At 68.7% G+C, this 57671-nt stretch carries 42 protein-coding genes (2 of these 42 cut by a window edge); 23 read left to right on the top strand and 19 right to left on the bottom strand.

The window, feature by feature from the left end:
• The 4 genes from rpoC to panB form a co-directional block, all read left to right on the top strand.
• Positions 1-1056, top strand: partial view of a DNA-directed RNA polymerase subunit beta' gene (gene rpoC / locus E8A74_RS27730; RefSeq protein ID WP_136932091.1) — the 3' end only. 3276 nt of this gene lie to the left of the window's left edge; only the last 1056 of its 4332 coding nucleotides appear in the window; the start codon falls outside the window, past its left edge; its stop codon occupies positions 1054-1056.
• Between the two features lie 198 nt (positions 1057-1254).
• Positions 1255-3432: a DUF4388 domain-containing protein gene (locus tag E8A74_RS27725; protein WP_136932090.1), complete on the top strand. Its 2178-nt coding sequence runs from the start codon at positions 1255-1257 to the stop codon at positions 3430-3432.
• Positions 3433-3593: 161 nt separating this feature from the next.
• Entirely contained in the window at positions 3594-4970 is a 1377-nt protein-coding gene (locus E8A74_RS27720) for a DUF2330 domain-containing protein (protein WP_170229419.1), read from the top strand.
• 225 nt (positions 4971-5195) lie between these two features.
• A complete protein-coding gene (gene panB, locus E8A74_RS27715; RefSeq protein ID WP_136932088.1) occupies positions 5196-6131 on the top strand; it encodes a 3-methyl-2-oxobutanoate hydroxymethyltransferase in 936 nt (311 codons plus the stop codon).
• Positions 6132-6179: 48 nt separating this feature from the next.
• Here panB and E8A74_RS54110 read toward each other — a convergent pair whose 3' ends face one another.
• The 3 genes from E8A74_RS54110 to E8A74_RS27700 are packed head-to-tail and all read right to left on the bottom strand — an operon-like array spanning position 6180 to position 10198.
• Complete coding sequence (locus E8A74_RS54110) at positions 6180-7190, bottom strand: hypothetical protein (RefSeq protein ID WP_211365460.1); 1011 nt, start codon at positions 7188-7190, stop codon at positions 6180-6182.
• Between the two features lie 42 nt (positions 7191-7232).
• Complete coding sequence (locus E8A74_RS27705) at positions 7233-9266, bottom strand: vWA domain-containing protein (protein ID WP_136932087.1); 2034 nt, start codon at positions 9264-9266, stop codon at positions 7233-7235.
• Entirely contained in the window at positions 9263-10198 is a 936-nt protein-coding gene (locus E8A74_RS27700; protein WP_136932086.1) for a DUF58 domain-containing protein, read from the bottom strand. The genes E8A74_RS27705 and E8A74_RS27700 overlap by 4 nt, the downstream gene beginning before the upstream one ends.
• 69 nt (positions 10199-10267) lie before the next feature.
• Here E8A74_RS27700 and E8A74_RS27695 point away from each other — a divergent pair, with 69 nt between their 5' ends.
• The 4 genes from E8A74_RS27695 (at position 10268) to E8A74_RS27680 (ending at position 15122) form a co-directional block, all read left to right on the top strand.
• Positions 10268-11167: a histone deacetylase family protein gene (locus tag E8A74_RS27695; protein WP_136932085.1), complete on the top strand. Its 900-nt coding sequence runs from the start codon at positions 10268-10270 to the stop codon at positions 11165-11167.
• A complete protein-coding gene (locus E8A74_RS27690) occupies positions 11164-11544 on the top strand; it encodes a hypothetical protein (protein ID WP_136932084.1) in 381 nt (126 codons plus the stop codon). The genes E8A74_RS27695 and E8A74_RS27690 overlap by 4 nt, the downstream gene beginning before the upstream one ends.
• 711 nt (positions 11545-12255) lie before the next feature.
• Entirely contained in the window at positions 12256-13395 is a 1140-nt protein-coding gene (locus E8A74_RS27685) for a serine/threonine-protein kinase (protein WP_170229418.1), read from the top strand.
• Positions 13396-13403: 8 nt separating this feature from the next.
• Positions 13404-15122 (top strand): sigma-54-dependent transcriptional regulator, encoded by a 1719-nt coding sequence (locus tag E8A74_RS27680; protein WP_136932082.1) that lies wholly within the window; start codon positions 13404-13406, stop codon positions 15120-15122.
• A gap of 34 nt (positions 15123-15156) precedes the next feature.
• Here the strand turns inward: E8A74_RS27680 and E8A74_RS27675 are convergent, their stop codons facing one another.
• Together E8A74_RS27675 and E8A74_RS27670 are read right to left on the bottom strand one after the other, a co-directional pair.
• On the bottom strand, positions 15157-15789 hold the full coding sequence (locus E8A74_RS27675) for a hypothetical protein (protein WP_136932081.1): 633 nt from the start codon (positions 15787-15789) through the stop codon (positions 15157-15159).
• A gap of 59 nt (positions 15790-15848) precedes the next feature.
• Positions 15849-18101, bottom strand: coding sequence for a M4 family metallopeptidase (locus E8A74_RS27670; protein ID WP_170229417.1), 2253 nt, complete (start codon positions 18099-18101; stop codon positions 15849-15851).
• 431 nt (positions 18102-18532) lie between these two features.
• Between E8A74_RS27670 and E8A74_RS27665 the strand changes: the two genes are divergently transcribed.
• Complete coding sequence (locus tag E8A74_RS27665; protein WP_170229416.1) at positions 18533-19438, top strand: hypothetical protein; 906 nt, start codon at positions 18533-18535, stop codon at positions 19436-19438.
• On the opposite strand, the gene E8A74_RS27660 is transcribed toward E8A74_RS27665, so the two are convergent.
• Positions 19347-22634: a serine/threonine-protein kinase gene (locus E8A74_RS27660; RefSeq protein WP_136932078.1), complete on the bottom strand. Its 3288-nt coding sequence runs from the start codon at positions 22632-22634 to the stop codon at positions 19347-19349. The genes E8A74_RS27665 and E8A74_RS27660 overlap by 92 nt on opposite strands.
• 172 nt (positions 22635-22806) lie before the next feature.
• Between E8A74_RS27660 and E8A74_RS27655 the strand changes: the two genes are divergently transcribed.
• The 5 genes from E8A74_RS27655 (at position 22807) to E8A74_RS27635 (ending at position 27865) form a co-directional block, all read left to right on the top strand.
• Positions 22807-24228: a phytoene desaturase family protein gene (locus tag E8A74_RS27655; RefSeq protein WP_136932077.1), complete on the top strand. Its 1422-nt coding sequence runs from the start codon at positions 22807-22809 to the stop codon at positions 24226-24228.
• 51 nt (positions 24229-24279) lie between these two features.
• Positions 24280-24882, top strand: a complete 603-nt coding sequence (locus E8A74_RS27650) for a hypothetical protein (RefSeq protein ID WP_136932076.1) — start codon at positions 24280-24282, stop codon at positions 24880-24882.
• 9 nt (positions 24883-24891) lie between these two features.
• A complete protein-coding gene (locus E8A74_RS27645) occupies positions 24892-25734 on the top strand; it encodes an NAD-dependent epimerase/dehydratase family protein (protein WP_232379772.1) in 843 nt (280 codons plus the stop codon).
• 58 nt (positions 25735-25792) lie between these two features.
• Positions 25793-26479, top strand: a complete 687-nt coding sequence (locus E8A74_RS27640; RefSeq protein WP_136932074.1) for a carbonic anhydrase — start codon at positions 25793-25795, stop codon at positions 26477-26479.
• Between the two features lie 87 nt (positions 26480-26566).
• On the top strand, positions 26567-27865 hold the full coding sequence (locus tag E8A74_RS27635; protein ID WP_136932073.1) for a DUF418 domain-containing protein: 1299 nt from the start codon (positions 26567-26569) through the stop codon (positions 27863-27865).
• 6 nt (positions 27866-27871) lie between these two features.
• Here the strand turns inward: E8A74_RS27635 and E8A74_RS27630 are convergent, their stop codons facing one another.
• From E8A74_RS27630 to lon, 3 genes are all read right to left on the bottom strand, one after another.
• Positions 27872-29119 carry an MFS transporter gene (locus tag E8A74_RS27630; RefSeq protein WP_136932072.1) on the bottom strand — a complete coding sequence of 416 codons (1248 nt, stop codon included), beginning with the start codon at positions 29117-29119 and terminating at the stop codon, positions 27872-27874.
• Positions 29120-29359: 240 nt separating this feature from the next.
• Complete coding sequence (locus E8A74_RS27625; RefSeq protein WP_136932071.1) at positions 29360-30253, bottom strand: hypothetical protein; 894 nt, start codon at positions 30251-30253, stop codon at positions 29360-29362.
• A gap of 130 nt (positions 30254-30383) precedes the next feature.
• A complete protein-coding gene (gene lon, locus E8A74_RS27620) occupies positions 30384-32780 on the bottom strand; it encodes an endopeptidase La (protein WP_136932070.1) in 2397 nt (798 codons plus the stop codon).
• 308 nt (positions 32781-33088) lie between these two features.
• Between lon and E8A74_RS27615 the strand changes: the two genes are divergently transcribed.
• The 5 genes from E8A74_RS27615 to E8A74_RS27595 all read left to right on the top strand — a co-directional run bounded on the left by E8A74_RS27615 (position 33089) and on the right by E8A74_RS27595 (position 44018).
• On the top strand, positions 33089-36910 hold the full coding sequence (locus E8A74_RS27615; protein WP_136932069.1) for a serine/threonine-protein kinase: 3822 nt from the start codon (positions 33089-33091) through the stop codon (positions 36908-36910).
• Positions 36911-37163: 253 nt separating this feature from the next.
• A complete protein-coding gene (locus E8A74_RS52760; RefSeq protein ID WP_170229406.1) occupies positions 37164-38006 on the top strand; it encodes a hypothetical protein in 843 nt (280 codons plus the stop codon).
• 207 nt (positions 38007-38213) lie between these two features.
• Positions 38214-39050 carry a hypothetical protein gene (locus tag E8A74_RS27605; protein WP_232379771.1) on the top strand — a complete coding sequence of 279 codons (837 nt, stop codon included), beginning with the start codon at positions 38214-38216 and terminating at the stop codon, positions 39048-39050.
• Between the two features lie 159 nt (positions 39051-39209).
• On the top strand, positions 39210-40040 hold the full coding sequence (locus tag E8A74_RS27600; protein WP_232379770.1) for a hypothetical protein: 831 nt from the start codon (positions 39210-39212) through the stop codon (positions 40038-40040).
• A 126-nt stretch (positions 40041-40166) separates the two neighbouring features.
• Complete coding sequence (locus tag E8A74_RS27595) at positions 40167-44018, top strand: serine/threonine-protein kinase (RefSeq protein WP_136932068.1); 3852 nt, start codon at positions 40167-40169, stop codon at positions 44016-44018.
• A 9-nt stretch (positions 44019-44027) separates the two neighbouring features.
• Here E8A74_RS27595 and E8A74_RS27590 read toward each other — a convergent pair whose 3' ends face one another.
• Positions 44028-44771, bottom strand: coding sequence for a hypothetical protein (locus tag E8A74_RS27590; RefSeq protein ID WP_136932067.1), 744 nt, complete (start codon positions 44769-44771; stop codon positions 44028-44030).
• Between the two features lie 505 nt (positions 44772-45276).
• Between E8A74_RS27590 and E8A74_RS27585 the strand changes: the two genes are divergently transcribed.
• A complete protein-coding gene (locus tag E8A74_RS27585) occupies positions 45277-45771 on the top strand; it encodes a hypothetical protein (protein ID WP_232379768.1) in 495 nt (164 codons plus the stop codon).
• Positions 45772-46497: 726 nt separating this feature from the next.
• Positions 46498-47325 (top strand): hypothetical protein, encoded by an 828-nt coding sequence (locus E8A74_RS27580; RefSeq protein WP_136932066.1) that lies wholly within the window; start codon positions 46498-46500, stop codon positions 47323-47325.
• A 14-nt stretch (positions 47326-47339) separates the two neighbouring features.
• Here the strand turns inward: E8A74_RS27580 and E8A74_RS27575 are convergent, their stop codons facing one another.
• Both E8A74_RS27575 and E8A74_RS27570 read right to left on the bottom strand, forming a co-directional pair.
• Positions 47340-47924 (bottom strand): TetR/AcrR family transcriptional regulator, encoded by a 585-nt coding sequence (locus E8A74_RS27575; protein WP_136932065.1) that lies wholly within the window; start codon positions 47922-47924, stop codon positions 47340-47342.
• Between the two features lie 94 nt (positions 47925-48018).
• Positions 48019-48408: a hypothetical protein gene (locus tag E8A74_RS27570; RefSeq protein WP_136932064.1), complete on the bottom strand. Its 390-nt coding sequence runs from the start codon at positions 48406-48408 to the stop codon at positions 48019-48021.
• A 74-nt stretch (positions 48409-48482) separates the two neighbouring features.
• Here E8A74_RS27570 and E8A74_RS27565 point away from each other — a divergent pair, with 74 nt between their 5' ends.
• A complete protein-coding gene (locus tag E8A74_RS27565) occupies positions 48483-49106 on the top strand; it encodes a hypothetical protein (protein WP_136932063.1) in 624 nt (207 codons plus the stop codon).
• 12 nt (positions 49107-49118) lie between these two features.
• Here E8A74_RS27565 and E8A74_RS27560 read toward each other — a convergent pair whose 3' ends face one another.
• From E8A74_RS27560 to E8A74_RS27540, 5 genes are all read right to left on the bottom strand, one after another.
• The gene (locus E8A74_RS27560) at positions 49119-49559 is read right to left on the bottom strand and encodes a SpoIIAA family protein (RefSeq protein ID WP_170229415.1); all 441 of its coding nucleotides are present in this window, start codon (positions 49557-49559) and stop codon (positions 49119-49121) included.
• A 38-nt stretch (positions 49560-49597) separates the two neighbouring features.
• Positions 49598-50032: a DUF7793 family protein gene (locus E8A74_RS27555; RefSeq protein WP_136932061.1), complete on the bottom strand. Its 435-nt coding sequence runs from the start codon at positions 50030-50032 to the stop codon at positions 49598-49600.
• A gap of 132 nt (positions 50033-50164) precedes the next feature.
• A complete protein-coding gene (locus tag E8A74_RS27550) occupies positions 50165-51163 on the bottom strand; it encodes a hypothetical protein (RefSeq protein WP_136932060.1) in 999 nt (332 codons plus the stop codon).
• Positions 51164-51197: 34 nt separating this feature from the next.
• Positions 51198-54002, bottom strand: coding sequence for a hypothetical protein (locus tag E8A74_RS27545; protein WP_136932059.1), 2805 nt, complete (start codon positions 54000-54002; stop codon positions 51198-51200).
• Positions 54003-54080: 78 nt separating this feature from the next.
• A complete protein-coding gene (locus E8A74_RS27540) occupies positions 54081-55934 on the bottom strand; it encodes a MutS-related protein (protein WP_232379767.1) in 1854 nt (617 codons plus the stop codon).
• A gap of 253 nt (positions 55935-56187) precedes the next feature.
• On the opposite strand from E8A74_RS27540, the gene E8A74_RS27535 reads away from it, so the two are divergent.
• Positions 56188-56697: a M23 family metallopeptidase gene (locus E8A74_RS27535; protein WP_170229414.1), complete on the top strand. Its 510-nt coding sequence runs from the start codon at positions 56188-56190 to the stop codon at positions 56695-56697.
• Positions 56698-56701: 4 nt separating this feature from the next.
• Here the strand turns inward: E8A74_RS27535 and E8A74_RS27530 are convergent, their stop codons facing one another.
• Both E8A74_RS27530 and E8A74_RS27525 read right to left on the bottom strand, forming a co-directional pair.
• A complete protein-coding gene (locus E8A74_RS27530) occupies positions 56702-57295 on the bottom strand; it encodes a DUF7691 family protein (RefSeq protein WP_136932057.1) in 594 nt (197 codons plus the stop codon).
• Between the two features lie 9 nt (positions 57296-57304).
• Positions 57305-57671 carry the 3' end of a DSD1 family PLP-dependent enzyme gene (locus tag E8A74_RS27525; RefSeq protein ID WP_136932056.1) on the bottom strand. It continues 731 nt past the right edge of the window, so 367 of the gene's 1098 nt are visible here — the last part of the coding sequence; its start codon lies off the right edge, out of view; it ends in the stop codon at positions 57305-57307.

Here is a 57671-nt window from a genome sequence, read left to right as displayed (position 1 = left end):
ATCGAGTCCAAGGCGGCCGATCTCCGCCCGCGGATCTCGCTGAAGGACCCGAACTCGAGCGCCACCTTGAAGCTCCCGAACAGCGAGCTCGAGGCGCGTTACCTCCTGCCGGTCGGCGCGCACATCGTCGCCCAGCAGGACGACATGATCGAGGCCGGTGACATCATCGCCAAGATCCCGCGCGACACGACGAAGGTGCAGGACATCACCGGTGGTCTGCCCCGCGTCGCCGAGCTCTTCGAGGCCCGCAAGCCGAAGGATCACGCCATCATCAGCGAGATCGACGGCGAGGTCTCCTTCGGCAAGGACACGAAGGGCAAGCGCAAGGTGATCATCACGCCGTTCGGCGCGGACGGGCACCCGCTCCCGGATCAGGCGCGCGAGTACCTGATCCCCAAGGGCAAGCACATCCAGGTGCAGCCGGGCGATCGCGTGCGCGCGGGCGACCCGCTCCAGGACGGCCCGCCGAACCCGCACGACATCTTGCGCGTGAAGGGCGAGAAGGAGCTCGCGGCCTGGCTCGTGAACGAGATCCAGCAGGTCTACCGCCTGCAGGGTGTCGGTATCAACGACAAGCACATCGAGGTCATCGTGCGGCAGATGCTCCGGCGCGTTCGCGTCAAGGACGTCGGCGACACGAATTTCCTCGTGGACGAGCAGGTCGAGAAGCACCTGTTCGAGCGCGAGAACGAGCGGGTGCTCGAGCGTGGCGGACGTCCCGCCATCGCCGAGCCGCTGCTCCTCGGCATCACCAAGGCGAGCCTCTCGACCGAGTCGTTCATCAGCGCCTCGTCGTTCCAGGAGACGACCAAGGTGCTCACCGAGGCGGCGATCAGCGGCAAGGTGGACGATCTCCGTGGTCTCAAGGAGAACGTCATCATGGGCCGCCTGATCCCGGCCGGGACGGGCCTGCCCGCCTACAAGCGGCTGCAGGTCATCGTCGAGGGCGAGCAGCCGGTGCGCGAGCGCGCGCCGGCGGCCGAGCCCCCGGCGCCGGCCATGGCGCCGCCGCGTCCTCGCCCCGAGGAGACGCTCACGGCCGTCAACGAGGAGTGAGGTGCAGGGGAGGGGGGTCGTCGTCGCCGACGGCCTCCCGACCCCTTCGACGCACGCCCGCCCTGACTTCAGGCGCGGGCGTGTGGCTTTTGTTCGGCCAGGCACGCGCCGTCCCGTGCTGATCCGCCGGATGACTGCTGTTTCGGCGGGTCTTGGGATCCCCCGTCCTTGCGGACATGTACTATCTCTGCACTCGCGATGTCCGTGCACGGCACCAACCAGCGTGTCGCTGATCGCCTGCTCTCCGAGGGCCGGATCGGGGCCGAGGAGCATCGGCGCGCCGTGGAGCACGCGAGCCGTCAGCGCGGTCGGATCGAGGACTCTCTCGTCGAGCTCGACATCATGCCCGAGGGCGATCTCCTCAAGTACGTCGCGACGCTGCACAACACGCGGTTCGTCTCGACCGAAAAGCTCGCGAAGGCCGCGATCGAGCCGCGCGTGCTCGGGCGCGTGCTGCCGAAGACCGCGAAGATGCACGGCGTCTTCCCGGTGCTGCTCGACGAGGCGAAGTCCGTGCTCTCGGTCGTCACCGCGGATCCCGACAACGACGCCGCGATCCACGAGGTGAAGCTTGCGGCGGGCGTGCGCGAAGTGCGCGCGCTCGTGGCCCGGCCGGCGGCGGTGCGCGCCGCGATCGCGCGGCACTACTTCAAGGAAGCGTCGGCCTTCGAGGCGCTCCTCCGTCCGGTCGCGACAAACGTCACGACCGGCGATTTCATCGACATCGACCTCGGCCCGTCGCCCGCGCGACCTGCGACGGGGCCCATCCCAACACCTGCTGCGTCGCCGCGCAACGCGGCCGTGCAAGCGACGCCGCCGCCACGCGGGCCGATGCCGACGTCTCCCTCGGCGACCGGACAAACCAGCCCGTCCGGCGTGCGCGAGCAGACGCAGCCTTCGCCGAACGCGGGGAGCACGCAGCCTTCGGCGAACGGCGGGCATGCGCCGACCGCGGCGAGCGCGCAGACGTCGCCGACGGGCGGACTCCCACCGCCCGCGCAGGCGCGCCCGCTGACGGCGACCACGCCTTCGCCCACGCCGCTGCCTCCGCCGGTCCCGGTCCTCACGCCGATCGAGACCCACGAGTACATCGAGACGCTCAACGTCCTCGTGAGCTTGCTCGAAGCGAACCGCCAGGATCTCCGCGGCCACTCGGCCGTCGTCGCGCGCCTCTGCCGCCGCACGTGCGAGCGCATCGGTCTCGCGCCTGCCCATGTCGCGGCGTTCGTCGTCGCGGCCTACCTGCACGATCTCGGCAAGATGGGCGCGTATCACCTCACCGCGCTGAACGTCGCGGAGTACGAGGGCCACCGCGTCGCGGGCCTCAAAGCCGTCGCGCTCCCGGCGCAGCTCATGGGTTCGGTCGGCTTGCCTGCCGAGACCGTGGCTGCGCTTCAGGCCATGTACGAGCGGTACGACGGCCGCGGCTTGCCGCATGGACTCGCGGGCAAGGAGATCCCGCTCGGCGCGCGGATCCTCGCCGTCGCGGACACCTACGCCGACCTCACGCAGAACCCGCGCAACCCGTTCCGCAAGATCCTCCGCCCCGCCGAGGCGTGTGACGTGCTCGCCGGGTATCGCGGCACCGTCTTCGATCCGAACATCGTCGACCTCTTCCGGCACGAGGTCACGGGCGACGACATGCGCGCGCGGCTTTTGTCCGAGCGATACACGGTGCTCGTCATCGATCCGGATCCCGAGGAGACCACGGTGCTAGAGCTTCGGCTCATCGAGCAGGGCTTCGAGGTGCGCGTCGCGCGGACCGTCGCGCAGGCGTGGCGTGAGCTCGAGGGCGGCGAGATCGCGGCCGTCGTCAGCGAGATCGACCTCGAAGAGCCGGAGATGGGCCTCGCGCTTCGTGCCGACGCGCAGAAGGAGTCGTGGGGACGCGAGATCACGTGGGTGATCCTCACGCGCAAGAACGATCGCCACAGCGCGCAGAAGGCCTTTGATCTCGGCGTCGACGACTTCGTCGCGAAGCCGACGTCCGCGGACATCTTCGCTGCGAAGCTCCGTCAGCTCGTGGAGCGCCGCGTCGCGCGCGGCGGCGGGCGTGGCGTGGCGGGATCGCTCGCGGAGATGAGCATTCCGGACATGGTCCAGGTCCTCTGGCATGGCCGCAAGACGTGCGCGCTCCGCATCCAGACGGGCAAGAGCACGGGCGAGATCCACTTCGCCGAAGGGCAGATCGTGGACGCGCGCTGGGAGCAGGTCGTCGGCGAAGAGGCCTTCTACCGGATGCTCGCGTTGCTCGAGGGCGAGTTCCGGCTCGAACCGGGCGTCGAGCCCTCGGGCCGCACGATCGCCGTCTCGCCCGAGGCGCTCTTGCTCGAAGGCATGCGCCGCCTCGACGAGGGCATGCTCCACGCTCCGTAGCGGTCGTTCCACGTCCGAGCTCTTTTCGTGTTCTCTCGCCACCGCCCGATCCGGGCGCTTGGAGACGCGTAGAATCCGAGGAACCACGCGCTTTCATGGGGTCGCGCGTGGCGAAGCATCCTCGCTCGGCGCTGCCGGGCACTTGCCTCCGGAGAACCGCGATGAAGCTCCTTCGCGCCCTCGCCTTGTCGTTGCCTTTCCTCGTCGTGCCCGCCCTTTACGCGACCGATTCGAATGCGTGCGGCGGGTGTTTCATCAGCCAGCAAGAGACCACGCAGGTCACGGGCCACCGCATGGTCCTTTCGATCTCGAACGATCGCACGACCCTTTGGGATCAAATTACCTACGCAGGTGATCCCTCCTCGTTCGCCTGGCTTTTGCCGATCAAGGGGCAGGTCGACGTCGGGCTCTCGTCCGACGCCGTCTTCAACGCGCTCGAACAGGGCACGCAGATCTCGGTCCTCTCGCCCTCGATCAACTGCCTCCCGTCGGACTGCGTGGGCGCGCCGAGCGCCGGCGGGGACGGCAACGGCGGCACCGGCGGCGCGTCCGGAGGCGTCGAGGTCATCGCCGAGGAGGTCGTGGGCCCGTACGCCACCGTGCAGCTCTCCTCGCAGGATCCGAATGCGCTCGCGAACTGGCTGCTCACGAACGGCTACAACATCCCGCCCGACATCAAGCCGATCGTCGACGCGTACGTGAACGAGGGCTTCGACTTCCTGGCCCTCAAGCTCGTGCCCGGCCAGGGCATCAACTCGATGCGCCCCGTGCGTATCACCTCGCTGGGCGCGGTCCCGGTCCTGCCGCTGCGTATGGTCGCCGCGGGCACGGGCGCGATCACGCCGATCACGTTGTGGGTCCTCGCCGAGGGCCGCTACGAGCCGACGAACTTCCCGAGCTTCCAGATCAAGGCCGCGGATCTCGTGTGGAACTGGGACACGCAGTCGAGCAACTACAAGGACATCAAGCAGCAGAGCTTCGACGCGTCGGGCGGCAAGGCGTGGCTCGTCGAGGCGGGCGAGCCACTGTCGAGGTACTGGCTCGAGGACAGCCTCAAGTACACGGCCGAGTTCGACCCGGAGAACAGCGGCTACGGCGGCGATCCGATGGGCCCGAGCGCGCTCGACGAGTGCATCGAGGATCTCGACGCGCTCTTCGGCTCGATCCCCGAGAACAGCCTGTGGGTGACCCGCATCCATGCCGAGCTCTCGCGGGCGGCGCTCGCGGCCGACCTCACGCTCGGCGCGTCGAACGACCAGTCGTATGTCGAGCGATGGCTCCAGGTCTCGAACGCCGTCGGCACCCCGCCCGCGTGCCCGCCGCCGCCGGACTGGTGCGTCGACCCGGGCACCGAGCCGGGCACCGATCCCGACCTGAACCCGTGGGACAACGGCTTCGGCGTGGGCAACGACGACCCGAACTTGGGCCAGAGCAGCGGGGGCTGCGCCGTCGGCGGCGCGGCGAGCATGCCCGCGGCGCTCGGGCTCCTCGGCGGAGCGATGCTGCTCTCGGTCGCGCGTCGCCGTCGCCGTCGTTAGTCCCAAGGGGGACGCCTCGCGTCCCCCTCTCGTCCGGGCAAAGCCCGGCCGATTCACCCCTAGAGGCGAGCTCGCTTCGCGACCTCGCGTGTTTTTCTCCGGCAGGTTTCCACCGCCGACTGCGCGATTTTTTCGCGGATCGCGCGTCTTGCCGTTTCGTTCGGGTCGCCCTAGCCTCCATTGCAGGCGTGGACCGCGACCCAGCGGCCGCGACCCGGAGGAAACATGTACGGTCCCAAAGGTCAGAGCAGCGGCGCTGGGCGCCCGCCTGCAGCCCCGAAAAAGGTCACCGTTCCGGACATCCGCGCGCGGAAGGCAAATGGGCCGCCGATCGCGATGGTGACGGCCTACGACTTCACGATGGCGCGCCTCCTCGACGAGGGCGGCGCGGACATGCTGCTCGTCGGTGATTCGCTCGGCATGGTCGTGCAAGGGCACCCGACGACGCTGCCCGTGACGGTCGAGGAGATCTGCTACCACGGCCGCGCGGTCGCGCGCGGGGCGCGGCGGGCGCACGTGGTCGGGGACATGCCGTTCATGAGCTTCCAGGTCTCGCCCATGCAGGCGCTGGAGAACGCGGGCCGGCTGATGAAGGACGGCGCGTTCGAAAGCGTGAAGCTCGAAGGCGGCGAGGAGATCGCCGAGCACGTGCGCCGTATCGTCGCGGCGGGCATCCCGGTGTGCGCGCACATCGGGCTCACGCCGCAGTCCGTGCACGCGATGGGCGGCTTCAAGGTGCAGGGCAAGGGCGAAGAGAACGCGGCGCGGCTCGTGCGCGACGCGCAGGCGCTCGACGAGGCCGGCGCGTATGCGATCGTGCTCGAAGCGATCCCGCCGGATCTCGCGGAGGAGATCACGGCGGCCGTGTCGGTCCCGACGATCGGCATCGGCGCGGGCGCGGGGTGTGATGGGCAGGTGCTCGTCTGTTACGACATGCTCGGCATGTACCCGGATCTGCGCCCGCGCTTCGCGAAGCGCTTCGCCGAGGTGGGCGAGCAGATCATGGCGGCGACGCGGGCGTACGTGGACGAGGTGCAAGCGCGCACGTTCCCCGGCGCCGAGCACAGCTTCAAGCCGAACGGCCCGCGCCGCATCACGCCGCCGGCCGAGCCTGCGGCGGCGGTGTTGGAGGAGATCCCTCCGCACTGGCAGACGCATTGAGGTTTCGCGGCGAGGGCGGGCCCGAGCGCCCGCCCCCCGCGTCCGGCATCAATTGCAGTTGATGCCGCAGACCAGGCCGACCTCGTCCACGCAGATCCCGTCCCAGTTTTGCTCGCAGCAATAAGGATCGGCCTTGCAGACGGCTGCGGCGCACGGGTTGCACGTCGGATCCAGCTTGGGGCCCGACTGGCAGATCGAGTGCGCGCAGTTGCAGCTCACGCCGCACTTCATCGTGGCTGCGGCCACGCAGGCCTCGTTCCAGCCCGTCGTGCAGCACGCCGGCTGATCCATGCACACCGACGTGATGCACGGATCCGCGCCGCAGAGCGTGTCCGCGAGGTAGGCGCAGGCTCCGTTCCACGGCGACCCCGAGTTCATGCCGCAGCAGTTCGGGTCCTGCATGCACACCTCGTCCACGCACGAGCCGCGGCACACCTCCGGATCGAGCGCCGCGCCCGTGCCGCAGACCGAGTGCGGACACTCCGCGCAGGGCCCGCAATCCTGGGGGCACGTCGTGCAGTCGTCGCCGGCGTTGCACACGCCATCGCCGCAGAAGCATTCGCCGCAGTCGTTCGGGCACGAGCCGCACGTCTCGCCGTTGCACTCGCCGTTGCCGCAACAGCCCGCGTTGCAGAGCTGATCGGCGAGCTGCACGCAGTTTTCGCCCCAGAAGTTCTCGCAACACCCGGCGCCGTTCTGCGACGCGCAGACCTGCGTGACGCAGGCATTGCAGCCTGCCACGAGCGGATTCCCGACCGTGCAGACGGCGTGCTGGCAGCTATCGCCGCCGCCGGACGAGGACGAGGAGGCGGACGAGGACGACGCAGACGACGACGACGCAGACGACGACGACGCGCTGGAGCTCGATGCGCTCGACGAGGAAGACGAAGCGCTCCCGGACGAGGACGACGCATTCATGCCGCCCATGCCGCCGCTTCCTCCGGCGCCGCCTTCACCACCCGCGCCGGGATGGCTCGGCGAGCCGAAGAGGTCCCTGCCGTCGGCGGTACACCCAGCCGCGGCGAGCGCGGCGATCGCGAGCAAGCATGTGAATCGCATAGCCTCACTCCTCCGAAGCAAGGAGCACGATGCTACCGCGGTTCAGGCCGACGTGGACGCGGAACCCTCGCGCTTTTGCCCCACCGCGCGCAGGAACAACTCCAGCACGACGAGGCCGAGCAGCCCGAGCGCCACGTAGGGCGACGCGTCAATCGAGGGCACGACCCCGCCGAGCTCCTCGGCGCGCGCCGCGTCGATCACGCGCCGCGGACGGAGATCGATCTCGCGCTCGGGCACCGTCGCGACCCGCACCGCGCGCTCGCCGTCGAGCCGCACCTCGTACCGGCCCTGGAGCGGCGCCACGGCGCGGCGGCGTCCGTCCTGCTCCACGACCGGGATCGGCCGCCGCGCCTCGCCCGTGCGCACCGGCAATCGCTCGATCGCCACGTCCTTGAACCCGTCGAACGTGAACGCGTCGCCGACGTCGATCTGCCGCGCCCCGCCCCGCGCCCGCGCCGTGCCCACGAACCGGTCGAGCAGCGCCAGGAAGGCCGGCCGGAGGACGAAGTCGCTCTCGTCCACGGTGAGCGGCAGGGACAGCGCGAAGACGGCGCCCCGGCCGAGCGAACGGCGCAAGAGCAGCGGCGCGCCGTCGTCCCAGCGCGCGAGCACGTCCGCGTTCGTCGCAGCGGCCGGGTCGAAGGACGCGCGCCCGTCGGGCGAGAGCTTCCCAAGGCCTTCCGCGCTCGGGCCGAAAAACACCGCGCTCGTGGCATCGGCGCCCGGGGACGGGCTCGGCCCCCAGCGCACCACGCCCGGCATGAGCGGGTCGAACCCCGCGCCGAGCGGGGCCGTCGCCGCGCGCGGCCCGAACGTCAAGAGCAGCACGCCCCCACGCTCGACCCACGCGGCGAGCGAACGCCGCCCTTCCGGCGTGAAGCCCGGCACGTCGTCCACGATGAGCCCCGCGAACGCGGCGAGCTCGTCCGCGTGGTCCGGCACGGCGGGCAGGGGACGCACCTCCGCGTCGAGGTGCATCGCCGCGAGCGCCTGCTCGATCGGCGGCGGCCCACCCGTCGCCACGTGCGTCGAGGCCACGTCCACCACGACCGCGATCGGCAGCGCTCCGCCGGCCGGCACGACCGGCGCCTCGTCGTCCTCCAGGATCGTGTCGCCTGGCGTGAGCCCGACCGTCAGCTCCTCTGGCGCGCCTTCCGGCACGTCGAGCGCGACCTCTTCGGCGCGGACCGCGGCCCCGAGCGGCGCCGACGCGAGCACCTTGCCCCCGGCGCGCAGCTCCACCGCTCGACCTGCCGAGGCCGAGACCCCCGCCGCGCCCTCGCCCGACGCCCGCGCGTCGGGGCTGCACACGATGCGCGCCCGCACCTTTCCCGCGCGTAGATCGGCACGTGTCACCGCGCAATCGCTCCCCGAGGCGACGAGCTCCGGCAGCGGCGCCCAAAGCGTCGTGTCCGAGCCGCCGCCGAGGGGCAGCGCGTTCGGCGCCCCGTCCGCGAGGTCGCTCAGCAGCACCACGCGCCGATCGGTGTGCGGCACGCTGCGCAGAAGCTCCCGCGCCAGGGAAAGCGCGCCTTCCAGATCGGTCGCGCGATCGGATGGCTCGATCCCGTCGAGCGCGCCCGTCACGGCCGCCATGTTCGTCGTCGACGCGAGCGCCACGCGCGCGGGCGCGCCCCCGAGGACCACGGCCACCGCGTCGCCGCTGCGCAGGCCTGTCGCGAGCTCGCGCGCCGACGCGAGGGCCCGCTCGAACTTCGTCCGCTTCCCCGGCGCGCCCGCCCCGCCTTCCAGCGGCGCGCGCATGCTCAGCGAGTCGTCGATCACGATCGCGAGCGCCACCGACGCTCCGTCCTTCCGAGCCAGCCCGAGCCGCGCGCACCGCACGAACGGCGTCGCGCCGAGCAGCGCGAGCAAGAGCACGCTGAGCGCCCGCACCGCGAAGAGCGAGCGATCCTCCAGCATGCTCCGCCGCCGGGCCATGGGCTTCGTCGGCGGCACGAGCTTCGCGGGCGGGAAGGGTTGCTCCTCGGCTTTCCTTCGCCGGAGCAGGTGCGCCGCGACCGGCGCGCCGACGAGCAGCGCCACGAGCAGCGCGGCGATCGTGGCGAAGCTCATGCGCGCGCCTCGGCCACGGCGCGCACCACCTCGCGCACCACGTCGGCGGGAGACTTGTCCGTCGTGGCCTCGACCCAGCGACCGCCCCGCGCGGACAACTCCTTCGACCAGCGCTCGGCGATCCCCGCGATCCGCTCGCGATACACGGCGCGTACCTCCTCGGCGTCCGTCTCCACGACCACGTCGCCCTCGCTCGCGCGGAGCCGCACGTGCCCGGAGAACCCGAGATCTGCCTCGTTGGGATCGAGCACCCGCAGCGCGACGAGCGAGCGCCCGCCGGCCCCGAGCGCCGTGAACGCCGAGAGCGCCCGCTCCGGCAGGTCCACGAAATCGCTCACCAGCACGATCACCGCGCCGCGCCGCGCGCGCCGCGCCACCGGGGCGAGGGCGCGCTCCATGGCCGCCTCGTCCGCGCTCGCGTCGCCTGCGGCCGCGGCCCCTTCGAGCGCCCCTGCGACCCGGTCGAACGCCTCGCGCCCGCTCGACGCGGGCAGCGGCATCGTCCCCCACCCGCCGATCCACGCGAGCCCCACGGGATCACCCGTCGACAGCGCCACGCGCGCCAGCGCCGCGGCCACGAGCGCCCCGTAGGCGAGCTTCGCGCCCGGGGCCCGGCTGCTCCGGTAGGCCATCGACGCCGTCGCGTCCACGCACAACCAGAGCGCGCGATCCGTCTCCGTCTCGAACTCGCGCACCATCATCCGGTCGTGCCGGAGCAGCGCGCGCCGGTCGAAGAACCGGAGATCGTCGCCGGGCACGTAAGGCCTATGCCCGCCGAACTCCACGCCGGGACCTTTGCGTACGCTCCGGTGCCCGCCGGCGTACACGCCCTCGGCCAGCGTCCGGGCCCGCAGGCGCAGCGGCGCGAGGCTCCCCCAGTCGATGGGGATCCCGTCCGTTCCGGAGCGCGGAGAGGGGCGAAGCTCGGCCATGAGGGGGACCGATGCATTACCCCAACGCGAAAGACCCGCCACGACAAAACTTGTGGCAAGGAGAGGACCGTGCGCGTGTTCTTCTGCGATCACGTGGAGGTCCCGCTTCCGCCTGGGCATCGTTTCCCGATGGCGAAGTACGCACGCCTGCGCGAGCGCTTGCTGGAGGCGCGCCTGCTCGATCCGACCGATCTCCTGCCCTCCACGCCTGCCTCGATCGCCGACCTCGCGCGTGTCCACGCGCCGCCCTACCTCGAAGGCCTGCTCTCGGGCACGCTCGATCCCCGCGTCCTGCGCGCCATTGGGTTTCCCTGGTCCGACGCCCTCGTGCGCCGGTCCCGCGCCAGCGTCTCGGGCACGATCTGCGCGGGCCGCGCCGCCCTGGAAGACGGCATTTCCGGAAACCTCGCCGGCGGCACGCACCACGCTTTCGCGGATCGCGGCGCTGGATTCTGTGTCTACAACGACATCGCCGTCGCCTGCCGCACCTTGCTCGACGCGGGCGACGTCCGCCGTGTGCTCGTCCTCGACCTCGACGTCCACCAGGGCGACGGCACGGCCTCCATTTTCGAGAACGACCCCCGCGTGTATACGGCCTCGATCCACGGCGAAAAGAACTTCCCTTTCCACAAGCAGCGGAGCGACCTCGACCTCGCGCTCCCGGACCAGACGGGCGACGACGAATACCTCGCCGCGCTGGAAACCTTTCTCGCCCGTGCCTTCGCCGAATCGAACCCTGATTTGGTCTTTTTCCAGGGCGGCGTGGATGCCCTCGCAGCGGACAAACTGGGCCGGCTCGGCATGACGGCGGCGGGCATGCGCCGGAGGGACGCGCGTGTCCTCGGTGAGGCGCGGCGGCGCGGCATTCCGATCGCGCTCACCCTGGGCGGCGGATATGCCGATCCCATCGACGCGACCCTCGACGCGCACGTCGGGACGTATACGGTCGCCCGCGAGGTCTTCGGATGACGCCCGGCCGCTCCACGCTGCTCCTCCTCGCGGCTTTGCTCCCGGCCTGCCGTGGCGGCGAATCGACCGACGCGGCGGCGCCGCCGCCCGAAACCCCGCCGTCCGCCGCGCCCACCGCTCCCATGCCGCGCCGCCCGACGACCCGCCATTACCTCGCGCGCACGGCGGAGCGATGCGAGGTGTATTCGGTCGACCGGGACGCCGTCTCCCCGGCGACGCGGACTCCATGCCCGCCGGATTTGCATGTCGGCGAGCGCATTCGTGTCATGGGGAAATCGTGCATGCGGGAGGGGAGCACGGAGCGGAGGCAGCCGGTGGTGTGTCCGGGGGCGCTGCTCTCGTCGGCGCGGCCGCCGACGGTGGATGGCGGGGGCTGAGCGAGTTCGAATCGTCGAAACGGTCTCGTTTCGCGCGTCCGTCCCCTGTTTCACCGCGGAACTGCCTTTGCTTATCGCTTCGGCCCTGCGCGGGGTCGTGTCACCCGCGCCCCGGCCACCCGATCGGCCCTCTGTTTCGTGCGAAACCATCACCCGTTCACGGCGCCACCCCATTGTTCCGCGCCAGGACTGCCTCGGGCTCGACATGCCGGGCGTTGTTGTGGGGCGAAACCGTCCTGGGCCGCGTCGTCGGCCCATCCTTGTTTTGCGAAACTGCGCCGGGGTGCTCTGGGGGCCCCTTGTTGTTCCCTCCGGAAACAACGAGCGCCCGCGCGCCGATCCTGTTCTGCCGCGGAACGATCCCTGGCCCGGTGCGCGCCTCCTTGTTCGGTAGCCGAACAGGCCCCGTCTCCGGAGGACCGAGCCAGTTGGGGATGCTTCGAATGAGGTGGCTCGGCGCGGCTTGGCTGTATCGCGGAGATGCGAGCGCTTTCCCGGCTCGCCGGGGATGTTCTTGGGGCTCGGGCGTGGGAGGGGGCGCATGAAACGGCTTGTCATCGGGGTGCTGCTCGTGGCGGTCGCTCTGCCTGCGCCTGGGTGCACGGAGGACAAATGCGGCGTGCTCGCGCTCGTGGCCCTGGCGCCCGAGGCGGAGGCGCTCGTCGCGACAGCCCTTGTCCGGCGCGGGCGATGGCGCGTACCCTTCGGGCCTTGGCGACCAGGGTTCAGGGGAACATCGGCGAGAAATACGCGCTGTCGGCCGTCCTCGGGGAAGGGACGACGGGCACGGTCTACGCCGCGAAGAACCTGCGAACCGGCCGGCGCGTCGCGATCAAGTCGCTGCGGGTCGGGAGCATCCTCGATCCGGGGAATCCCGAGCTCCTGCGTTTCGAGCAGGAGGCGCGCATCGCGGGCTCGCTCGAGTCGGAGCACATCGCCCAGGTCCTCGACATCGAGCGTGATCCGGCCACGGACATCCCGTTCCTCGTGATGGAGCTGCTCCGCGGGGAGGACCTGCAATCCCTCCTCGATCGGGTCGGTCCCTTGCCGGTCGACGTGGCGCTGCGGATCGCGGCGCAGGCGTGCGCGGGGCTCGCGGCGGCGCATGCGGCGGGCGTGGTGCATCGGGACGTCAAGCCCGGCAATGTCTTCCTCGCCCGGCGCGAGGGCGGCGAGATCGTGGTCAAGATCCTCGATTTTGGTCTCGCCAAGATACGGCGCCTCCCGCCGGACGGGTCGACGAGCGCTGCGTCTTCGGCCCTCTCGGCGCCGCAGCAATCGATGACCGAGACGGGGCAGCTCCTCGGCTCGCCGCTTTACATGTCGCCCGAGCAGCTCGACGGCGCGAAGGGCGTCGACGCCCGCAGCGACCTGTTTTCGCTGGCGGTGACGCTGTTCGCGATGCTCGCCGGAAAACCGCCGCACGTGGACGTCAAATCATTTCCTTTGCTCCTCAGCCATATCGCGTCGAAGCCGATGCCCAAGGTCCGCGAGGTCGCGGCGGAGGTCGGTCCCGAGGTGGAGGCGCTCCTCGAACGGGCGTCGCGGCTCGAACGGGAAGAGCGCTTTGGAAGCGCGACGGCGATGCTCGAAGCGATGACGCCCCTCTTGCCGGGAGGCACGGCGCTGCGGGAGGACATGCTCGTCGGACGAGGGGACGCGCCCCGCGAGGTCGTAAAGACCCACGTGGAGAGCGATCCACGCGTCATGACCGAGCGCGCGGCGGCCGAGGAACGCGCGCCGGCGAAGACGGCGGACGCGTCGCGCCCCCGGCGATGGCTTGTGAGGAGCGGGGTCGCCGTTTTCGTGGTGATGGCCGTCGCGGCGGCCTTGGTGATTCTCGGACGCTGAGAAGGCGCATGAACCAACGGCACATCTTGGCGTTCATCGATCGGCTCCGGAAGGCGAGGACCTTCGAGGACGCCGCGCTCACCATGCTGCGCGAGATGCTCGACGCGGCGCAGGCGGCGCTCGCGGAGAGCGGCTTTTCCGGCCGAGGCCGCGTCCTCCGCGGCATGGCCCATTGGCGGCCCAGTGACGGGTATCGGCGCTTGGTCCTCCTCGACGATACCCAGCGCAGCGGGGAGCCGGCGATCCATCATCTGCCCTCCGCGAGCGCATGGCGCTGGGTCGTCACGCGCGAAGGTCCCATTGCGATCGATGTGCCGCTCGGCCGCGTCTGGACGTGGCAAAACGACGCCGCGAAGGTGCTGAAGGAGGGCGGATTCTCTGGTCAGGACAGCGTCCTTCGGCTGACGAGCCGCGACACGAGCCACCTCTACGCGATTCCGCTGCGCGCCTTGCACGGCGCCGTCGAGGGAATGGCCACGGTCGAGGCGGGCTGCCCGCGGGCCGTCGGCGAGGATTTCATCTTCCCCGCCCTTCAAGAATCGCTGGAGCTCCTCGCCGAGCTCGCGGCGCCTTACCTCGCGACCCTCCCGCCCCGGCCTGCGGCGGCCGGCGTGACCGACGACCTCTTGCCCGTCCTTGGCCAGAGCATGGCGGGCTTGATCGACATGCTCCGTGTCTTCGCGCTGCAGGAGGAGACCCTGCTCATCGGCGGCCCCACGGGTGCTGGCAAATCGCGCCTCGCGCGCTGGTGCCACGCGCGATCGGTCCGGCGCGGGGCCCCTTTCGAGGTGCTCGACCTCATCGCCGTGCCCGAGGAGTTGCAAATGGCGGAGCTCTTCGGCTGGAAAAAGGGCGCATTCACGGGCGCCGTGCGTGACACGCCCGGATGCATCACGCGCGCCTTCAAGGGGACCCTGTTCATCGACGAGATCGACAAGCTCTCGCTGAAGGCGCAGGCTGGTTTGCTCCAGCTCCTCGAATCGCGCACGTATCGCCCGATCGGGGACGGGGCGCGTGAGCAGCAGGCGAACGTGCGTTTCATCGTGGGGAGCAACGTCGATCTGTACGATCAGGTCAAGGCCGGCCGGTTCCGGGAGGATCTTTACTATCGGATCAACGTGCTCCCGGTGAAGCTGCCCCCGCTCGACGAGCGCCGGGACGAAATTGGGGAATGGGCGCGGTTCATGGCATTGCGGCGCCATCGAGAATCGGTCCCGGGCGGGGAGGCGCGGATCGCGGCCGGCGTGGAGCGGCTCCTCGTCGAGCACACGTGGCCGGGCAATTTGCGGCAGCTCGACAACGTGGTCCGCCGGGCGTATGCGCTCGCGCTCATGACGCACGGTGATGCAGGACCGGAGATCTTGCTGGAGGAGAAGCATTTCGCGCGCGCGTTGAGCTACGAGCGGGGGAGCGAGCGAAGGTCGACGCTGGACGACGTGCGCGCCGCGGCCGTCGCGGTGGTGGAGGAGGCCGAGCGGCAGCAGGGAAAGGGCCTCGTGCTCGACCTGGAGCTCTGCGACGCATTCCGCGGCATCGTGCTCGGCACGGCGGTGGAGCGGCTCGGGAGCAAGGACGCGGCGTTCCGGCTTTTTGGGAAGGGCGCGCAGGTGCAGGCGCGCAATCACCACAAGATGTTGCGGCGCGAGGTGGAGAAGGTGGAGGCGCTTTGCAAGGCGCTCGGGGAGGAGGGGGCGCTTTTCGGGACGATGGGGGAGGAAGAGGGGTGAATCGCCCCCCGCATGGGCGCTCCGCAGCAAAGACTTACGGGCAGCTCGTCAACGTCTGCACTCCATCCTGGTTACGCAAGCAGATCAGACGCCCCGTGTAGGGATCGTTGAAGCACGACGCCACGTACGCCACGGCAATGGCGAGCTCCGCGGTGTATGCGGTGGCGCTCGCGGGGGTCGGGTTGAGCAAGCTCCCCGGGAGCGTACAGACGCCGGCGCCCGACTGCCAGAAACCATAACGGGTGCCGGAGCCGAGCGGGTTGCCATAGCCGTCGTAGGTGATGACCTTCACGTAGCTGTGTTCGCAATCCGTCTGGTTGCCGGGCAAGCTGACGCTGGCGTCGTGGTCCCATTTCGCCTTCACGGTGCATCCGACGGTGGGGAGGTTCTGGTGCACCACCCGGAACGCGTCGGTGCAGACCGTGTCGCCGTAATGCGGGGCCCCCGAGTGTTGCCATGCATAGATGGGCGTTGGCCAGCTATTGGTCAACGTCACGTCGGGGCTTGCCGTGTCCGTGCCGCACGCCGTCTCCCCGAAGGCGCTTTCCGCCTCGTCCACGAGTTCGTCGTTCGGATCGTCGGCATTGCCAACGCACCCGAATGCAGGCACGCAGAAAGCGAGGAAGCAGAGCGCGAGAAACGAAGAATGGGAACGGTGCAGTTTCATGGTCTTTGATCTCTCCGGTTCGTGCCCGAATCCACGGTCGACACTGCGGCAGATGGTGCTCACAGGATGTCGACGTAGAGCTGGTAAAAATTGAACTGGGTGCCGCTGGTCGTGTAGTACTTCACCCGGATGAAGTACGTGTGAGGCAAACCGTCGTTCGGGGCGGTGCCCGTGGCCTGGTCCCACGACGTCCCGGCGAGGGCGGAGGAGTCGACCGTCGTGCCCCAGTCATCGATGATGTCGAGGTCGTCGTCGTTATAGGGGGCCAGGGTGACGCGAAGCGTTTTTCCCGCCGGCACGCTGATCGTGAAATAATCGTTCGGGTCTGACGAGTCGACGATGCCCGACACCATCGTGCGCTTCGACAGCGGCCCGACGACCGGCGCTCCCGCGGGCAGCGTGCCGGCCGCCACGGCGTCCGCCGCGAGCTGGCTGTTGTTCGGCTCCGACTCCGACATCGAAACCGCCGAGCCGGGATAGTTGGATGCCACGGCGCCGACGTTGATCGCCGCGAAGGCATTCGCGACGGCCTTGTGCTCGGTCGACCCGGCACCGAACAGCTCGGACGCGGCGGACATGCAATGCGTGCGCGCCTGGGCATAGTCGGTGTCGCTGTCGAATTTGTTGAGCAGCGCGCGGATCCAGATGTGAGCGCTCTTGTCGATGTCGATGCCCTGCATGCCCCACGGCGTGTGGACCGAGAACATCGGCGAGATCGGATCGCTCACCGAGGTCTGGGACATGAAATAAAACGCGTGGTCCATGGGGAGCGCGCGGGCGTGCTCGTCCTCGAGGTCTTCGAGGCCCGTGGTCCAGTAACGGATGTTGTTCGCGGTCCTGAAATTCCGGTTGCTGGCGCTCTGGCTGTAGCTCGGGCCGGGGCTCGTGGGGATCGACGAGAGCCCGAGGAACTGACCGTTGCCGAGATCGTAGGCCTCGGCGATCTCGCCGATGATGTCGGAGTTCGCCTCGTTGAGCCCCTCGCCCTCGCTGTTGTCGCCGAGATCGGCCGAGAAGTCGTTGAGCCCGTGGCCGAACTCGTGGGCCACCGTATCGAGGGAGGTGAAGGCGGAGCGGGCGCTCGGTCCGCCGTCGCCGATGGCGATGTTGCCGCTCAGGTAATAGTATTTCGCATTGTTCCAGTCCGTGTCCGAGTGGACGAATGCGTTGCCCTCGTAAAACGCGTCATCGTACCCCTGGCGGCCCCAGACGAGATCAAACATGTCCCAGGTGAGCTGCATGCCGAAGAGGCCGTCGGCGATTGCCGTCTGGCGGTTCGCCGTCGTCGCGGTGGCATCCCCCATGAACGCCTGGAAATCCCCCCAGATGTTATCAGCGACATCCGCATTGGCGCCGCACGTCTTGCAGGTGTCCTCGTCCCAGACGCCGAAGTTGCGGAACGTGTCGAGCGGCTCGAACCGGGTCCCGCCGCCCGCCGAATATTGCCGTGTATCGATCGACACCTGGAAGACGTTGAGCGGGCCGTCATTGTTGAACGTCCTGCCGATGCCCTCGATCGGACGCGAGAGTGCCTTTTTGTGCACGACCTCGCCCGTTTGCGCGTCGACGAGGTATCGGTACGTGGAGAGCGGCTCCCCCCGGCCCCGATCGAGGGTATCCACTTGATAGACGAGCCTCGTGTCGACGACCCGGCGCTCGACGTCGAGTGCGTTCAGGTCCTTTTCGTCCCCTCGCAGCGGCGCGCTGGTCGCGCGCACGAACCGCTTCGAAATCGGCCAGATCACGAGCTCCACGCGCGGCTGCATCAGCGGCTCGCCCGTGCGCTCGGGCTGCGCCTCGACCGCCCTCCGGGCCTGTTCCTCGCGGAGGCGAGGGGTCGTATCGACCGAGATCCGGGTGCGCAGCCCCGTGACGATCTCCTCGCGAATCGCGCCGTCCTTGTCGGTGCGCAAAATGGGGGTGCTGGAGAGCACCCGGATCCCCTTGTAAAAATGGTCGAGACGCGCGTGCCTCTCGCCGGCCTCGTCGAGGTTGACGTTTCGCACGGCGAAGGTGTGGTCACGGTCGAGGCCGTATTGCCCCGCGCCCTCCGTAAAGCGGGCGACGGCAGGGGCGAGCACGGGATCGAATGCGGCGCGCGCCTTTGCCTCGTCGCGGCTGCGCACCGCCTCCGAAATCGTGTCGACGAGAAGAGAGCCGCTGGCGAGCTCCGTCGAGAGCACCTGTTCGCGCGCCGTGAGCGCCGCGCCCGGGGTCGAGCCCGTCTCCTCCTCGCCGGGCTCGATGTCCGCGCATCCGGCGGAGAGTGCAACGCCTGCAAACAAAAATGGCAAAATCGTCCTGTTGATCATGGAGCACTGTCTCCTCGGGCGGTATTGCGGCATCGCCAGCTCGGGCGATACGCAGGGCCCTTCGCATTCGCTGCGACCGGCATACACCTGGTCGTCGCCGCGACGCCAAGACCACGACGTCGCGTGCCTACCCCCCATTGCAGCACGCGTGCCATGGTGGCGGCGCCTGGGGTTTGTTCGGGGGGATGGGGAGGAGGAGGGCGGAGGCCCGTGTCCGCGGGGATGGGGCCCGTACGTGAGGTACGCAGCCGCGTACCTCAGGGACGCGATGCGGAAACGCGCGTCTCTGCCAGGAGCGCCAACACGCTGGCTGCCCTGTTGACGAACCCTGGCATGGGGGGTGCAATCAGCTTCGGACGTCCCGACAGGAGGCTCTCATGAACCTTGGAATCACCCTTCTTCGTTGTGCTTCGCCCTTTGTTTTCATCGGTATGAGCCTCTACGGCCTGGGTTGCATGGCCGACCCCGAGGAGATGAGCGCCGATCCCGAGGACGTGGTGGTCCGCGAGGCCCTCGGGTATGCGGGCGGGGATCCGGGGACGGCGAACCACTTGAGGCCCGTCGTCTTGATGAATCACGGTGTGCAAGAAACGACCCGGGCCCTTGGCAAGGCCGCGCTTGTCAACACGAATGCGTATCTCCCGGCGATGCCCTACATGCCGTCGGCATCCGCGACGGGGGAGATGGCGGGCGCCAGGCAAGAGTTCCTCGAGGTCCTCATCGGCTGCGCCTTGCCGGACGGCGTCTACGTGTACGATCCGGGCCATGTCGAGCGCTACATTTATTTCAATGGCTCGTTCTTTCCTGTATACAAGAAATACTTCGGCGACGTCGGCCTCGCACCGGAGTGGACGAACCGTAAGCTCGAGCTGCAGGAGAAGCAGTGGGTCACGGCCTGCGTCCTTGCGCGCACGAACCGCTACGGCGAGACCATCCAGATCCTCCTCGAAGGGTCCCATCCGGCCCTCGCGCACACCGAGGACGAGTTGGCCGAATACCCCTATCCCGTGCGGGAGTCGAAGACGTGGGGGAACATGTTCGATTCCACCGTCACGCTGAGCACGACGGATCCCAGCGTCTCGCCGAGCGCGCTTCCCTTCACGGCCTACATCTGCAGTGATCCGCAGATCCCGGTGCTGGCCCCGGACGCCCTGTTCCGGGAATGCGACGCCATGGACGCCTGCGGTTTCAACTACATGGGCGAGTGCTGCGTGCCCACGCCCTGGCATGTCTGCCCAATCACCTTCACCGCGACGATTCGCGCGAGCGTGAAGCAGGAGGACGTCCACGTCCCGTTCCCGGATCTCCCTGCTGGCTGGACTCCTGTGATTCCGTGATCCCGTTTGCTTCTTTGGCCGCCGCCGCGTGCGATGCGGAGAGCCGCGGGTTTTCCTGGAATGCTGCTGCGAACGCGCCGCTCGCCGCGCGCGCCGCCTTCTTCCGTTCTTCCCCGCGCGAAGCTCTCGCCTGCACCAGGAACAACGCTCCCTTCGCCACGAGCGTCCTCGGGCTGTGGGGATGGATGGCGAGCGCCTTCTCCGCCATGGCGAGGCCCGCGGTGACGTCCGCTCCCGCATTCTCGCCGCGCGCTTCGCGCCACGTCGCCTTCTGGGCGTAAATCTCCGCGAGGGTCTGGTAAGGCCGGGGGTCGTTTCGCTCCTTTGCGACGACGGGATCGAGGAGCGCAGCCGCGGCGTCGAGCCTCTGCCCCTGGTCTTTGCGGCCTTCGGGATCCGCGCGATTTGCGAAGAGATCCATCCTCGCCAGGAGGTCGTGCAGTTCGAGCTCCGAGGCGTCGCCATCCGCTTCTTTTTGCACTGCGCTCCGCAATGGATCGAGCTTGGGTAGGGGCACGAGCCCCGCGGACAGGCTGTGTTCCGCTTCCATCAGCCGCAGCTCGGCGAGCTCGCGCAGGAGAAACCCGTTCTCGGCGCCGGGCGTCGCGAAAGCATGAATCCTTGCAACCCCCGCGGTGAGGGAGGGACGAGGATCGGCGCCCATCCCTCGCTCGTAGGCGGCGCGGACCCGCAGCGATTTCGCCGCATAATACGCAGGAAGAAATCCTCCGAGCTTCTCCCGATCGATGCGCGCCACGGCGTCTTCGAGCGAGGAGACGCGTTTCTTCGCGTCGAGCCCGTGCTCGACCTCGTACTCGAGACCATAGATATTCGCGCGGATCCTACCGAAGAGAGGCAACGTGAAGCTCGGGTCTGCTTCCATGGCCTGATCGAATCGCTTCGATGCGCTCTCCAGCAGCGCGCGAGGGTCTTCGCCGTGGCGGCGATCGAACTCTGCCTTGAGCAGATACGTCTGCCCGAGCTCGTTGAGCGCCCACGTGAACCGAGGCTCGATGTTCAGCACGTTCTCGTAGGCTTCGACCGCGTTCGTCACGTCGACATGCTCGCCGCGGCCGGCTCGCACCGTTGTCTGGAGGTAGAGGGTCGTCGCCCGCTCGTACAACGCCATGAGGTCGTGGGGTCGGAACCGAACGGCCTCCTCGACAGCCCTGAGCGCTGCTGCCTCGACCGCGTCGATCGCCTGTCCGTGATAATGGGCCGCCCAGAACCGTAGATAGGACATCATCGCGCGCTGCACCCGCGCAGCGCCGTCACGCGAGCTCGCCTCCACCGCCCTCGCGCACGCCGCGTCCCCTAGATCGAGCTCTCGATCCGGCAGCTTCCCGCTGGCGTCGGCCGCCCACCCCATCTTCTCCCAAAGCTCACACGCCGCCCGATGCACCTCCGGATCACTCTCGGCCATCTCCGCCGCGACCTTGTATGCCTCGGCCGCCGGCCCGAACGACGCCATCATCTTGTCCCAGTCGAACGCCGCGTCGTGCCGATACTTGCTTCCCTCCGCGAACAACGCATCCGCTTCGAGCTTCTTCGCCTCGTACATCCACGGCGCCTGCTCGAACGCCTCCTTTGCCTTGGCCCGCGCCTCCTCATTCCTCCCCTCGTACAGCGCGATGAGCCCCTCCACATACGCCGGAGCCTCGATATCGGCCCCTCCCGCCGCCCGCAGATGCCCGAGCGCCGGATTCCGGAGCGCCGCCGCGAGGTCCGCCTCCCGCTTCTTGCGCTCCTCCTCGTTCGTGATCCGCTTCGTCTCCGCGAGCGCCCGCCGATAAAGCTCCCCCAGCGTCCGCCCCAGCGCGTATTCGAGCTCCGGCGACCGATAGCCCGCGCCGACTGCCTTCTCCAGATGCTCCCGCGCCTTTTCTGGATCCCCCAGCGCGAGATACCCCCGCCCGAGCGCATAATGCCCCGGGCCCTCGCCGACCGGACCGGCGTCCTTTATGCGCCCTTCGATGGCGGAGAGCTTCCGCCGCACCACGTCCCGCTCGCGCTCCACGTCGTGCAGCGGCAGTTCGTAAGCTGCGCGCAAGAAAAGCTCCATTTCCTTCACCCGCTCGCCGAGCTCCTGCGCGAGCCGCGCCTCGGCCGCCGCCTGCTGGCGCGCCTTCACCCATACCCCGCCGAGCGCCAAGGCCGCGACGAACACCACGCCCCCCACGGCCGTCGCGAGCTTGTGTTTCCGCGCCTTCTTCCATAGCACGTACCCCAACGACGCGCGCCGCGCCTGGATGGGCTCTCCGTCGAGAAACCGCTGCAAATCCGCCGCGAGCGCGCGCGCCGAGTCGTATCGCCGCCCTGGATCCCGCTCCAGGCATTTCATCACGATCGTCTCGAGGTCCGCCGGCACCCCCTTCTTCACCTTTCCAAGCGCCGGCGCGTCCTCGAACGCCACCCTCATCAGGAGCTTCCATGCGTGGGGCGCGACGAACGGCGGGTGATCCGCGACGAGGTCGTACAACGTCGCGCCGAGCGAATACACGTCCGAGCGTCGATCCAGCGTTCGGACATCGCCCCTCGCTTGCTCCGGCGACATGAACGCGGGCGTCCCCACCACGGCGCCGGTCACCGTCTCTCCGCGGTCCGCGACCTCGCGCGCCAAACCGAAATCCATCACGTAGGGCTTGATGTCCCCGTCCGCGCCCACCTCGACCAGGATGTTCCCGGGCTTCAAGTCGCGATGAATGAGCCCGAGCCGGTGGGCCTCGTGCACGGCGGCGGAGACCTCCCGCATCACCTTCACGCGTTGCTCGAGCGACAGGCGCCCGGCCACCTTCGAGAGCGGCTCCCCCTCGATGTATTGCATCGCGATGAAAGGTTCGCCGTCCGCCTCCCCGGCTTCGTAGATCCGGCAGACGTTGTCGTGCTCGATCTTCGCCTGCGCGCGCGCCTCCTGGAGGAAACGCCGCCAAAGGTCCGGATCGCTGTCTTTGAGCAGCTTGAGCGCCACTGTGCGTCCGAGTCGCGGATCCCGCCCACGATAGACCGTCCCCATTCCCCCTTCGCCGAGGAAATGGATGTCCTCGTACCGCTCTGCGAGGGACGCAGGCACGCCGCGGCGCTCGGGCCGCGGACCCGAAGGTGGGCCGATCTCCGTCGGCGTGAGCGCCGCGTCGACGAGCACCGTGCTGCTTTCCACGTCGACGTCCACCTCGGGCGACGCACGAACGACCCTCATTCAACCTTCCCGTGCAGGCAGGGCATTCCGCGTCAGCACCCTACCAGCCGGGCAGCCTGCGCGGAAGCCTCCTTATCGCCCGCGACGCGCGCGATCGCCCGACGAAATGTTGCGCTCCCACGACGCCCTGCGTCTTTCTGGCATCAAAGCTTGGATCGAGGAGGACCTTCCAATGGATCGCTGGGACACGATCGTGGTTGGATCGGGTTCGGGGGGACTCACGGCGGCGGTCGCGCTCGCGCGGGCGGGGCAGCGGGTCCTCGTCCTCGAACAGCATTATTTGCCGGGCGGCTGGACGCACAGCTTCGCGCTCGACGGATATCGGTTCAGCCCGGGCGTTCATTACATTGGCGAGCTCGGTTCCGGCGAGGGCGTCCGGGCTCTGTACGAAGGCCTCGGCCTCTCCGCGGACCTCACCTTCCACGAGCTCCATCCGGACGGCTTCGACCATTTCGTCATCGGCGGCGAGCGCTTCGACGTCCCGCGGGGCTTCGATCGCTACTTCGAGCGCCTCGTCTCCCGCTTCCCCCACGAGCGCAAAGGGCTCGAACGATACTTCGACGTCGTCGGCCGCATCGTCTCCGACACGCTTCGCTGCGAGGATCTCCTCGTCTCGCCGCGAGGCGCCCTCGCGCTCCCGTTTCGCGGGAAAAGCCTCGCCGCCTGGGGCCTCCGCACCCGCGTCCGCCGCATCCTCGTCGAATCCGGCCGCGCCGCCGGCGTCGAACTCGCCTCGGGCGAGCGTATCCTCGCCCGCGCCGTCGTCTCCAATGCCGACCCCGCGATCACCTTCGGCGCGCTCCTCGAACCGCCGCACGGGGACCGCGAGCGCCGGAAGATCCGCCGCGTGGAATACTCCGCCGGCCTGCTCAGCGTTTTTTGCGCCACCGACCTCGACCTTCCCGCCATGGGCCTCGATTCCGGCAATTACTGGTGGTATCGTACCTTCGACGTGAATGGCGTCTACGAGCGCGCCCTCCACGCGCTCCCCCACGGCATCGTCGAGGGCCTCTTCCTCACGGTCACCACCTTGAAGGACCCCGGCCACGCGCCAAACGGCCACCATACCCTGGAGCTCTTCACGTTCGTCCCCTACGAACCGTTCGAAGACTGGGCTGGTAATGCCGCCGCGCGGCCCGCGGGATACCACGACCTCAAGGAGCGGCTCGGCGACGCCATGATCGCCGCGGCCGAGCGCGTGATTCCGGGGCTCGGCAAGAACCTCACCTTCCGCGCCGTGGGCACGCCCCTCACGAACGATTTTTATTGCGAGACCCACCGCGGCGCGAGTTACGGCACGGCGAAGATCCCCGCCCAGCTCGGCCCCTTTTCGTTCCCCATTCGATCGAGCGTCCCCGGGCTCTACAGCGTCGGCGCGAGCACGCTCAGCCACGGCGTCGCGGGCGCGGCCACCTCCGGCCTCTTCGCGGCGCGGGACCTCCTCGGCCTCCGGCGCATCGAGGACCTCCTCGCCCCGTCCGACGGCTCGCTCCAGGTTGTCCTGGCGAGCGACCTCGCGCCCGCCTCCGGGGCCCGCAGACCCGCGCATGCCGCGCCGCTCGAGGACGACGCAGACGACGCGCTCGCCTCTTGATCGACGCGGGCCCTTTCCCCCGCCCACCCTTTCCGCTATCGCATGGGCGTCGTGCCCGATTCCCGCCCTGCCTGGTCGCTCTTCCTCGACGTCCTCCACGGACCCCGTGCCGCGATGGCCGGCGTCGCGGCGCGCGCGGACCCGCGAGAAGGGCGGGCGGCCATGCTCGTGCTCGGTGCTTTGCACGGAGCGTTTTCCCTCCTCCTCTATGTTTCGGGGTATGCGCCGCGCTTTGGCGTGCCGGGGCTCGGACGGGATTCGCATTACCTGCTCCAGGCGCTCCTCGCCGTGCCGCTGTACCTCGTCCTCTGGCGAATCGGCGGCGGCGTCGCGCACGCCGTCGCGCGGCGCGGGGCGGCGCCGGGCGGGGAGGGGAGCCAGAAGGGTGCGTCCCTCGCCGTCTTTGGCGTCTCGTATGCCGTGCCGATGACGCTCTTCTTCATCGTCCCCGATATCGCCGTCTACCTCGCATTGGGCTTCACGGCCATCGGAAAGGCCATGCGATACTACGCGCCCCTCGCCGCAGCCGCTTGCCTCGTGCTCGGCACGATGGGGTTTTCCCGAGCGCACCCTCTCCGGACGCGGACGGCCTTCCTCGCCGCGCTCGCCGGTTTCGTCACGCAGGCCCTCCTGGGCGCGTTGTTCCTCCGATAGGAGCGAATCGTGAAAGCATCCGACACCCTCGTCCTCCTCGGCTGTGGTTTTACAGGAACGCACGCCGCCAAGCTCGCCCTCGCCGCGGGCAGCCGCGTCATCGGCACCACGCGCTCCCCCGAGCGGGCCGCCTCCTTATCGCGGCTCGGCGTCGACGTCCGCCTCGCGCCGCGCCTCGACGTGGACCTCGTCGCGCCCCTCCTCCGCGAGGACACCCGCGTCCTCGTTACCTACCCGCCCGACGACACGACCGACGCTGCCCTCTTGCCTCTGCTCTCCCGTGCGGCGTCCGCGGTCTACCTCTCCTCGACCGGCGTCTATGGAAGCGCAGCCGGCCGGATCGACGAGCAGACCCCTGTGGATCCCAGCGAACCCCGCGCCGCCGCGCGCCTCCGGGCCGAGGCGCTCGTGCGCGCGGCCGGCGGCGTCGTCCTCCGCGCGGCGGCGATCTATGGTCCCGGCCGTGGCCTTCACGTCCGGCTCGCGCGGGGCGAACACAAGATCGCCGAAGGCGGGCAAAGCGTAATCAGCCGGATCCATGTGGCAGACCTCGCACGCCTGGCCCTCGCCGCGCTCGCTCGTGCCCCGAAAGGGGAGATCTTCGTGGTCGCCGACGACACCCCCGTCCCCCAGGCCGAGGTCATCGACTGGCTTTGCGCCCGGCTCGGCGTCCCGCGGCCCGCGGAGGTCCCCCGGGCCGACCTGCCCCCGACCCTCCGGAACGACCGCAGCATCGACGCTGGGAAGATTCGACGAAACCTACGGGTTTCCCTCGATTACCCTTCCTACCGGGAGGGATTCGCGGCCTGCCTCGCGGAGGAGGCGCACCCCCCCGACCTCGTACGAAAATAGTTTGCGTTGCCAACTATTTCGTTTGCCCACCAATGAGGCCGGGCTATCGTCGGCGGTGATGAAAAAGTTGCTCAGCGGCCTCATCGACTTTCGTAAGAACAAGCTCCCCGGCCTGCGTCCGCTCTTCGACAAACTCGCGAGGCAGGGCCAGAAGCCCGACGTCCTCTTCTTCGCCTGTGCGGACAGCCGTGTCGTCCCGAACCTCATGGTGTCGACCGATCCGGGGGACCTCTTCGTGGTCCGGAGCGTCGGCAACCTGATCGCGCCTGCGAACACCGACGGAATCTCCGTGGGCGACGTCTCGGAGGCTTCGGCCATCGAGTTCAGCCTGGCCAAGCTCCCGATCGAGCATATCGTCGTCTGCGGCCATTCCCGCTGCGGCGCCATGGAGGCCATCCTCGCCGGGCGCGAGAACTACAACGCCGTGCCGAACCTGAAGGCCTGGCTCGCCCACGGGGAGGCCGCCTTCCCGCGCCTCGAGCGCTCCCCCTTCATCAAGCCCGAGCTGCCGGCCGTGGATCGCCTCTCGCAGGCCAACGTCCTCCAGCAGCTCGAGCACGTCGCGACCTACGCGGACGTCCGCAAGCGCGTGGACGCGGGCACGATCACCCTGCACGGCTGGTGGTTCGACGTCGCGACCGGCGACGTGCACGTCTACGACAAGGAGCGCGGCGGCTACATCCTGCTCGACGAGGCCGAGGCCGAGCGCGTGCTCGGCGGTCAAGCCGCGTTCCAGCATAGCTGAGAGCCAGCCGGCGCTTCCTCGCGACCGGGCGCGCTTTTTGGTTCACATCGCGCCTCGGGAAGCCTCTACCTCGGTGGAGGCCCCACCATGGCAGAGGAGCAAGACCGGACGGAGAGCGCTCCGTCCTTCACGCCCATCCCCCCGGAGGAGCGCAACCCGCTCCTCGACGTACTCCGCGGGTTCGCGCTGTTCGGCATCCTCGTGATGAACATGCCGAGCTTCGGCCTGCCCGACGGAATCGGCGCGCTCGACGAGCATTATTTCCCGCGCTGGTATGATCGGGCGGCCGAGACCGTGGCGAGCATCCTGTTCGCGGGCAAGGCCAACTCGATCTTCTCGTTCTTGTTCGGCCTCGGGCTGACGATCCAGATGCAGCGCGCGGAGGCGAGCGGCGCGCGGCTCACGCCGCTCTACCTGCGACGTGTCGCCGTGCTCTTTCTGATCGGCGCGGCGCACGCGATCCTCCTCTGGAACGGGGACGTGCTGCACACGTATGCGATCCTCGGGCTCTTGCTGCTCGCCTTGCGTCGCGCCTCCGATCGGCTCGTCCTCGGGCTCATCGTGTTTGCCCTCGTCGCGCCGAGCCTACGCAGCGTGCTCGGGCTCCTCCTCCACGAGGCGCCCCCTTACCCGAGGTCCTACTGGGTCGCGCAGGCGCACGAGCACATGCGGATCTTTTCGACGGGGACCTATGTCGAGCAAATCGCGGCGCGCCTCGATAATTACGCGATCGGCTACGGCATGATCCGGCGCGGCCACGGCATGATCTGGTGGTATTTCTCGGTGAGCATCACGATGCTGCTCGGGTTTTACGCCGGCAGGAAGCGGCTGCTCGAGGACATCGCGGGAAACCTCCCGCGGGTCCGCAAGATCCTCTGGACCTGCATGGGCCTCGGAATCGCCGCGTCGGTGGGGTTTTCCCTGCTCATCGCGTTTCAACCGATGCCCCCGCCGGGAGGGCCGACCTGGCGTGGTTTCCTCACGGGCCTCCTGTTCAAGGTAAACCGACCCCTGCTCTGCGTCGCCTACATCGCGGCGATTGCGCTCCTGCTGCAGACGGAGCGCGGCAAACGCGTGCTACTCGTCCTCGCGAGCCCCGGCCGTATGCCGCTGACCAATTACCTCACGCAGAGCTTGATCGCGACCACGCTGTTTTATAGTTACGGATTCGCGTGGTTCGGGAAGGTCGGGCCGCTCGCCGGGATCGGCCTTGCGGTCGTCATCTTCACCGTGCAGGTCTTCTGGAGCCGGTTCTGGCTCGCGCGTTTCCGGTATGGTCCGCTCGAATGGCTGTGGCGCGCTGCGACGTACGGCAAGCTGCCGTCGATGCGCCTCGTGCAGGCTCCGGCGCCCGCGCTCCCCCGCGCAACGACGCCGGGCTCGTAATGGCTGCTACCCCGCGGCCCCGCCCGGCAGCCCCGTCGGGTCCGCGTCGTCAGCGTCTTTTGGGGCTCGCCGCCGCGCCGCCGGATCGTCGTACATGAAGATGACCGTGAACAGCACGAACGCGGCCCACATCGCCACGTGGTGGTAAAGCATCGCGATTCCGCCGAAACGCTGGAAGATCTGGCTCGCCACGAGCGGGCCCGAGAGGATGCCCGCCGCGTAAAACATATTGTAAATCGAGTTCGCACGGCCGTAATCGCGTGGCTCCACGATGACGCCCGTGAGGGCCAGCGCGATGGGGGACATCGACGCGAACGACCCGCCCGATCCGAAGACGATGGCGAGCATGAGCCAGTAGTTGTCGGCGTACACGAAGCCGAGCACGCAGAGGAGCCCGATGAACGAGAGCACGCGGACCGCGAGCAGGTGCCCCACGCGGTCCGCGACCCGGCCCGCCACGTTCGAGAAGATCATCATTCCGAGACAAAAGAGCCCCGGCAGCACGATCGTGCGGTTCTCGGGGATTCCCTTCGACTCGATGAGGTAGAGCGGCAGGAAAATCACCACCGCCGCCTGGAAGTAGCCGTACGAGAACGACGCGAAGCACGAGGTCTTGATGCGCCACAGGATCGTGGCGGCCGAGAGCTCCGAGTTCTTTTCGCCTGGCGTTTCCTCATCCGTGCTCGCGCCCTCGACCGGCGGCGCAGGCGGCATCTTCAGCGCGACGTAGAGACCGGCGCTTAGCGCGAACAGAGCGGCCACACCAAACGAGACGGTCGCGGGGACGAACCGGTCCATGCCCGTCGCCATGAGCGGGCCGGCCACGTATCCGCTCGCGAGCCATATCGCGTACAGGGTCGTGAGATAGGCTTTGTGCTCCTTCCGTGCCTGCGCGAGCAGCACCGTCTCGGAGCTGACCCATATGCCGATCGTGAACAGGCCGTCGATGAAGCGCACGCCCGCGACCGAGGCGAAGGTATGCGCGTGCGGGAAGGCGGCGAGGCAGCCCGCGTACCCGACGAGCGACGCGGCGAGGACGCGCTCGGCCGAAAACCGTCGAATGATCGCCCCGACCGGGAGCGCGAAGAGCACGAGCCCCGCGCCGAAGAAGAGGGCCAGAAAGCCGATCGAATCCTTCGAGTACCCCACCCGGTTCAGGTGCACCGCCGTGAGCCCGATCGAGATGCCGCACGCAATCCCGAACGGCAACGTGGTCGCATAGAGACGGCGGAGCTGGGGGGTGACAGGACTCACGCCCGGCCTCTACCATGGCGGCCGCGCGTGGGCTATGTGCCTCTGCTGCGTACGATTTTTCTCATCGACCGCCGCGACGCAGCATGAAAGCCCGCCCGCGGAACGTCGGTCCCGGAGCCGAGCGGTTGTGTGGACGGGAAGCGCCTCTGTGGGCTGCGGGCGGGCGAGCCCGGCGCGCATCAATCGGCAGGCTGGCCGACGATGGGGCGAAGGATCGTGGGGTCAGCGATGGGATGCCCGTCAATACGCGTCGCAGGCGCCGGGATCGACCTCGGTCTTGTGGATGACCTCGCCGTTGAAGCGACAGATCTTGCTGAGCGGCGGGTTCGTATTGAGCAAACACTTCTCGAGCGCCTGCTGGCAGGAGAGCCCCGGGACGAATCCCCCGCCGCCTTGCTCTTCCGAGCAGAACGTGAACTGGTAATTCCCGACGTCGTCCTTGCCGGCGCACGGGTCCGCGGCCGGCGGCTCGTCGTCGCATTCGAGCATGCTCTCGGCCACGTGGCTCGACTGCGTGTAGCCTTGCTCGACCGCACAGCTCGAATCGGCCTGGAGATCGTCGTGCAGCGTGAATTGCGTGGCCTGGTAGCAGCCGTGGAACGAGGTCAGCGCGCGGCCCGTCACGTTCTGCACCGCCGCGACGAGCCCCTGCGTATCGCTGCCGCCCTCCGCGTGCGGCCACGCATACGCGTACGCGCCGAGCGAGCCGTCCGGCCCGTCGTGAATCTCGACCGGCACGCCCGCGGGCACGTCGGCCGTTTGATCGTGATACCCGTTCAGGATCACCTTTTCGATCGTGACGCCCTCGGCCGCGGTGACGGTCCAGTGCACCGGCTCGTACGACGAGAGCACCAGGATCGAGCTCGATTGCCGCTCGACGTGCACCGACGCGGCGCCGGCCGGATGGACGCCGCCGCCGTGATTGCCGTGGGATTCGTAGATGCCGATGAGGTGCAGCTCGGAGCCGCAGACGGGGGGGGGGTTCACGACGCCGCCCGGTCCACCCGGGCCGGGCTGGCCGGGCGGGTCGTCGCCGCCGCCCCCGATGACGACCGTTCCCTTGCAGCCCAAAAGACCGAGCGTGCCCGTGAGAAAGAGCCCCGCGAGCGTGCGCCCGTGCTTCGATAAGATCATTGCCATTCCTCCGCGTGAAAGCCGTGGGGCGGGACCGTAGCATGCGTGGAATGACTGGAGAAGTGGCGACACGCCGCAGCTCAGGATTTTGGCAGATATCCGCCTACACCTTGCTGCGGCGCGTTGATCCTCAATGGACCGCTTGTGCGCCGCCGCCGGCCGACGCCTCGTCGCTGCCGAGCGGGACGGTCTCTTCCTCGGCCGGCCGCTCTTCCAGCGCTGCGTGGATGACCTGGCTCATGTCCTCGGCGAACACGAACGTCAGCGCGCTCCGCACCTCCTCCGGCACTTCCTCCACGTCGCGCGCGTTCTTTTGCGGCAGGATGACCCGCTTGATGCCGGCCCGATGCGCCGCCATCACCTTCGACTTGATCCCGCCGACCGGAAGCACGCGCCCGCGCAGCGTGCATTCGCCGGTCATCGCCGTGTCGCTGCGCACCCGCCGCGACGAGAGCAGCGACGTCAGCGCCGTGAACATCGTCACGCCCGCGCTCGGCCCGTCCTTGGGCACGGCGCCCGCGGGCACGTGGATGTGCAGGTCCTCCTCTTCGAGCTTCGCCGCATCCACGCCGAGCTCCGCCGCGTGGCTCTTCACGTACGAAAGCGCGGCCTTCGCCGATTCTTTCATCACGTCGCCGAGCTGCCCCGTGATTTCCACGCGGCCGCGACCCGGCATCCGGCTCGTCTCGATGAACAGGATGTCCCCGCCCACCGGCGTCCACGCCATTCCCGTGGCCACGCCCGGCGACGCCGTCCGCTCCGCCACCTCCGCGAAGAACTTCACCTTGCCGAGGTATTTCCCGAGATCACCCTCCTCCACGTGCAGGTTCGGCTTTTCGTCCTTCGCCCGCGCCACCTCCAGCGAGAGCGCGCGGCAAAGCTTCTTGATCTCCCGTTCGAGCTGACGAACGCCCGCCTCGCGCGTGTAATCGCGCACGATGGCCCGCAGCGCGTCGTCCGTGATCGTCAACGTGCCCTCCGGAATCCCGTGCGCCGCGAGCTGCTTCGGAAGCAGGTGCCGCCGCGCGATCTGCGCCTTCTCGTCCGGCGTGTATCCGGGCACCTCGATGATCTCCAGCCGGTCGCGGAGCGGCGCCGACAGCGTCCCGAGGTCGTTCGCCGTGCAAACGAAGAGCACCTCGGACAGGTCGAACGGCAGCTCCAGGTAATGGTCCTGGAACGTCTTGTTTTGTTCGGGATCCAGCACCTCGAGCAGCGCCGCCTCGGGGTTTCCGGCCCAGCCCACCGCGAGTTTGTCGATCTCGTCCAGCAGCACGACCGGGTTCTTCACCTTCGCCTTCTTCATCCCGTGGACGATCCGTCCCGGCAAAGCCGCCACATACGTCCGCCGGTGCCCGCGGATCTCCGCCTCGTCGCGCACGCCGCCGAGCGCGATGCGCACGAACGGCCGGCCCGTCGCGTCCGCGATCGATTGCCCGATCGAGGTCTTGCCGACCCCGGGCGGGCCCGCGAGGCAAAGAATGCTGCCCTTCGCCGTGCCCTTCAATTTGAGGACCGCGATGTGCTCCAGGATCCGGCGCTTCACGTCGCCGAGCCCGTAATGGTCCTCGTCGAGCTTCTTGCCGACCGCGTCGATGTCGTCCTTCGCGTCCGCCCGCTCGCTCCAGGGCAGCTCCGCGATCCAGTCGAGGTACGTCCGGATCACGTTGTATTCGGCCTGCTGCGGCGAGAGCGCTTCGAGCCGCTTGAGCTCGCGATCGGCCACCACGCGCACCTCGTCCGGCACATTCGCCTTGTCGAGCCGCTCGCGCAGCTTGCCCGTCTCGTCGCCTTCGCTCTCGTCGCCGAGCTCTTTTTTGATCGCCCGGAGCTGCTCGCGCAGGATCGCCTCGCGCTGGTGATTGCCGATCTCGCGGCGCACGTCCTGCTCGATCTTGCGCTTCACCTCGGAAAGCGACTTCTGCTCGATGACGAAGCCGGCTACGATGCGCAGCCGCTCGACCACGTCGAGCGCTTCGAGCACGCGCATGTCCTTGTCCGACGTGAGCCCGAGCAGCGCCGAGACCCGATCCGCGAACAGGCCCGGTTCCTCCTCGGCGAGCGAGGGATCGATCGAATTCTCGATTCCGCGGCCGAGTTCGCGCACCTGATCGAAGAGCGCGCGGGCGAAGAGCTTGGCCTCCTCGCTCGATTCGCTCCCCTCCGCGGCGACCTCGCCCTCCGCGAGCCAGAACGGGTCGCGACGCACGATTCGATCGAGGCGCATGCGGCCCACGCCCTCGATGACGAGCTTCATGTCGCCGCTCGGCAGCCTCCCCGTCTCCACGACCCGGGCGAACGTCCCCAGGCGATAGAGATCAGCCTCGGACGGGTCGCCGACGTTGCGGTCTTTTTGCGTGAGGACGCCGATCACGTCCCCTTTGCTCAGCGTCCGAACGAGCGAAACCGAGCGCTCGCGGCCGATGGGGAGAGCGATCACCGCGCCGGGAAAGAGCACCCCGTTGCGGAGCGGAAGCACGGGAAACGGAGAAGAGGGCACGCGGGCCCCGTCGCGGAGCGTCGTCATCGTGGGACTCCTTGGGACTTCAGGAAAGAGCGCCTCGCCACGGTCGGCGTCGCCGGTCCGGTGGCACGAGGCGTGAACGAACCATAAATCCGTTCATCGCTCCGTCAACGGGGGGACGGGCAAGAAGGTGACGGGACGGTACGGGAGGCTCGTGGGGCTGCTTCCGGACATGGGCCCTGCGCGCGCGACGTTCGTCTTGACCGCGTAGAGATGATGATTCGCGTGCTGGCGACGCGTATGCTGGTCACGGTGCGGGCAAACTGGACCTCGACGTCGTCGAACCACGGACTTCGCCAACCGCCTTCCGGATGAGAGTCGGGCAGGTCCTCGCGCAGCGATTCCGCATCGACGCCCAGGTCGGCGGCGGTGGCATGGGGCAGGTCTACCGCGCCTTTGATCTCTCCACGGGCGAGGTCGTGGCCGCCAAGGTCCTGAACGACACGTCGACCGAGACCGTGGCGCGCTTCGAGCGCGAAGGCCGGGCCCTCGCGCGGCTCTCGCACCCCGGCATCGTCCGCTACGTGGCGTACGACGTGATGCCGGACGGACAGCCATTCCTGGTGATGGAGTGGCTCGAAGGCGAGGATCTCGCGCACCGGCTCGCGCGGACCCACCTCACGGTCCCCGAGACGATCACGCTCGCCACGGCCGTGGCCGACGCGCTCGGCGCCGCGCACGCGCAGAGCATCGTCCACCGCGATCTCAAGCCCGGCAATGTCTTCCTCGTTGGAGGACGAATCGAGTCGCCGAAGATCCTCGATTTCGGGATCGCGTTTTTCGGAGGCAGCGCCCGCATCACCGCGACCGGCACGATGATGGGCACGCCGAGCTACATCGCGCCCGAGCAGGCGCGCAGCGGCGGCATCGTCGATGCCTCGGCCGACGTGTTCTCCCTCGGATGCCTGCTCTTCGAGTGCCTCTCGGGCAGGCCGCCGTTCCAGGGAGATCACTTCGTCGCGGTGCTCGCGAAGGTCATCTTCGAAGAGGCGCCGCGGCTCTTCGAGCTCGGCGTCGTCGTGCCCCCGTGGCTCGACGAGCTCGTCGCGCGCATGCTCTCGAAGGAGCCCACGCGGCGGCCGCGTGACGGCGCCGTGCTCGCCCGCGCCCTCGAAGCCGAGACGCTCCTCGACGACGACGACCCCGACGACGTGCCGCCGCGCTCGCTCGGCAAGCGCGAGCGTCGCTTCCTCGGCGTCGTGCTGCTCGGCCCGCCCGCGTCCGCGCCGCCCATCACGTCGACCTCGAAGACGCTCGCGGTCTCCACGCCCGACACGATGCGCTCGGTGGTCACGCGGTTCGGCGCGCACCTCGAGCTGCTCGCGGACGGAACGGCCGTCGTGATCCTGGATCACACGAGCGTGCCCACGGACATCGCCGCGCAGGTCGCCCGCTGCGCGCTCGCGCTCCGCGAGTTTTTTCCGGGGGTACCCATCGCTGTGACCACCGGTTGGTGCGAGCTCGGGCGCGGCCTGCCGGTCGGTGAGGCGATCGAACGAGCGCTCTGGCTCCTGCACATGGAGGGCTCGATCCCTGGGCCGCACGTCGCGATCGACGAGACCACGGCGGGCCTGCTCGACAGGCGCTTCGACATCGTCGACCTCGCGCCCGGCGGCTTCGAGCTGCGCGGTGAGCGTGTCTCGGCCGAGGCCTTCCGCCCGCTGCTCGGCAAGCTCACGCCGTGTGTCGGTCGTGAGCACGAGCTCACCTTGCTCGAACAGAGCTTCGCGAGCGCCGAGGACGAACCGGCGGCGCTCGCCGTGGTGATCACGGGCTCGGCGGGCATCGGCAAATCACGCCTCGTCCACGAGTTCATCGAGCGACGCAAGCGCGCGGCCGCGCCCGTCGAGATCTTGTGGGGTCGTGGGGATCTGCAGCGGGCGGGCTCCACGTTTGGCCTGCTCGCGGACGTGCTCTGGCGTGCGGCCGAGGTGAAGGGCGGTGAGCCGATCGAGGTGCGGCGCGAGCGCCTCGCGGCGTTTGTCGCGCGCCACGTCCCCAAGCGGGATCTGCGCCGCGTGACCGAGTTCCTCGGCGAGCTCTCGGGCATCCCGTTCCCCGACGAAGACAGCCTCCCGCTCCGCGCCGCGCGCCAGGACCCCGAGCTCTGCGGCGAGCAGATACGACGCGCATTTCGTGATTTCTTGCGCGCCCTTTGCGCCGAGCGCCCCGCGCTCCTCGTCGTCGAGGACGTGCACTGGGGCGATCGCGCCTCCGTCTCTGCGCTCGAAGCGGCGCTGCGCGAGCTCGCGGACGAGCCCATCTTGCTCGTCGCGACGGCGCGCCCCGAGGTCGATCAGGTCTTCCCGCAGCTATGGGTCGAGTGTGGCCGCCAGGAGATCCGGCTCAAGCACCTCTCCGTGAAGGCGAGCGCCCGCCTCGCGCGCAAGGTCCTCGGCGAGACGGCGGACGCTCCGCTCGTCGAGCGGCTCGTGGCGCTCTCCGAGGGGCACCCGTTTTTCCTGGAAGAGCTCGTCCGGGCCGCCTCCGAGGGCTCGCTCGGCGAATCCCTCCCGGGCACGATCATCGCGATGGTGCAGACGCGCCTCGAACGGCTCGAGCCCCGCGCGCGCCGGGCCCTGCGCGCCGCGAGCATCCTCGGCGAGGTCTTCTGGCGCGGCGCCGTCGTGCACATGGTCGGCGAGGGTGATCCGGAAAGCGATCCGCTCGCCGCGCTCGTCGCCGGCGAGATCTGCCTGCGGCACCGCGAGAGCCGTTTTTCCGGGGACGAGGAGTACGCGTTCCGCCACGCGCTCCTGCGTGAGGGCGCGTATGCGCTGCTCACGGACGACGATCGGGCGCTTGGCCACAGGCTCGCCGGCGAGTGGCTCGAACGCGCGGGCGAGGCCGATCCGCTCGTCCTCGCGGGCCACTTCGAGCGCGGTGGCCTGCTCGAGCGGGCGGGCACGATGTACATCCGCGGCGCCGAGCAGGCGAGCGCGCGGCGCAATTACCAGGATGCCGAGCGGTACTTCGCCCGCGCCGACGAGCTGCTCGCGGGGCTCACCGCGGCGGCGCGGCGAGCGCGTGGGCTCGCGCGGTTCAAGCGGGGTCGGTACGAGGACGCGGTCACCGAGCTCGCGGCGGCCGGGGCCCAGGCCGAGGCCGCGGGGGATGTCCTCTTGCAGGTCGAGCTCTTGCTCGACGAGGGCATTGTCTTCGACTGGATGGGCGACGTGAAGCGCGCCGAGGAGCGGGTCCTCGCCGCGCAGGCGCGGTACGTCGAGGGCACGTCGCCGCTGGTCGACGCGCGCCTCCTGCTCGGGCTCGGGCGGTCCTCGCACCGCGCCGATCATAATGAAGAGGCGGCCTCGGAGCTCTCGGCCGCCGCGGAGAAGGCGGCTCGGCTCGGGGAGGAGGGCTACGAGACGCGCACGATCGCGCTCCTTTTGCTCGGGTTCATCCTGCCGGGGCTCGGGCGGCTGGAAGAGGCGGCCGCGGTCCTCGACGAGGTCATTCGGGGCTGCGAGGTCCGCGCCGACCTCCTCCACCTCGGCGCAGCGCTCGCCAACCGGGGGCTCGTCCGGGCCTGCCGCGGCGATCGGGCCGGGCTCATTGCCGATTACGAGCAAACCATTGCCATTGGACGGGAGATTGGGCAAACGGCGATCGAGCTCGTGGGGTACTATAACCTCGGGGAATATCTCTATTTGATGGACGACCTCCCCGCAGCCGAGCCGTACATCCGCTCCGCCGCGGCCTTGTTCAAGAAGCCGAACATCGGCGCGCACCCCGCGATCGTCCGGCTGCTCCAGGCACGCCTCGCCGCCTACCGCGGCGACGAGGCGGAGGCGGCGGCCATCGTCGCGGCCATTCGCGCCGAGCAGGTGGAGGGGCGGGCGCAGGGGACCGAGATTCTGGTGCCCTCCGAGGAGGTCCTCTGCTCGATGGTCGAGCTCGCCACGACCGACGCACCGGCCGAGCGCTGGGACGAGCTCGAAGAGCGTTCGGCGCGGTCGTCGGTGGGTCAGGAGCGGATCGAGGTCCTCGAAGCGCGGGCGCTCTCGGCGTTGCGCCGGGGCCGCCGTGACGACGCTGCGCGGCAACTCGAGGTCGCGCTCGACGTCGCGTCACGGGTCGCGACCGTCATGACGCCGCGGCTCCGGCGTGCGCTCGCCGCTGCGAAGTCCTGACGGCGATCGTCCTGTCGTTTCGTAAGGGCCGCGTCAGGCCTTTGCCGTACGCTAATGCGTCGCGTTCGTGCGCCGACGCACCCTTCCTATCGTCGCGTGCGGGGATTGCTCATGTTGAGCAAACTCGGCACAGCGATTTCCGCCATTTTTGTGCTTGCTTCGTTCTAAGAACGCATATAGACATAATGGAATGTCCGGAATCCCTGCATCGTTCGGCTCCGTCGGTTTCTTGCGGCAGGAACGGAGGTCAATCATGCGTATTCTCGGTCGAGGGGCTCAGCTCGTGGTTTTGGCGGCGGCTCTGGGAGGGTGCACCGCAGAAGTGGGTCCGGAGGGGGAGGAGGCGGTCGGCGAAGCGGAGAGCGCGGTCATCAAGGACAATGCGCTCAACCTGAACGCGCTGAACCTGAACGCGCTGAACCTGAACGCGCTGAACCTGAACGCGCTGAACCTGAACGCGCTCGACCCGAGTTCGTTTACGGCGATCCGAAATGCCGATGCGAACGGCGACCTCGCCCGTGAGTTCGTCAAGTACGCCGTGAGCTGCGCGCTCCAGGCGGGCCAGACGTTCGAGTTTTCCTGGCACGACGCGCAAGACGTCGAGCACGCCGAGAGCTATCCGGGCGTGCTCGGCCTCGCCCCCTATTGGCATACGGGCCCGCTCGATCTGACGGGCCAGCGCATGGTGAGCGCCTGCTTGGCGGGGCTCACCAACTTTTATGGCACGCACGTCACGATCTCGATGCGGTCTCCCGAGGCCCCCTTGAAGGTCGTCGACCCGAACGAGCTCCTGACGTATCCGAACATCGAGGGCGCGTTCTGGGGCAACCTATGGGACGAGGATGGCTCGTACCTCCATTCTTGTTACAACAGCGCCACGGTGGCCCACTCCCGCTCCAAGTATCGCGTCTGCGCCGCGGGCCATTTGAACCCCGACAACTCCGTCGTGGAGTGCGGCATCATCGATATCGTCGGGCCCTGCGACACGGTCTGCGAGCCGGTGAACGGCGAGACGGGCGCGTACCCGTCGTGCATCCGGAAGCCGGACCAGGATCCGGCGATGACCGAGCACATCATCACGACCGCGCTGCCCTGAACGGGCCCTCCCTCCGGTCCCGTTCCCGCGTCCACCCCTCCCCGCATCTCCCCCTTCTTAACAACACAACGCGCGGCTGGCTCGATGCTCGGCCGCGCAACGCGTTGCGTCTGCTGCGCATCGAAGCACGAACCCGTCGGCGATCCGACCCACGCGTGTTTTTCCGTGAGTCGTTCATGGCGCCGACGAACATCAGAGGAGGAATGTATGCGTATCGGGCTTTGGATGATTGGACTATCTGCGGCTTTCTTGTGCGGTTGCGTGGGAGATGCATTCGACCGCCCCGAGGACGTCCTCGAAGGCGGGGCCGCGCTCGTGGACGGCAACAGGCTGTCGTCGAACGCGCTCGCGCTGAACGCGCTGGCGCTGAACTCGCTGGCGCTGAACGGGATCGCCCCGAACAAGCTGGATGCACAGTCGCTCGCGGCGATCCGGGATCCGACCAACCAGGGCGAACTGGCCCGCGCGTTCGTCCGGTACGCCGTCGGGTGCGCCCTCACGACCTCGCAGAGCATCTCGTTCTCCTGGACGGACGCGTCGAACGTCGTGCATCAGGAGACCTATCCGGGCGAGCTTGGTATCGCCCCGGCCTGGGCCACGGGGCCGCTCGATCTCAATGGCCAGCGCATGGTGAGCGCCTGCGTGGCCGCGCGCGTCAATTATTATCAGGTGCCGGTGTTGCTCTCCCTCCGGTCGACGGAGGCTCCTCTCCGGCTCCTCACCGGGGCCCGGGAGCTCATCGAGTTTCCGGACGTCGAGGGCGCGTTCTGGGGCAACCTGTGGGGCGCGTCCCCGGCCATTTATACCTGCTACAACAGCGCCACCGTCGCGAACTCCCGCGCGTGGAGCCGGGACTGCGCCACGGGCCATCTGCGCGACGATGGCACGATCGAGGAGTGTGGCATGATCGACATCGTCGGTCCGTGTAGCTCCGTATGCGCGGCCTTGAACGGCGGCGGCCAATATTATCCATCCTGCGTCGAAAAACCCTACGTAACCGGGAGCGCGAGCACGAAGCTCGTGATCACGACCGCGCTCCCCTGACCGTCGTTCCGACGGGGACACCCCTCGCGCGGCGTACCACCGACGTCGCGCTACGCCCTCCCACGAACGAGCATCCAACCGACCGCCCCTGTGGTGTTCGTCCAAAGGGGGTCGCCCGCGGACGGACCACCCAGGGAGCAACATTCCCTGGAGGTGCACATGCGAGCTTGGTCGTTGGGGATGGCGCTCGTGGCTCTGGCCCCGGGCTGCATTGCGTACACCGACGAGCGTTCCGATGACGTCATGGAGGCCGAGGTCGCGCTCGTCCAGGGGAACCACCTCGGGGCGAACGCGCTGGCCTTGAATGCGCTCGCCCTGAACGCGCTCGCGTTGAATGCGCTCGCCCTGAACACACTCGATCCCCAGGCCCTCGCGGCGATCGAAGATCCGGGGCCCCAAGGCGCCCTCGTCCGCGCCTTTCTCAAATATGCCATCGGCTGCGCCTTCACCCCCGCGCAGAGCTTCGTGTTCACCTGGACCGACGGCAACGGCGTCGACCACGACGAGGTATACAAGGGCGAGCTCGGCGTCGCGCCCTGCTGGGCCACGGGGCGGCTCGATACCCAGGGGCAATCCATGGTGAGCGCCTGCATGGCGGCCCGGGTCAATTATTACCAGGTGCCCGTCACCCTTTCGATCCGGTCGCTCACCGAGCCCTTGAAGACGCTCACCGGGAGCCAGGAGCTCGCTCAGTATCCCGACGTCGAAGGCGCGTTCTGGGGCAACCTCTGGGCGCCCACGCCGTTCCTTCACGCCTGCTACAACAGCGCCACGGTCGCGAATTCGCGCGCCTGGAAGCGCGATTGCGCCGTGGGACACCTGCGCGAAGGCGGCGGCATCGAGGCGTGCGGGATCATCGACATCGTCGGCCCCTGCGCGAACGTCTGCCAGAACTTGAACGGCGCGGGCCAGTACTATCCGTCCTGCATCGAAAGGCCCGGCCTGAGCGGGACGACGACCAAGTTCGTGATCACGACCGGATTGCCCTGAGACCCCGCCGCCCTCCGTTCCAGGCGTCCTGCCGCGCCATGACGATTCGACCCGGTCGAATTGCGATTGTCGTTTCCTTTCCGATGGTCCCTGGACGCCGGAAATCCTAGGGTTACGCTACCCCTCGTGCGGCCGGGAGAGGTGCTTGGGGGGCGCTTCCGCGTCGAGGCGCGCGTCAATGCAGGGGGGATGGGCGAAATCTTTCGCGCCATCGACCTCGTGACCGGTCACGTCGTCGCCGCGAAGATCCTCGTCGCCGTCTCGGCCGAGAGCCTCGAGCGCTTCCGCCGCGAGGCGCAGATCCTGGAGCGCCTCTCCCACCCGGGCATCGTCCGCTACGTCGCGTACGACACGTCCGCGGCGTCGGGCCCGCTGCTCGTGATGGAATGGCTCGAAGGCGAGGACCTCGGGCGCAGGCTCGACCGCGGGCCGCTCACCCTCCGCGAAGCCGTCACGCTCGGCGAACGCCTCGCCGAGGCCCTCGCCGTCGCGCACGACGCCGGCATCGTGCATCGCGACCTCAAGCCCCAGAACGTCTTCCTCGTGAACGGGTCCGTCGACGAGCCGCGTATCCTCGACTTCGGCATCGCACATTGCGGCGACGCTTCGCGCATCACGCAGACCGGCACCGTCATCGGCACGCCGAGCTACATGGCGCCCGAGCAGGTCCGCAGCGGCAGCATCGTCAAGGCGAGCGCCGACGTCTTCTCGCTCGGCTGCCTGCTCTTCGAGTGCATCACCGGCGCGCCGCCCTTCCGCGCCGATCACACGATCGCCGTCCTCGCGAAGATCATCTTCGAGGACGCGCCGCGCCTCCGCGAGCGCGCGCCCGCCGTGCCCTCGTGGCTCGACGTCCTCATGGCTCGTATGCTCGCCAAGGAGCCGCTCGGGAGGCCCCAGGACGGCGCGGCCGTCGCGTTCGCGCTCGCCGCCGAGAAGGACCTCGAGCCCCCGATCTCGGAGGCCCCGCGCTCCTCCGCGCCCCGATCGACGCTCGGCGAGGGCGAACGGAGGTTCCTCGGCGTCGTGCTCTGTGGCCGCAGGGAGGGCCCGCCCCCTACGTTTCTCCCGACGACCACGCTCGCCTGCGCCTCGCCGATGGACGACCTCGGCCCGATCGCCGAGCGCTTCGGTGGTCACCTCGAGGTCTTCGCGGACGGCACCGCGGCGGTCGTGATCGACAAGACACGCGTGCCCACGGACGTCGCGGCGCACGTCGCCCGCTGCGCGCTCGCGCTCTCGGAGCGCGCGCCCGGCGCGGCCATGGCCGTCGCGTCGGGCTTCGGCGAGCGCTCGCGTGGCGTGCCCGTCGGCGAGGCCATCGACCGCGCGGCGCGGCTCCTCCATGAGCGGAGCGGAGAGGCGCGGATCGCCCTCGACGAGACCACGGCGGGCCTGCTCGACGCGCGCTTCGACGTCGAGGCCCTCGAAGGCGGCGGCTTCGCGCTCCTCGGCGAGCGCGCGAGCTTCGAGGTCTCCCGGCCGCTGCTCGGCAAGGCCACGCCTTGTGTCGGCCGTGAGCACGAACTCGGCCTCTTCGACCTCACCTTCGGCGCCTGCAAGAACGAGCCGGCCGCGCGTGTCGTCGTCGTCTCGGGCCCTGCTGGCATCGGCAAATCGCGCCTGCTCCACGAGTTCGTCGAGCGCCAGCGGGCCGCGGTCGAGCCCGCCGAGATCTGGTTCGGCCGCGGAGATCCTTTGCGCGTCGCTTCGAGCTTTGGCCTGCTCGCCGAGGTCCTGCGCGGCGCCTCGGGCATCCGCGGCGGCGAGTCCCTCGCGCGCCGCCGGGAGCTGCTCTTCGCGCGCGTCGCGCGCCGCGTCCCCGAGCGGGATCGCCGCCGCGTCGCGCACTTCCTCGGCGAGCTCGCGGGCGTGCCTTTCCCCGACGACGAGGACTTGCCGCTCCGCGCCGCGCGCCAGGACCCCGAGCTGTGCGGCGAGCAGATGCAGCGCGCCCTGCGTGACTTCCTGCGCGCCGAGTGCGCGGACAAACCGCTCGTGCTCCTGCTCGAAGACGTGCACTGGGGTGATCGCGCCTCGCTACTCGCGCTCGACGCCGCGCTCGAGGGCCTCGCGTTCGAGCCGATCTTCCTCGTCGCCTCGGCGCGCCCCGAGATCGACGAGCACGTCCCGGGCCTCTGGTCGAGCCGCGGCCGGCAGGACGTCCGCCTCCGGCATCTCTCTCCGCGCGCGTGCGTTCGCCTCGTCCGGCACGCGCTCGGCGAGCGGGCCCAGGGGCTCGAAGAGCGCCTCGTCGCTTCGTCCGAGGGGCACCCGTTTTTCCTGGAAGAGCTCATCCGCGCCGAGGCCGAGGGCCGCGGGGGCACCCCGCCCGGGACGGTCGTGGCCATGGTGCAATCGCGCCTCGAACGGTTGGAGCCGAGCGCCCGCCGCACCTTGCGCGCCGCGAGCATCCTCGGCGCGGTCTTCTGGCGCGGCGCGGTCACGCGCCTCGCGGGCGACGACGACGAGGCCGTCGCGCGGGATCTCGCGGTCCTCGTCGCGCACGAGATCGTCACGCGCCAGCGCGAGAGCCGCATTCCGGGCGAACCTCAATATGCGTTCCGCCAGGCGCTCTGGCGCGAGGGCGCGTATGCGATGCTCACGGACGAGGATCGCGCGCTCGGGCATCACCTCGCGGCGGAATGGCTGGAGGAGAAGGGCGAGGCCGATGCCTTGGTCCTCGCGGAACATTTCGAGCGCGGCGGCGCGGCGGCGCGGGCGGCCGCGTTTTACCTGGCCTCGGCCGAGCAATCGGCGGCCCGCAAGGATGACCTCGACGCTGAGCGATGTTATGGCAAGGCCGAGGCGCTCTGGGGCGAGCTGCCGACGCCCGCGCAGCGCGGCCGTGGCCTCTCGCGGATGCGCCTCGGCCGGTATCACGACGCGCTCGACGCGCTCGCGCGGGCGCGGGACGGCGCTTCGCGGCGCGGCGAGGCGTCGCTCGTCGTGGATCTCCTCCTCGACGAGGCCATGGTGCTCGATTGGATGGGCGAATATCGCGAGGCCGAGCGCCGTGTGCTCGCCGCGCGCGAGGCCGACGTCGGCCCGTGCGAGCGCTCGGCGCTCCTCGAAGCGCGCCTCTTGCTCGGCGTCGGGCGATCGGCGCTGCGGGCCGAGCGCGGGGAGGAGGCGGCGGCCGAGCTTTCGCGCGCGGCCGAGCTCGCGAGCCGCCTCGGCGACGAGGCCTATGAGACGTATGTCATTGCGCGGCTCCTGCTCGGGTACAATTTGCCTTTGCTCGGCCGGGTCGACGAGGCCGCTGCCATGCTCGACGAGGTCATTCGCCGCTGCGAGGAGCGCGGCGATCTCTTGCACCTCGGCGCCGCGTGGAACACCCGCGCGATGGTGCGGGCCTTCCGCGGCGATCGCGAGGGCATGACCCAGGATTTCGAGCGCACGAGCGACCTTGGCCGTGAGCTCGGCCAGCCCACGCTGGAGCTCGCGGGCCATTACAACCTCGCCGAGCACCTGTACTGGATGGACGACGTCGACGCTGCCGAGCCCATGGTCCGCGCGGCCAGCTCCGCCGCGGCGCGGCTCGCGGGCTGCGTGCGCCCGGCCCTGCTCGCGTTGCTCGACGCGCGGATCGCCCTCGTCCGCGGCGATGCGCGCACGGCGCGCGCCATTGCCTCTGCCTTGCGCGGGGGCGCGGGCGAGATGTCGCCCTCGGAGGACGTGCTCTGCGCGATGATCGAGCTCGCGACGGGAGACGCCGAGGGCAGCTTCTCCGACATGGATTCGGCGTGGGAGGCGCTCGAAGCCCGCTCGGCGCGCGCGAGCGTGGGGCAGGAGCACATCGAGGTCCTGGAGGTCCGGGCCCTCCACGCCGCGCGCCACGGCCATCGCGAGCGCGCCATGCGCCAGCTCGACAAGGCGATCGCCGCGGCGTCGCAGATTCCGAATGTGATGAGCGAGCGGCTGCGGCGCAGGCGCGCCGAGCTCGAACCTGCGGTCGGTCGGTCGTATTGTGCTTGAAGAAAAAACTCAGCCGCCCGGATTCCCCGTCGGCGCAGAGCCCTCTGCCGGCGCTTCTGTTTTGCTCTTCCCGCTCCTCTTCCTTCGCGTGTTCAGCTCGTCGAAATAGCTGAACAACCTTCGTTCGAGGTCCCGGGGCAGGGCCGGGTTTTCTTCCATTTCGGTGCGGAGCGTGGCGCGAAACTGATAAAGAAGCTTGATCGTCTCGCTCCGGAGCTTGGTCCCGTTCTCGTTGCTGCTCACGCCGACGAGCGATCGCTCGTTCAGCAACGTCGAGAGATCGTCCCCTGCATCGAGGAAGCCGCTCACCCAATCGTGGAGCGTCTTGCCGTCCGGCGCTGGAAACATCTTCAGATCGGCCTCCAGCTCGGCGAGCTTGGGGCGGTTCTTCATGGCCGTCGCGGCTTCCTCCGCATAAGAATCCGTGAGGCCGGTCCTGTTCGGCACGAAGGCCTCTCGGATCCGCAGGGCGGCCGCGCGTGTCGCGTCCGAGGCGATGGGCAAAAGGAGAATGGCCTCCACATACGCGAAGATGGCCCCGCCGTACCCGTCGTGGCGGTCATCGGTCGCCTCCAGCTCGGCGACGAGGGGACGCTTCCGGAGCACCTCGGGGAGGTTCTGGATGGATTCGTGCCTCCTCGCGAGCATGGGGCCATACAGCTTGCCCGCCGCGGACAGGTCGAGGTCCGCTTTGCGTTCGGTCGCGAGGTTCTTCAGACCGATATCGAGATCACCCAGGTGCAGGTTGCGCATGGGTGGGGAAACTCGCATGCAACGGGGCCCAACGTCAAGACGCGCGTGACACGGCTCACGGGGGAGGGGCACGTGCCGGGGGGTGCGAAGGATCCGGACCGCCTCGCGGCACGGGACGGTTGGTGTTGGGGTCGATCCGGATCGGCTGCGACACGTGGGCGCCGGGTCTCGTGGCTGCCATGGGTCGGTTGCAAGGGGTCGCCGTTGCCTGTTGTTGCTGATCCGGGTCCCTCGCAAGGGGTGGGGGAGCGGGGTTGGAGAAGACCGGGGGCTGCGTGCACGAGGGCGCGGTGCGCTTGCGGCTGACGGGGATCGGCGCGTACGGCGGCGGGGGAGCGCCTCGTGTTGATCCTGCGTGGTGTCGCGGCCGTGGGCAGAGCGGTTGACGGAGGTTTGCGTCAACAGGTACCCTGCGTACCTACGTAGGATGGTGCGCAGGGGTACGCGGGAGGGGGCGGGGCGGGTGCGGGGGGAGAGGCAGCTCGCGGGCCGTGTCGGGGGCGCCGTGCTTCTTCTGATCGTCGCGACGTCGGCGGAGGCGTATGAGCTCGCCGGCGGCGTGAGCCTCGGAGGGATGCTCGTCGGGACGCTGCCGCGCTTTGCCGTGAGCCCTCACGCGGCGCTGTCGTGGCGCCGGGAGAGTGGTTTCTCGTTTGGCGTGGATGACCTGTGCAGCATCCTGCCGGGGACCGGCAGGCTCGGGGTGGGGGTGTACAACCAGATGTCCGCGGCCTTCGGGTATGCGTGGAAGGACGGCGATGTCCGGATGGGACCTTCGTTTTCTGTCTACACGATGCCTGCTTGTGGCGCGACGTTGTGCGGGCGTGTCGTGGGGCTTTCGCCGGGGGGGCATGCGCAGGTGAACGTGTACTTTGGTGGTGTTGTCGGGGTGTCGGTCAGCGCGAACGTGGATTGGGTGGGCGGACGGAGCCTCGTGTTGCCTGGAGGCTGGGCGGCGATGCTCGTGGCTGGGCCCGTGTTTCGATGGAGGTCCATATGAATGGAACGAGGGGAGTCCTGGGGATTGCGGTTGTTGCAGCTTTGTGTTTCATGGCCTGCAACTACACGGACGGGGAATGTTTTCCTCGGGAGGAGTTGTACGAGACGTCGGGGGTGGGCGGCGGGGTGATCGTGCCGACCGGCGTGGGCGTGGGTGGGTATGGGAGTGTGCCGTTCGAGCCGCTGAGTGCTCCGCCGGAGCCGGATGGGCCGGTGTGCAATATCGTTTCGGGGGGGCCGTGTGATGACGAGTGTCAGGCGGGGTATGATGCGGCTTCGATCGAGTGTGGCAAGATCGAGGATTCGGCGCAGCGGAGGGCTTGCCAGGATACGGCGCATGCGAACTACAGAGATTGCCAGGAAAAGTGCGAGCAGGAGGGCTCTAATCGAGTGTGCATCAGAAAGTACGTCAAGTGTCAGCAGTACGCCCCGTATTGGTGTCGGTCAGGAGCCGGACCCACCGTATGCGCCGAATGTCACGACCGATGTAGATCTGGCGACCCTCCGTCCTCTCAATGTGTCCAGTGCGGCTTTTGAGCGTGCCATGACCCTCCACATCGCTACATCCAACCAAGTAGGTCTCGTCGTTCGCCGCGGGATGCGTCTCCCCGTGAGCTTGGTTTCCGATGGCTGGCTCGTGGGTCCGTACGTTCGGGATCTCGATGCCCAGAGGCGCATGCGCGCAGATTTCTGGGCAGATGTCTGGGAGTTCCAAGGGAAAGAGCGCGTGAGGTTTCTGGCATCGTACCGCCGTACCCTCAAAGCTCTCGCCGCGGACGAGCCGGTCGTCCTCTGGACCTCACTCACCTGGAACGACCGAGTCGCACTATGGGCGCTTTGCTTCTATCGGCTCCAGTGCAGGCCCATGCAGCCTGATCTTTCGCTCATCGTCGTGGGAGAATACGAGGAGAGACATGCGCGCCTCAGCTTTGGCATCGTATACGTTACCCTGGAGCCCGCAATGGCACGCAACGCCTGGGGGACAGCGCGCCTTCTGTCGCTCCGCGAGGTTCAAGAGAAGGCGCGTCTGTGGAAAAAGCTCACGGCGTCTTCGCCGATCCTGTCTGGAAAGCCCCTCCGCGAGACGCGGGAGAACAAAGTGCTGCTCGACCTGGGCGTCTACCAGGCCGGACTCTTTCCCAAGCGAACCGCACGCGGCCTCAGCCTCTCGACCTTCGATACGCTCTTGCTCGGCTGCGTAAACCAGACGCCTTCGTCGCCCGCGCGCATCCTCGGGCGCGAGAATGAAACCGGCCAGGAACTCTGGCGCTGGGTCTCCGTGACAGGAGACATCACGATCTTCAATCGCCTCGCCCAATGGGCGGAGCATGGCGCGCTGCACGCCAAACCTTGGACAGCGCCGAACGGCTGGCAGACGGCGCTCTACACCCTTTCCGCCGCCGGCCGCGCCCTCCTGCGCGACGGCCTCTCCTCGCTCGACCAAGCCCCGCCATTCCCGATCTGGGGCGTCACGGCCTACGACCCGAAGGACCCCTGGGTCGTCGTGGAGGAAGCCGGAGCGCGCCCCCATCTCCAGCGGCTCGGGGAGGGCTGAAGGCAGGCGATCTGCTACTTCCGCGCGACCACGCCCCCAAGCACGATCGCATGCATGGCCGCGGAGAGCCGCACGACCTCGTCGCGCTCTTCCATGAAGATCCACGGCGGCGTGAAGCTCTTGTAGGCCCGGAGGATCACCCGCGCCGTGAGATCCGGATCGGCCACGTCGAGCTCGCCGGCCTCCGTCCCTCGACGGAGCAGGTCGGCGAGCAGGGCACACTCTTCCTGGTAAAACCGCTCGGACGCGCTCTTCACGGCGGGGCTGCCGCAATGGAAGAGGTCACACGCGTGCGCGCCGCCGTCCGCCTGCGTGAAATACGCTCGCAGCCGCGCGTCGAGCGCGCCCACGAGCCGCTCGCCGAACGAGCGCCCGTCCGCCGCCGCCGCCACGCGCATCGCGTCGAGCACGACCTCGTACCGCGAGCGCGACAGCTCCTCGACGATCGCCTCCTTCGACGTGAATTCGAGGTACACCGTACCCACGCCCACGCCGGCCTCCCGCGCCACGTCCGCCACCGTGGTCTTTTGAGGCCCGTAATGCCGAAGCAATCGATCGGCGGCCTGGAGGATCTGCTCGCGGCGCGCGGTGTCGTTCATGAACCTTCCCTCGAACGGTGAACGAGTTTGCCACAGGTTCACGCGCAAGGGATCCCCCCATCGTCATGGCCTCGCTCGGGGCCGTGCGTCGGGGTCACTCGGTGGGGCGCGGGGCCATCGGGCCGGGGCTGGTGCGGGTCGGAGCGCGCAGATCCGCAGGGGCCGCGCCGCCTTTGGCCGCGCCGGTCGGGGTCGTCGGGGCCGGGGCCGGGGCTGCGGCCGGGGTCGTCCCGGTGGACTTCGGGGCCGCCGAGGACGCGGGATCGGGGGGCAGGTCGGCGGCGGACATGGCGGGCACGGGCAGCGGGCCAAGGTCGACCTTGGGCGGGCTCGCAGGCACGACGTCCATGGGCTTCGGCGCCGTGAGCGGCTCGGCCGAAGCGGCCGGGGAGGGCGAAGGCGTGCTCTCCTCGCAGCCGAGGGCCAAGGGCACGAGCGCGAGGGCGAGCGCGGCGAGGGCGAGCGACGTCTGCGTGTGCGTCATGCGTTCCGGCTTAACAGAACGGCGGTGCGGCGTCACCGGCGCGCGGTTTGCAGCCCCGGACGGCGGGAGGAGCCATGGTGCGTGGGGCGCTTTGCGGAGGCCTGCTCCTGCTCGGCGGGTGCGTGCTCGTCGTGCGGGAAAACGCGCCGCCCACGTATTTGCCTCTCGTGCGTCAGATCCAGCAGGCCGCGCTGCGGGCGTCCCCGCCGCCCGACATCTACGTCGCCCTCGCGCGCTTCGCCCGGCCCCTCGCGGACTTCAGCATCGCCCTGCGTCGCACCGAGCTCGGCGGGATGCCGCCGGGCGACGCGGACATGGATCGTTTGCTGCGGCTCTTCGCGTTCACGCTCGAAGAAGTGCCCGAAGGCGAGCCGATGGGGACGCGCCTCGCGGCGGAGGAGATGCAACAGGCGGCCGTGGGGATGCGGGGCCCGGGCCTGCCGGGCTCGCCGCCTCGGCGCGAGGCCTTCGTGCACGGGCTCTCCGTCGGCGTGGAGACGCTGCTCGCGGTCGCGCACGGTCCGTACGGCGGCGCGACGAGCGATCTCACGGATCGGGCGGCCGAGCTCGAATCGAGCTACGAGGCGGCGATGGCAGAGCCGCAGCCAATGCCTTACGAGGTGGGGCTCGACGTGCTGCGGCGCTCGCTCCTCGTGCTGAAGGCGATCGAGGAGCACGTGAGCGCGCCGGCGCCTTGAAAGGCTGCTCGTTCAGCGCAGGCCGGTCGCCTCGGCCGTGGCCTCGCGGGCGCGCCGATGCGTCTGGAGCCAGGCGAGCGCGGCCGCGTGGTCGTCGAAGAATGCATAAGGGAACGATAACTTTGGCGAGAGCGCCTTCGTCGCGCGCATGACCATTTCGGTGATCACGCGCAGGCCGAAGCCGGCGCCCACGAACGCGAGGGCGTCGTAGTCCGGCACGATGCGGGCCCCCGTCATCCGTACGCGCTGGGGCACCGTCGTCACGCCCGACAGGTCCACCAGGGTGAAGAGTTGCCCCTCCCGCTTTTTCGCTGCGCGGAGCACGTCGGTGAGGGCGACGACGTCCTCGGTGTTGGTGAAGTTCCTGAACTCCGCGATGGCCACGTCGGGCGCCACGAATCTGACGCAATGGTCACCAAAGCGGAGGACCGTGGGCGGGGAGTCGGGCGACATGATGGAAAGATGCTTGTATCGCGCCGGGCCTCGATTCATCAAGCGGCGTGGTTCGAGGCGGCGGCGCTCGGCTGCGATTGCAGCCAGGCGAGCGCTTCCTCTTTGTGCGCGAAGAATGCGCTGGGATAACGCGGCCGTTCGGGCTTCAGGATCCGGATGGCGGCGATGATCATCTCGAGGGCGACGCGCACGCTGAACGGCGCGCCGACGAAGGCGACGGCCGTGTTCTTGGAGGCGTCCTTGCGGGCGCGGACGGCTTCGCGGATGTCGCGGGGGACGCTCCGGATGCGGGAAATGTCCATCAGCACCTTGCACGGGCCTCGCTCGGCCCCCATCCCGTACATGTAGTCGAGGACGCGGCTGAAGGTGTCCACTTCGAGGGGAACCCCGAACTCCAGGACGAGCAGGTCCGGCGGCACGAAGGTCACGACGTGCGGGCCGATGGTGAGGCGTTCCGTCGATTCGTTTTTCATGGCAGACGAGCTTCCGGCGCCGAGGGGTTCGGGAACCTGCTCCCATGATGCCAGGGTTTGCGGGCGTGTCCTAGCGCGAGATTCGCCTGAATTTTGACGCAGCCGCTGGAGCTACCACGATGGCGCACACGTTCAGAGCGTCCCCTTGAACGTGAATCCACCCACGATGTAGGGCACCGTCGCGGCGACCTCCTGCCCCGTTCGATAGGGATTGCGGATCCACCAGCTCACGTTCAGGAAGATGCCGGGCGCATTGAAACGTTTCGGCCCGTTGTGCTCGGGGAATTGAAAGCCGAGGAGCGGGCCCGCGAACTCGATCGGCGTGATCTGCTCGGCACGCGCCTCCTCGCCGGCGATCAGCTCGGCCGGGAAGAAGGTGTGATACACCCCGTGCCGCGCGCCCGCCATGAGGCCAAACGAGGTCACGAAGAGGAGGTCCGTCTCGTTCGAGACCATCCAGCCGTCGTCCATGGCGAGCATGCTGAACGGGAGATCGAAATAAAATCGGTCGCCAGGCGTGATCGTGAAATCGGTATGGATGAACTGCGTGTCCGACACGAGCAGGATCGGCCCGGCCTTGGCCTGCAGGATCACGTCGGCCGTGAAGATGCCCCCGGTCGTGCGATAGGAGAGCCCCTGCTTTCCGCGCTCGATCTGCTTCACGTCGCCGAAATCCTCGGAGACACGCTTGAACGATTGCAGCGAGTCGTACGTCCCGAAGAGGGCCATTCCCTCGTAGGCGAACAGGAATTGCAAAAAGGCGAGCGGCTGCACGTCGAGGCGCAGCCCTCCGCGGATGAACGCCGGCGTGATCGTCGTGACGGCGTTGATGCCGACGAACGTGCGCTGGAGGAGGATGTTGTCCTGCGGGCCGAGCAGCGGGCGCTGGTAGCCGACGCGGAAGAAACTCGAGAGCCCGAGCGGATTGTAGCGGACCGCGGTCGTGCTCCGGTAGACAAACCCTTTGTGGACGTAGGGTTGTTCGTCCTTGGGGGGTTCTTCTTTCGGCGCCGGATCGTTCGGGGCCGGATCTTTCGGAGGATCCCCTGCGAAGGCGGGGGGCGCGAAGAGGAGCGCCCCCGAGAGGATCCACGCCCGCGCGCGGCTGCGCGGGCCGGTCTTCAGCAACATGAGGCCCGACGTTACACGATCGGCGCCCCCGACACTATGCGGGCCGCGTGCCTGCCTCCGCGCCGGCCCCGAGCTCGCCCTTCGCCGGGGTCGCAGCGGTGTCGATGATCGAGCGGAGCGTGGGCATCACCTTCGTTCCGCCGAGCACCTCGGAGAGGATCGTCCCGACGTCTTTGCCCTTGAAGAGGCTCACGAGGTTCATGTTCCCCGCGACCTCGGTGAGGAGCAGCTTGTCGCCGAGCGCGACCATGGCCTCGACGAGCTGCTTCTGCACGGCCTGGCGCTCGGCCACGGTCGCGCTCGATTGCACCTCGATGAGCTTGATTTCGAGCTCGCGCAGGCGCGTCACGTAGGCAAGTTCGGCCTCGTGCGTGATCCGCTGCGCCTCGACGCGCGCCTCCGCGTCCTTGCGGAAGCCGTCGAGCATCGACGCCTTCTCCTCGTTCTCCCGCGTGAGCCGGGCCTTTTGCGCCTCGGCCTCACGCGTGTCCGCGAGTGATTGCCGCTCCTTGTGCACGGCCTCGTCCTCGCGCGCCTTCGCGAGCGCCGCCTCGTGCGCGAGCTTGCGCGAGAGCTCTTCGAGCTTCGCCGCACGCACACGCGCCTCGGCGACGAGCTCTTGCGTTTGCCGCTCGACCTCGGCGCGGAGCTTCGCCGACGCGAGGGCCTCCTGCGCTTTTCGATCGCCGATCGCGAGCGTCACGCTCTCGGTCTGCACCTTCTGCATGAGCGCGGCGACCTCGCGATCCTCGATCTCCGCGCCGAGCACCTCGACCTCCGAGAGCAACGTGCCGTTCTCCGTAAAGAGCCGCCCAGGCCGCGCGCCGTCCTTGCGTTCGCCGAGCAGCGTGTCGCGAAACACCGCCGGAAGCTCGGGCCAGAGCGCGGAGAGCGACACCGCGCGGCATTTGCCTCGCACGATGGAGCGGAGGCGATCCACGATGAACTGGATGTAGTTCTCGTGGTTGAACCATTTGTCTTTGTGGTCCGCGAGGAACTCGACGGAATACGAGACGCGCACCGAGATCTTGACGAAGTCGGCCGTCTCCACGGTGATCTTGTCGGAGATGCGGTTGCCCACGGTGCGCAAAAAACACGTGCGGAGCGGCTCGTCGTCGCTCTTCGGCGTGCCCGTCGAGAGCGAGAGCGAGGTGAGCGACTCCTCGTAGCCGAGCAGCGTCACGCAAGGCCCCTCGACGACGCGGCGCGAATTCGCGCTCGTCACGAGCACGGCCGTGTTGTTCGGCACGAGGATCGAGAGCGCCCACGGCGTGGTGATGGCCCGCTGCGTCTCCTTGTGCGGCTCGTTCGAGGCGATCCACAAGTTCCAGTCGTCCGCCGGCACGGTGCGCGTGACCTGCACCTCCTTGCGTGGATCCACGAGGTACGATTGTTTGCCGCGCACGAGGCGCACCTCGCCGGTCGCGAGGTCACGCACGTAAATGCCGCTCTTCTGGTCGATGCCGATCGCCTCGATGAAGACGCGGCTCTGGTCGTTGCCGACGACGGCCTGGCCGGTCTCGGGCGAGAGGCACTCGATTTCGTTGAAGGGGACGAAAAACGTCGAGACGCCTGTGAGGAGCAGCTCGTCGCCGGGGAAATACTCGTCCTTCGCGAGCTCGAAGCCACGCGGCAATTTCGCGGCGAGGTCCGCCCGCTTGATCGGCGCGATGACGCGGAGCCAGAGCGCGCGCTGCGGCAAAAGCTCGTAAGCGTCGTACACGCGGTTGCGCGAGCCGAGGGTCATGAACGTGTCGTACGGCCCGGGGAAGACACGCGCGGGGCCGACCTTGATCTCGCGCTTGCCGTCGGCGTCCACGATCACGCAATACTCTTTTTCGCCGAGCACGACTGCGCGGCGAATGAGCCGCGCCTGCCGCGCCTCGGCCTCGAGCGCGCGACGGACCGCGGAAGAGGCGAGGAGATCCTGCACCGCGGCGGCGCCGATCTTGGCCTCGGCCGCAATCGCCGCCGCGGGCGCGGGCGCTGCCTGCGGCGGGGGCGGGGAGGGCGCGGCCTTGCGTCCGCGCATACGTGCCGACTGATCGATGAACTGGTTCGGCACCTTGCTGCGCGCCTGGCCCCGGAGCCCGGTCGCCTCGTCGTCGGCCGCGTATTCCTCCAGCGCGGCCGTCTCCTCGCCGCTCTGCGCGAGGACCTGCCGCGCGATCGCCGCGCTGATGGCCGCGCCGCTGTCGTCGATCGAGGTATCCGGCACGATGTCCACGCCCGTCGGCGGGATGTAAAACTGCGTATCGAGGCCTCGAATCACGATGAGCTGCCCGCGCTTGAGCGGCACGGGGGAAAGCGCGTCCACGGTGGTCGTCGGCTGCTCGTCGAGGTTCTCCGCGGTGGCCCGCGTGATCGCCGCCGATCGCGCCGTCACCTCGTAGTAAGGCGCGTTCTTGTCGACCTCGCCGTACACCTTGACGACGAGGTATTGATTCGAGGCGAGCTCGTGCGCGTCACGCACGTCGGCGCGCTGGCCGGGGCGCAGGTAAAAAGAGCACGGGCCCGGGATCATCGAGCGCGTGCCATTGCGGAGCGGGCGCGATTCGTTGCGGCCATTCTTGAAGCGGCCGTTCGGGCCGCTGTCGCTCTCCAGGAGCGGGTTGAAGAGGACCGCGTACTGGTTGTCCCCGAGCTCCACCATGCTCTGGGGTTTGCCCGTGGTGTCCTCGCGGAAACCGCCCATTCCGTCGTCGATGACGACCCGATCGGCCGCGGTCGGCGAGACCATCGTGGGCCCGACGTGCAAGGTGACCTCGCCTTTGTCGTCGTCCTGAACCCACAAGAATTGCCGCTCGGTGACGGGTATCTTTCGGCTCGTCCGTTCCATGACCCCTCGCTCTTCCTTTGAAGGCTTATGCTGGGCCCCAGGGAAACACGGATCGTGCCAGCCGAGAAGAGCCGCGATTTACCGGCGCGTGACGCGGAGCCTGCGCCGTTCCGGAGCACCGGCGCTCTTTTCTGGAGCGATCGGGCGCGCGACGCGGCGGCTCGACGGGAGTGGCCGCTCCCCCAAGCTCTCGGCGCGCTTTTTCTTCGCGATGAGCGCCGCGAGCTCGTCGCGCGTGACGCCGAGCCGCGCGGCCGTCTTGTGGGCGAGCGAAGTCTTGGCGACCCCCGGGCGGAAGCCATACGTGGGGCGCTCGTTTTCGTCGAGATCGACTTGCAAAAATTCGAGGTGCGGGACAGGCGGCTCGTCTTCGAGGTGCGTGGCCAGCGTGAGGAGGTGCGTGGTCAAGAAGACCGGTGATTTCAGCTCCGGGAGGAGCGAGATCACGAGCCGCGCGATCTCCTCGCCCTCGGAAGGGTTCGTCCCGGAGCAAAGCTCGTCGAGCAGCACGAGCGAGCCGAACCCGAGCTCCTCGAAGAGCCGGCGGATCCGCAGGAGCTCCATGCCGAGCTGCCCCTCGGGCTGATCGCTGCGCGCCTCCTCGATGAGCGAGACGAACATGCCGGCGAGCTGCGGCAAGACCGCGCGTTCGGCCGTGACGAAGAGCCCCGCCTGGCCGAGGAGCTGCGCGAGCCCGATCGACTGGAGCAGGCGCGTCTTGCCGCCCGAGTTCGGCCCCGTGACGATGACGACGGCGTCGCCGTGCGCCGTTCCGAGGTTCGAGGGGACGGGCTTGGATTTGCCGGCGAGGAGCAGCGGGTTGTAGAGGCGATCGATCACGAGCCCGGCCTCGCCGGGGGGCACGAGTTCGGCGAGGCAAACGGGCAAACCCTTGTCCCGCGCGAGGTCCGCGAGCCCGAGGCCGGCGAGGTAAAACTCCATGTCGCCGAGGAGCTGGAAGAGGAGCGCGACGGGGCGCTCCATGCCGCTGAAGACGTCGTCGAGGAGGCGCTCGGTGACCTCGCCCGGCGTGACCCGATACCCGCGCAAGAAGAGGCGGAGCCGCGAGAAGAAGCGGGCGATGGCGGAGGTGTGGAGGGGGTTGTCCTGGTTCTCGCGGATGCGGACGATCTGGAAGGTGCGCAAGGTGCCGTCGACGCCGACGCGGACGCGAAGGTCGACGGTGCCGAGGTGGCGCTCGTGATCGAGGAGGGCTTCGAGGCGCTGGTACGCTTCGCTCTCTTTCGCGGCGATGCCAAACGCGCGGATCCGTGCGACGCCGGAGGTGGCGCCGGCGAAGGCGCCCGCGAGGTCGTCGACGACCTCCTGCACGATCCGCAGGATTTCGAGGCGTCGATGGGTATCACCGCCGCGGCGCGACCCGCCCTCGGCGCAAAACGCCGCCCGAAGCGCGACGAGGCGCTGGTAGATGCGCTCGAAGTCACGGCGAAGCTCGGGGCTGCCCGCGAGCTCGGCGAGGATGCGCTGGCGGAACGTGACGACGCGGAGGTCGGTCGGCGGCTCGGAGATGGCGCGGAGGAGGTAGGGCAAGCAGGGCGCGACGGTCCGGCCGCCGATGCGGATGCGCAGCGCGCGGGTGACGAGGTCTTCGAGGAAGATGTCCCGTTCGAAGTCCTTGCGATCCCACGTCGAGGACGGGAGCGCGGCGGCCGCGAGGACACGCTCGAAGGCATCGAGGGAGGTGCCGAGCGCGAAGGCGAAGGCGAGGGTCTGGTGGAGCTCGTCGAGGTCGATGCGGACTTCCGCCTCGTCACAAAGGAGGTCGGGGACGGGAACGGCATCCGCAGCAAGGGGGGCCTTCGAGGTCATCGCGAGGGAGACGGATGGTACCTCGGAGACGCTTCCGCGATCGACGTTGTCACGAAACGCGTCCGTCGCCCGATGATCCACCCGAAGCGCCATGACCGACATGCTCTCCACCTCCGCTCGGATCCTTGGAACCTTCGGGTTGGTTTTGTTCCCGGCTTGTGTTGCTCCGGTGGGTGGATCCGGTCGGCCTGCCCAAAGCGCGGTTCACGAGGTGAACAGCGCCGAACTGACCGAAGCCCCCCACTTCCGCCGCGCGCTCGCCTTCACCTCGCAGCGCTCCGTTTTGGCTCCCGCCTCCACCGGGGACGTCGTCTCCGGGAGCCCGTTGCTACCCGGTCTCGACGAACCTGTAGCCATGCCCACTTGGCCAGAGGGGATGAGGTCGAGCAAGTTGCCGAGTGGGCTGTTCAACCCGATGCCGGAGGGGGTGATCGCCGGGTACCGGGCCGATACCGGGCTCGACGTGATGGGGATGAAGAAGCCGGTGTACGCGATTGCCTCCGGGTACGTCGATTACGCCGAGGCCGGGCACACGCTCTGGACCGGGCCGCGTGATACGCCGTATTGCGTGCGCATCGAGCTCGATACGCCGATCCCGTACGGGGACCGCAAGATCACGCACATCTATTACGCGCACCTCTCCGAGCTCGCGCACGTGCAGCCCGAGGGCAAGACGCCGAGGACGCGGATCGAGGGGGGCGACCGGATCGGGACGTCCGGGGTGGCGAACGGGAGCTGGCACTTGCACCTCGGCTTCCTGCTGGACGGCGAGGTGGAGCAATCCTGGGGGACGTTCCTGCTCGAAGACGAGATCCGGAAGGTGATGGGCGATTACCGAAAAGGCGCGCGGCTGCCGAAGGAGTGAATCGTCAGTAATAAAACCCGACGATCCCTTCGCCCTTCCGCGACGTTTCGGCGATCCAGCTTTGCACGGCCATGATCGCATCGTGCACGTCGTTCGTCTCCGCGCTGATCTGGACCTCCCCGAACCGCTTGTGCCCCGCCACGACCTGCTCCGGGCTCCAGTAGCCGTGCACGGGGAAATCGTCGGGGGGTGGGAACGTGCAGAGCGCCTTGCCAATGTACAGGTCGCGAAAGGGGAGCGTCTCGTCGAGCCCCGATTTCTTCCAGTCCTGCTCGACGGCCTCCATGAACGACCACCGGATCGAGGAAAAGGCATTGTTGTTCAGGTACCGGCCGAAGTGCTCGACGATTCGCTCGTAGGCATAGGCATACATGAACCCGTGCCCCTTCTCGGGGACCGTGCCCATGATCAAGGCCTTCACCGCGTCGAACGGCGTCGGCGCGCCGTTCGCGATCTCGGATTCGAACCAGTTCGCCTGCTGGGCGAGGTGCGCCTTGAACCGGCCGCAAATCTGCCGCCGCAGCTTGTCGTCGCCGCTGCTGAAGACGGGCTTCAGTTTGTCGAACCTGACCGCATACGCCATCACGCTGTAGCTCATCGTTTCCTCCTACCGGATGTGACCGCGTGCCTCGATCGGCCAAACCTCGACGAGCCGGTCGTCCTCGACCACGTGGTAATGGTCGTGCAGGTTGATCGTCGTGTCGCAATGGCTCGGCACGAGCAGCACCTTGTCGCCGACCCGCACGTCGCTCCCCTCGCCGTCGAGCTCGATCCGGCCGTGCTCGTCCCCGGCGAACGTATACCGCGCGCCCTCGATGCCCCGCACCCGCGGCGGGCCGCTGTCGTTCGAGAGCGCCTTCATTCCCGCGTCCACGATCACGTCCGTCGTGCGCGTCCGGCTCACGACCGTCGTCAGGACGAAGAGCGCTTGCTCGAATCCCACGCCTTGCACCGTGCCGTAATGGTCGTCCATC

Source organism: Polyangium fumosum (genome assembly GCF_005144585.1).
GTDB classification, from domain to species: domain Bacteria; phylum Myxococcota_A; class Polyangia; order Polyangiales; family Polyangiaceae; genus Polyangium; species Polyangium fumosum.
This window is presented reverse-complemented; position numbering and strand designations above follow the sequence as displayed.

Excerpts from the sequence above, each read along its gene's own strand:
- E8A74_RS27680 (WP_136932082.1), top strand. The coding sequence starts at position 13,404 with ATGAACCAACGGCACATCTTGGCGTTCATCGATCGGCTCCGGAAGGCG.
- E8A74_RS27555 (WP_136932061.1), bottom strand. The coding sequence starts at position 50,032 with ATGAAAAACGAATCGACGGAACGCCTCACCATCGGCCCGCACGTCGTG.
- E8A74_RS27705 (WP_136932087.1), bottom strand. The coding sequence starts at position 9,266 with ATGAGCTTCGCCACGATCGCCGCGCTGCTCGTGGCGCTGCTCGTCGGC.
- E8A74_RS27565 (WP_136932063.1), top strand. The coding sequence starts at position 48,483 with ATGGTGCGTGGGGCGCTTTGCGGAGGCCTGCTCCTGCTCGGCGGGTGC.
- E8A74_RS27670 (WP_170229417.1), bottom strand. The coding sequence starts at position 18,101 with ATGATCAACAGGACGATTTTGCCATTTTTGTTTGCAGGCGTTGCACTC.
- E8A74_RS27675 (WP_136932081.1), bottom strand. The coding sequence starts at position 15,789 with ATGAAACTGCACCGTTCCCATTCTTCGTTTCTCGCGCTCTGCTTCCTC.
- E8A74_RS27720 (WP_170229419.1), top strand. The coding sequence starts at position 3,594 with ATGAAGCTCCTTCGCGCCCTCGCCTTGTCGTTGCCTTTCCTCGTCGTG.
- E8A74_RS27625 (WP_136932071.1), bottom strand. The coding sequence starts at position 30,253 with ATGATCTTATCGAAGCACGGGCGCACGCTCGCGGGGCTCTTTCTCACG.
- E8A74_RS27560 (WP_170229415.1), bottom strand. The coding sequence starts at position 49,559 with ATGTCGCCCGACTCCCCGCCCACGGTCCTCCGCTTTGGTGACCATTGC.
- E8A74_RS27575 (WP_136932065.1), bottom strand. The coding sequence starts at position 47,924 with ATGAACGACACCGCGCGCCGCGAGCAGATCCTCCAGGCCGCCGATCGA.
- lon (WP_136932070.1), bottom strand. The coding sequence starts at position 32,780 with ATGACGACGCTCCGCGACGGGGCCCGCGTGCCCTCTTCTCCGTTTCCC.
- E8A74_RS27570 (WP_136932064.1), bottom strand. The coding sequence starts at position 48,408 with ATGACGCACACGCAGACGTCGCTCGCCCTCGCCGCGCTCGCCCTCGCG.
- panB (WP_136932088.1), top strand. The coding sequence starts at position 5,196 with ATGTACGGTCCCAAAGGTCAGAGCAGCGGCGCTGGGCGCCCGCCTGCA.
- E8A74_RS27635 (WP_136932073.1), top strand. The coding sequence starts at position 26,567 with ATGGCAGAGGAGCAAGACCGGACGGAGAGCGCTCCGTCCTTCACGCCC.
- E8A74_RS27660 (WP_136932078.1), bottom strand. The coding sequence starts at position 22,634 with ATGAGGGTCGTTCGTGCGTCGCCCGAGGTGGACGTCGACGTGGAAAGC.
- E8A74_RS27530 (WP_136932057.1), bottom strand. The coding sequence starts at position 57,295 with ATGAGCTACAGCGTGATGGCGTATGCGGTCAGGTTCGACAAACTGAAG.
- E8A74_RS27600 (WP_232379770.1), top strand. The coding sequence starts at position 39,210 with ATGCGAGCTTGGTCGTTGGGGATGGCGCTCGTGGCTCTGGCCCCGGGC.
- E8A74_RS27545 (WP_136932059.1), bottom strand. The coding sequence starts at position 54,002 with ATGGAACGGACGAGCCGAAAGATACCCGTCACCGAGCGGCAATTCTTG.
- E8A74_RS54110 (WP_211365460.1), bottom strand. The coding sequence starts at position 7,190 with ATGCGATTCACATGCTTGCTCGCGATCGCCGCGCTCGCCGCGGCTGGG.
- E8A74_RS27640 (WP_136932074.1), top strand. The coding sequence starts at position 25,793 with ATGAAAAAGTTGCTCAGCGGCCTCATCGACTTTCGTAAGAACAAGCTC.
- E8A74_RS27615 (WP_136932069.1), top strand. The coding sequence starts at position 33,089 with ATGAGAGTCGGGCAGGTCCTCGCGCAGCGATTCCGCATCGACGCCCAG.
- E8A74_RS27540 (WP_232379767.1), bottom strand. The coding sequence starts at position 55,934 with ATGTCGGTCATGGCGCTTCGGGTGGATCATCGGGCGACGGACGCGTTT.
- E8A74_RS27655 (WP_136932077.1), top strand. The coding sequence starts at position 22,807 with ATGGATCGCTGGGACACGATCGTGGTTGGATCGGGTTCGGGGGGACTC.
- E8A74_RS27535 (WP_170229414.1), top strand. The coding sequence starts at position 56,188 with ATGCCCACTTGGCCAGAGGGGATGAGGTCGAGCAAGTTGCCGAGTGGG.
- E8A74_RS27700 (WP_136932086.1), bottom strand. The coding sequence starts at position 10,198 with ATGGCCGAGCTTCGCCCCTCTCCGCGCTCCGGAACGGACGGGATCCCC.
- E8A74_RS27550 (WP_136932060.1), bottom strand. The coding sequence starts at position 51,163 with ATGTTGCTGAAGACCGGCCCGCGCAGCCGCGCGCGGGCGTGGATCCTC.
- E8A74_RS27605 (WP_232379771.1), top strand. The coding sequence starts at position 38,214 with ATGCGTATCGGGCTTTGGATGATTGGACTATCTGCGGCTTTCTTGTGC.
- E8A74_RS27590 (WP_136932067.1), bottom strand. The coding sequence starts at position 44,771 with ATGCGCAACCTGCACCTGGGTGATCTCGATATCGGTCTGAAGAACCTC.
- E8A74_RS27690 (WP_136932084.1), top strand. The coding sequence starts at position 11,164 with ATGACGCCCGGCCGCTCCACGCTGCTCCTCCTCGCGGCTTTGCTCCCG.
- E8A74_RS52760 (WP_170229406.1), top strand. The coding sequence starts at position 37,164 with ATGCGTATTCTCGGTCGAGGGGCTCAGCTCGTGGTTTTGGCGGCGGCT.
- E8A74_RS27665 (WP_170229416.1), top strand. The coding sequence starts at position 18,533 with ATGAGCCTCTACGGCCTGGGTTGCATGGCCGACCCCGAGGAGATGAGC.
- E8A74_RS27725 (WP_136932090.1), top strand. The coding sequence starts at position 1,255 with ATGTCCGTGCACGGCACCAACCAGCGTGTCGCTGATCGCCTGCTCTCC.